General features: G+C 72.7%; 51 protein-coding genes, 5 tRNA genes and 2 pseudogenes (1 of these 58 running past the window's edge). 23 read left to right on the top strand and 35 right to left on the bottom strand.

Annotated elements, in window-relative coordinates; all coding sequences use genetic code 11:
- A protein-coding gene (locus ABZ920_RS16905) for a cytosine permease (protein WP_361504710.1) crosses the window boundary here: on the top strand, positions 1-45 show its 3' end. 1,431 nt of this gene lie to the left of the window's left edge; the window shows 45 of its 1,476 coding nt (coding positions 1,432-1,476); its start codon lies beyond the left edge, outside the window; its stop codon occupies positions 43-45.
- Between the two features lie 1,061 nt (positions 46-1,106).
- Here ABZ920_RS16905 and ABZ920_RS16900 read toward each other — a convergent pair.
- The 4 genes from ABZ920_RS16900 to ABZ920_RS16885 all read right to left on the bottom strand — a co-directional run bounded on the left by ABZ920_RS16900 (position 1,107) and on the right by ABZ920_RS16885 (position 7,573).
- Entirely contained in the window at positions 1,107-2,525 is a 1,419-nt protein-coding gene (locus ABZ920_RS16900; protein ID WP_361504707.1) for a sugar porter family MFS transporter, read from the bottom strand.
- A 427-nt stretch (positions 2,526-2,952) separates the two neighbouring features.
- Complete coding sequence (gene smc / locus ABZ920_RS16895) at positions 2,953-6,507, bottom strand: chromosome segregation protein SMC (RefSeq protein ID WP_361504704.1); 3,555 nt, start codon at positions 6,505-6,507, stop codon at positions 2,953-2,955.
- Positions 6,508-6,708: 201 nt separating this feature from the next.
- Complete coding sequence (locus tag ABZ920_RS16890; protein WP_361504701.1) at positions 6,709-6,912, bottom strand: hypothetical protein; 204 nt, start codon at positions 6,910-6,912, stop codon at positions 6,709-6,711.
- Positions 6,913-7,291: 379 nt separating this feature from the next.
- Positions 7,292-7,573, bottom strand: a complete 282-nt coding sequence (locus ABZ920_RS16885; protein WP_361504698.1) for an acylphosphatase — start codon at positions 7,571-7,573, stop codon at positions 7,292-7,294.
- A 170-nt stretch (positions 7,574-7,743) separates the two neighbouring features.
- On the opposite strand from ABZ920_RS16885, the gene ABZ920_RS16880 reads away from it, so the two are divergent.
- Positions 7,744-8,880, top strand: a complete 1,137-nt coding sequence (locus tag ABZ920_RS16880; protein WP_361504695.1) for a CAP domain-containing protein — start codon at positions 7,744-7,746, stop codon at positions 8,878-8,880.
- A gap of 20 nt (positions 8,881-8,900) precedes the next feature.
- Here ABZ920_RS16880 and ABZ920_RS16875 read toward each other — a convergent pair.
- A pseudogene (locus ABZ920_RS16875) lies at positions 8,901-9,136 on the bottom strand (site-specific integrase); the annotation flags it as partial.
- A gap of 98 nt (positions 9,137-9,234) precedes the next feature.
- On the opposite strand from ABZ920_RS16875, the gene ABZ920_RS16870 reads away from it, so the two are divergent.
- Positions 9,235-9,462, top strand: a complete 228-nt coding sequence (locus tag ABZ920_RS16870) for a hypothetical protein (protein WP_361504692.1) — start codon at positions 9,235-9,237, stop codon at positions 9,460-9,462.
- 235 nt (positions 9,463-9,697) lie between these two features.
- Here the strand turns inward: ABZ920_RS16870 and ABZ920_RS16865 are convergent, their stop codons facing one another.
- Positions 9,698-10,000, bottom strand: coding sequence for a hypothetical protein (locus tag ABZ920_RS16865; protein ID WP_361504690.1), 303 nt, complete (start codon positions 9,998-10,000; stop codon positions 9,698-9,700).
- A gap of 504 nt (positions 10,001-10,504) precedes the next feature.
- Between ABZ920_RS16865 and ABZ920_RS16860 the strand changes: the two are divergent.
- Both ABZ920_RS16860 and ABZ920_RS16855 read left to right on the top strand, forming a co-directional pair.
- Positions 10,505-10,716: pseudogene (locus ABZ920_RS16860) on the top strand (GNAT family N-acetyltransferase); the annotation flags it as partial.
- 53 nt (positions 10,717-10,769) lie between these two features.
- Entirely contained in the window at positions 10,770-11,165 is a 396-nt protein-coding gene (locus ABZ920_RS16855) for a helix-turn-helix domain-containing protein (RefSeq protein ID WP_361504687.1), read from the top strand.
- Between the two features lie 160 nt (positions 11,166-11,325).
- On the opposite strand, the gene mutM is transcribed toward ABZ920_RS16855, so the two are convergent.
- The 8 genes from mutM to recG all read right to left on the bottom strand — a co-directional run bounded on the left by mutM (position 11,326) and on the right by recG (position 19,098).
- Entirely contained in the window at positions 11,326-12,255 is a 930-nt protein-coding gene (gene mutM, locus ABZ920_RS16850) for a bifunctional DNA-formamidopyrimidine glycosylase/DNA-(apurinic or apyrimidinic site) lyase (RefSeq protein ID WP_361504685.1), read from the bottom strand.
- 101 nt (positions 12,256-12,356) lie between these two features.
- Positions 12,357-13,199: a ribonuclease III gene (gene rnc / locus ABZ920_RS16845; protein WP_361504682.1), complete on the bottom strand. Its 843-nt coding sequence runs from the start codon at positions 13,197-13,199 to the stop codon at positions 12,357-12,359.
- 7 nt (positions 13,200-13,206) lie between these two features.
- Positions 13,207-13,380 (bottom strand): 50S ribosomal protein L32, encoded by a 174-nt coding sequence (gene rpmF, locus ABZ920_RS16840; RefSeq protein ID WP_007493396.1) that lies wholly within the window; start codon positions 13,378-13,380, stop codon positions 13,207-13,209.
- Between the two features lie 2 nt (positions 13,381-13,382).
- On the bottom strand, positions 13,383-14,027 hold the full coding sequence (locus ABZ920_RS16835; RefSeq protein WP_361504680.1) for a YceD family protein: 645 nt from the start codon (positions 14,025-14,027) through the stop codon (positions 13,383-13,385).
- A 185-nt stretch (positions 14,028-14,212) separates the two neighbouring features.
- A complete protein-coding gene (locus ABZ920_RS16830) occupies positions 14,213-15,385 on the bottom strand; it encodes a cell division initiation protein (protein ID WP_361504677.1) in 1,173 nt (390 codons plus the stop codon).
- Positions 15,386-15,517: 132 nt separating this feature from the next.
- A complete protein-coding gene (coaD, locus tag ABZ920_RS16825; protein ID WP_361504878.1) occupies positions 15,518-15,997 on the bottom strand; it encodes a pantetheine-phosphate adenylyltransferase in 480 nt (159 codons plus the stop codon).
- A 26-nt stretch (positions 15,998-16,023) separates the two neighbouring features.
- On the bottom strand, positions 16,024-16,611 hold the full coding sequence (gene rsmD / locus ABZ920_RS16820; RefSeq protein WP_361504674.1) for a 16S rRNA (guanine(966)-N(2))-methyltransferase RsmD: 588 nt from the start codon (positions 16,609-16,611) through the stop codon (positions 16,024-16,026).
- Positions 16,612-16,878: 267 nt separating this feature from the next.
- Positions 16,879-19,098, bottom strand: a complete 2,220-nt coding sequence (recG, locus tag ABZ920_RS16815; protein ID WP_361504671.1) for an ATP-dependent DNA helicase RecG — start codon at positions 19,096-19,098, stop codon at positions 16,879-16,881.
- 166 nt (positions 19,099-19,264) lie between these two features.
- Between recG and ABZ920_RS16810 the strand changes: the two genes are divergently transcribed.
- Both ABZ920_RS16810 and ABZ920_RS16805 read left to right on the top strand, forming a co-directional pair.
- On the top strand, positions 19,265-21,124 hold the full coding sequence (locus ABZ920_RS16810) for an HSP90 family protein (protein WP_361504669.1): 1,860 nt from the start codon (positions 19,265-19,267) through the stop codon (positions 21,122-21,124).
- Complete coding sequence (locus ABZ920_RS16805; RefSeq protein ID WP_361504666.1) at positions 21,121-24,066, top strand: tetratricopeptide repeat protein; 2,946 nt, start codon at positions 21,121-21,123, stop codon at positions 24,064-24,066. Before ABZ920_RS16810 ends, ABZ920_RS16805 begins: the two co-directional genes overlap by 4 nt.
- Before the next feature lie 459 nt (positions 24,067-24,525).
- Here the strand turns inward: ABZ920_RS16805 and ABZ920_RS16800 are convergent, their stop codons facing one another.
- The gene (locus ABZ920_RS16800) at positions 24,526-26,595 is read right to left on the bottom strand and encodes a DAK2 domain-containing protein (RefSeq protein WP_361504663.1); all 2,070 of its coding nucleotides are present in this window, start codon (positions 26,593-26,595) and stop codon (positions 24,526-24,528) included.
- A 259-nt stretch (positions 26,596-26,854) separates the two neighbouring features.
- On the opposite strand from ABZ920_RS16800, the gene rpmB reads away from it, so the two are divergent.
- Together rpmB and ABZ920_RS16790 are read left to right on the top strand one after the other, a co-directional pair.
- Entirely contained in the window at positions 26,855-27,040 is a 186-nt protein-coding gene (rpmB, locus tag ABZ920_RS16795; RefSeq protein WP_361504660.1) for a 50S ribosomal protein L28, read from the top strand.
- Between the two features lie 236 nt (positions 27,041-27,276).
- Positions 27,277-27,513 carry a hypothetical protein gene (locus tag ABZ920_RS16790; protein ID WP_361504657.1) on the top strand — a complete coding sequence of 79 codons (237 nt, stop codon included), beginning with the start codon at positions 27,277-27,279 and terminating at the stop codon, positions 27,511-27,513.
- A gap of 43 nt (positions 27,514-27,556) precedes the next feature.
- Here ABZ920_RS16790 and thiD read toward each other — a convergent pair whose 3' ends face one another.
- Entirely contained in the window at positions 27,557-28,366 is an 810-nt protein-coding gene (thiD, locus tag ABZ920_RS16785; RefSeq protein WP_361504654.1) for a bifunctional hydroxymethylpyrimidine kinase/phosphomethylpyrimidine kinase, read from the bottom strand.
- Positions 28,363-29,328: a thiamine-phosphate kinase gene (locus ABZ920_RS16780; RefSeq protein WP_361504651.1), complete on the bottom strand. Its 966-nt coding sequence runs from the start codon at positions 29,326-29,328 to the stop codon at positions 28,363-28,365. The genes thiD and ABZ920_RS16780 overlap by 4 nt, the downstream gene beginning before the upstream one ends.
- A gap of 193 nt (positions 29,329-29,521) precedes the next feature.
- Here ABZ920_RS16780 and ABZ920_RS16775 point away from each other — a divergent pair, with 193 nt between their 5' ends.
- Positions 29,522-29,755 carry an Lrp/AsnC ligand binding domain-containing protein gene (locus tag ABZ920_RS16775; protein WP_361504649.1) on the top strand — a complete coding sequence of 78 codons (234 nt, stop codon included), beginning with the start codon at positions 29,522-29,524 and terminating at the stop codon, positions 29,753-29,755.
- A 20-nt stretch (positions 29,756-29,775) separates the two neighbouring features.
- A complete protein-coding gene (locus ABZ920_RS16770; RefSeq protein WP_361504646.1) occupies positions 29,776-30,258 on the top strand; it encodes a DUF3515 domain-containing protein in 483 nt (160 codons plus the stop codon).
- A gap of 130 nt (positions 30,259-30,388) precedes the next feature.
- Here the strand turns inward: ABZ920_RS16770 and ABZ920_RS16765 are convergent, their stop codons facing one another.
- From ABZ920_RS16765 to ABZ920_RS16755, 3 genes are all read right to left on the bottom strand, one after another.
- Complete coding sequence (locus tag ABZ920_RS16765; protein WP_361504644.1) at positions 30,389-31,546, bottom strand: D-alanine--D-alanine ligase family protein; 1,158 nt, start codon at positions 31,544-31,546, stop codon at positions 30,389-30,391.
- Between the two features lie 131 nt (positions 31,547-31,677).
- Positions 31,678-32,688, bottom strand: a complete 1,011-nt coding sequence (locus ABZ920_RS16760; protein WP_361504641.1) for an NAD(P)H-dependent glycerol-3-phosphate dehydrogenase — start codon at positions 32,686-32,688, stop codon at positions 31,678-31,680.
- Positions 32,685-33,470 (bottom strand): lysophospholipid acyltransferase family protein, encoded by a 786-nt coding sequence (locus ABZ920_RS16755; RefSeq protein ID WP_361504638.1) that lies wholly within the window; start codon positions 33,468-33,470, stop codon positions 32,685-32,687. Before ABZ920_RS16755 ends, ABZ920_RS16760 begins: the two co-directional genes overlap by 4 nt.
- 176 nt (positions 33,471-33,646) lie before the next feature.
- On the opposite strand from ABZ920_RS16755, the gene cofC reads away from it, so the two are divergent.
- On the top strand, positions 33,647-34,327 hold the full coding sequence (cofC, locus tag ABZ920_RS16750; protein WP_361504635.1) for a 2-phospho-L-lactate guanylyltransferase: 681 nt from the start codon (positions 33,647-33,649) through the stop codon (positions 34,325-34,327).
- A 9-nt stretch (positions 34,328-34,336) separates the two neighbouring features.
- The gene (locus ABZ920_RS16745) at positions 34,337-34,540 is read left to right on the top strand and encodes a hypothetical protein (RefSeq protein ID WP_361504632.1); all 204 of its coding nucleotides are present in this window, start codon (positions 34,337-34,339) and stop codon (positions 34,538-34,540) included.
- 81 nt (positions 34,541-34,621) lie between these two features.
- On the opposite strand, the gene ABZ920_RS16740 is transcribed toward ABZ920_RS16745, so the two are convergent.
- The 4 genes from ABZ920_RS16740 to leuC all read right to left on the bottom strand — a co-directional run bounded on the left by ABZ920_RS16740 (position 34,622) and on the right by leuC (position 37,960).
- Positions 34,622-35,254: an HU family DNA-binding protein gene (locus ABZ920_RS16740; RefSeq protein WP_361504629.1), complete on the bottom strand. Its 633-nt coding sequence runs from the start codon at positions 35,252-35,254 to the stop codon at positions 34,622-34,624.
- Between the two features lie 136 nt (positions 35,255-35,390).
- Complete coding sequence (locus ABZ920_RS16735; RefSeq protein WP_361504626.1) at positions 35,391-35,621, bottom strand: hypothetical protein; 231 nt, start codon at positions 35,619-35,621, stop codon at positions 35,391-35,393.
- Positions 35,622-35,927: 306 nt separating this feature from the next.
- Complete coding sequence (gene leuD, locus ABZ920_RS16730; protein WP_361504623.1) at positions 35,928-36,521, bottom strand: 3-isopropylmalate dehydratase small subunit; 594 nt, start codon at positions 36,519-36,521, stop codon at positions 35,928-35,930.
- A gap of 5 nt (positions 36,522-36,526) precedes the next feature.
- Complete coding sequence (gene leuC / locus ABZ920_RS16725) at positions 36,527-37,960, bottom strand: 3-isopropylmalate dehydratase large subunit (protein ID WP_361504620.1); 1,434 nt, start codon at positions 37,958-37,960, stop codon at positions 36,527-36,529.
- 186 nt (positions 37,961-38,146) lie between these two features.
- Here leuC and ndgR point away from each other — a divergent pair, with 186 nt between their 5' ends.
- A complete protein-coding gene (ndgR, locus tag ABZ920_RS16720; protein ID WP_112469680.1) occupies positions 38,147-38,863 on the top strand; it encodes an IclR family transcriptional regulator NdgR in 717 nt (238 codons plus the stop codon).
- 114 nt (positions 38,864-38,977) lie between these two features.
- Here ndgR and ABZ920_RS16715 read toward each other — a convergent pair whose 3' ends face one another.
- Positions 38,978-39,463 carry a DUF4188 domain-containing protein gene (locus ABZ920_RS16715; protein ID WP_361504617.1) on the bottom strand — a complete coding sequence of 162 codons (486 nt, stop codon included), beginning with the start codon at positions 39,461-39,463 and terminating at the stop codon, positions 38,978-38,980.
- 135 nt (positions 39,464-39,598) lie between these two features.
- On the opposite strand from ABZ920_RS16715, the gene ABZ920_RS16710 reads away from it, so the two are divergent.
- Positions 39,599-40,243 (top strand): MerR family transcriptional regulator, encoded by a 645-nt coding sequence (locus ABZ920_RS16710; RefSeq protein WP_361504614.1) that lies wholly within the window; start codon positions 39,599-39,601, stop codon positions 40,241-40,243.
- 122 nt (positions 40,244-40,365) lie between these two features.
- Here the strand turns inward: ABZ920_RS16710 and ABZ920_RS16705 are convergent.
- From ABZ920_RS16705 to ABZ920_RS16665, 9 genes are all read right to left on the bottom strand, one after another.
- Positions 40,366-40,438: transfer RNA gene (locus ABZ920_RS16705), tRNA-Glu, on the bottom strand.
- 28 nt (positions 40,439-40,466) lie between these two features.
- Positions 40,467-40,538, bottom strand: a tRNA-Gln gene (locus ABZ920_RS16700).
- 21 nt (positions 40,539-40,559) lie between these two features.
- Positions 40,560-40,632 (bottom strand) — tRNA-Glu (locus ABZ920_RS16695).
- Between the two features lie 61 nt (positions 40,633-40,693).
- Positions 40,694-40,766, bottom strand: a tRNA-Glu gene (locus ABZ920_RS16690).
- A 38-nt stretch (positions 40,767-40,804) separates the two neighbouring features.
- A tRNA-Gln gene (locus ABZ920_RS16685) sits at positions 40,805-40,876 on the bottom strand.
- Positions 40,877-40,969: 93 nt separating this feature from the next.
- Entirely contained in the window at positions 40,970-41,701 is a 732-nt protein-coding gene (locus ABZ920_RS16680) for an HAD family hydrolase (protein ID WP_361504611.1), read from the bottom strand.
- A gap of 102 nt (positions 41,702-41,803) precedes the next feature.
- On the bottom strand, positions 41,804-43,279 hold the full coding sequence (gene gltX / locus ABZ920_RS16675; protein WP_361504876.1) for a glutamate--tRNA ligase: 1,476 nt from the start codon (positions 43,277-43,279) through the stop codon (positions 41,804-41,806).
- 40 nt (positions 43,280-43,319) lie between these two features.
- Positions 43,320-44,105: a fumarylacetoacetate hydrolase family protein gene (locus tag ABZ920_RS16670; protein ID WP_361504608.1), complete on the bottom strand. Its 786-nt coding sequence runs from the start codon at positions 44,103-44,105 to the stop codon at positions 43,320-43,322.
- 173 nt (positions 44,106-44,278) lie between these two features.
- Positions 44,279-44,467, bottom strand: a complete 189-nt coding sequence (locus ABZ920_RS16665; protein ID WP_361504605.1) for a hypothetical protein — start codon at positions 44,465-44,467, stop codon at positions 44,279-44,281.
- Between the two features lie 601 nt (positions 44,468-45,068).
- Here ABZ920_RS16665 and ABZ920_RS16660 point away from each other — a divergent pair.
- From ABZ920_RS16660 to ABZ920_RS16625, 8 genes are all read left to right on the top strand, one after another.
- On the top strand, positions 45,069-48,914 hold the full coding sequence (locus ABZ920_RS16660) for a nitrate- and nitrite sensing domain-containing protein (protein ID WP_361504602.1): 3,846 nt from the start codon (positions 45,069-45,071) through the stop codon (positions 48,912-48,914).
- A 9-nt stretch (positions 48,915-48,923) separates the two neighbouring features.
- Positions 48,924-49,337, top strand: a complete 414-nt coding sequence (locus ABZ920_RS16655) for a roadblock/LC7 domain-containing protein (RefSeq protein ID WP_020128762.1) — start codon at positions 48,924-48,926, stop codon at positions 49,335-49,337.
- Between the two features lie 111 nt (positions 49,338-49,448).
- Positions 49,449-49,847, top strand: coding sequence for a DUF742 domain-containing protein (locus ABZ920_RS16650; RefSeq protein ID WP_019058642.1), 399 nt, complete (start codon positions 49,449-49,451; stop codon positions 49,845-49,847).
- Entirely contained in the window at positions 49,828-50,403 is a 576-nt protein-coding gene (locus ABZ920_RS16645) for an ATP/GTP-binding protein (RefSeq protein ID WP_055614002.1), read from the top strand. The genes ABZ920_RS16650 and ABZ920_RS16645 overlap by 20 nt, the downstream gene beginning before the upstream one ends.
- 404 nt (positions 50,404-50,807) lie before the next feature.
- Entirely contained in the window at positions 50,808-54,062 is a 3,255-nt protein-coding gene (locus tag ABZ920_RS16640) for a nitrate- and nitrite sensing domain-containing protein (RefSeq protein ID WP_361504598.1), read from the top strand.
- Positions 54,063-54,072: 10 nt separating this feature from the next.
- A complete protein-coding gene (locus ABZ920_RS16635) occupies positions 54,073-54,486 on the top strand; it encodes a roadblock/LC7 domain-containing protein (RefSeq protein ID WP_055421938.1) in 414 nt (137 codons plus the stop codon).
- A gap of 95 nt (positions 54,487-54,581) precedes the next feature.
- A complete protein-coding gene (locus tag ABZ920_RS16630; RefSeq protein ID WP_361504595.1) occupies positions 54,582-55,148 on the top strand; it encodes a DUF742 domain-containing protein in 567 nt (188 codons plus the stop codon).
- Positions 55,129-55,710 carry an ATP/GTP-binding protein gene (locus tag ABZ920_RS16625; protein ID WP_361504592.1) on the top strand — a complete coding sequence of 194 codons (582 nt, stop codon included), beginning with the start codon at positions 55,129-55,131 and terminating at the stop codon, positions 55,708-55,710. The genes ABZ920_RS16630 and ABZ920_RS16625 overlap by 20 nt, the downstream gene beginning before the upstream one ends.
- A gap of 194 nt (positions 55,711-55,904) precedes the next feature.
- Here ABZ920_RS16625 and ABZ920_RS16620 read toward each other — a convergent pair whose 3' ends face one another.
- Entirely contained in the window at positions 55,905-56,099 is a 195-nt protein-coding gene (locus tag ABZ920_RS16620) for an acyl-CoA carboxylase subunit epsilon (RefSeq protein ID WP_361504589.1), read from the bottom strand.
- Between the last annotated feature and the right edge of the window lie 183 nt (positions 56,100-56,282).

The raw sequence follows: 56,282 nt of genomic DNA, 5'->3' as shown, positions 1-56,282 counted from the left end.
GCCGGGGCCGCCTCTGTCGAGGAGTCCGTGACTGCGGGGGCGTGATCGGAGCTCCCGGGCCCGCGGTCTCTGCGGGGCCCGCGTGACCCCGAATCGCGGGCCTGCGGCCTTCGTCGCGCCCGCGTGGCCCGGGATCGCAGGCCCGCGCCCTTCGCCGGGCCCGCCTGACCCGGAACCGCAAGCCCACGCCCTTCGCCGCGCCCGCCTGACCCGGAACCGCAAGCCCACGCCCTTCGCCGCGCCCGCGTGACCCGGAATCGCAAGCCCACGCCCTTCGCCGCGCCCGCGTGACCCGGAACCGCAGGCCTGCGGCTTTGAGGTACGGGCAAAGCGCGAGGGCGGTCCGTCACCTGGAGTCCCGGGCTCGCGCCGCTGGCGGAGGGGCCCGGGCTGTTCCCGGCCCTGTCTCCACTTGCGGCTCACCAGGCCGGGGCCCGCATAAGCCCAAGGTCTGAGCCCAGATACGAGAGGCCGGGGCTCGTGTACAGGCCGGCGGCCCGGCTCGGCTTCCGTCCGCGGACTGCCGCGCGCGCGGTGCGCCCCGCCTGAAATGGGCGCGGAACTCCGACGGCTCCCCGGCCGTGCGGGCGCTCCGGTCACCGCACCCCCTTCGGCCGCCGTAGCGTCTCCGCATCCGCTCCCCCTCCAGCCGGCCCCGAGGTGTGCGGACGGCGCCTGCCCCAGCCGGGCCCTGTGAGGGCTTGAGCCCGAAGCCGGCTGGGCCGCGGCCGACTGGGTCGGACGACCTTCTCCGGCGGGCGGAGCGCGGGCGTGACCGCGGTGCCCGGGCCCTTCCGCACTCGTAGACCCACCTGCTTGAGGCGGCACCCCTTCGGCCCCGCCCCTGACGACCGGCCCGAGGTGCACGGGGACCTCGCAGCCCGCAGCCCGCAGCCCGCAGCCCGCAGCCCAGCGGTCGCCCTCAGGTGTCCCGGGCAAGAGCCCCAAGACCGCCGGAGGCCGGACTGTCCGCTGAGCCCGTGCGCACGGAAATGCGTACTGCCCCGGCTCGGGGGAGCGAGCCGGGGCAGTACGCGTGGGGTTCGAGGAGAGGGGCAGCGGGGACTTGGCCCTTCTCCTCGGGTTCGAGGGCCTCGGGACGAGGCTCAGCCCATCTCCTCCAGCCTCTTGCCCTTCGTCTCCTTGACGAACTTCAGGACGAACGGGATGGAGAGCGCGGCGAAGACCGTGTAGATCACGTAGGTCGCGGAGAGGTTCCAGTCGGCCAGCGACGGGAAGCTCGCGGTGATGGCCCAGTTGGCGATCCACTGCGCGGCGGCGGCCACACCCAGGGCGGCGGCGCGGATCCGGTTCGGGAACATCTCGCCGAGCATGACCCAGACGACCACACCCCAGGACAGGGCGAAGAAGAGGACGAACACGTGGGCGGCGACCAGGGCGACCCAGCCCTGCGTGGCCGGCAGCTTGCCGCCGACGAGGTCGAAGCTGAAGGCCCAGGCCTCCAGGGCCAGACCGACGACCATGCCGACCGATCCGATGATCGCGAGCGGCCTGCGGCCGACGCGGTCGACGAAGATCATCGCGATCACGGTGCCGACGATGTTGATGATCGACGTCGTGAACGAGTAGAAGAACGAGTCCGTCGGGTCGACACCCACCGACTGCCACAGCGTCGAGGAGTAGTAGAACGCGACGTTGATGCCGACGAACTGCTGGAAGACCGACAGGCCGATGCCGACCCAGACGATCGGCTTGAAGAAGAAGCTGCCGCCGAGCAGGTCCTTGAAGCTCGACTTCTCCTCGCGGCGCATGGCGTTCTCGATCTCGGCGACGCGGCCGTCGAGGTCGGCGTCACCGCCCTCGACCTCGGCGAGGATCTCGCGGGCGCGGTCGCGGCGGCCGACGGAGATCAGGAAGCGCGGGGACTCGGGGATCGCGAAGGAGAGCAGGCCGTAGAGGACGGCCGGGACGACCATGACGCCGAGCATGACCTGCCAGGCCTCGAGGCCCATGAGCGTGCCGCGCTGGTCGCCGCCGGCGGCGTTGAGCAGACCCCAGTTGACCAGCTGGGAGATGGCGATGCCGACGACGATCGCGGCCTGCTGGAAGGAGCCGAGGCGGCCGCGGTACGCGGGCGGGGCGACCTCGGCGATGTAGGCGGGGCCGATGACCGAGGCCATGCCGATGGCGAAGCCGCCGACGACGCGCCAGAAGGCGAGGTCCCACAGCGCGAAGGGCAGAGCCGAGCCGACGGCGCTGATGGTGAACAGGACGGCGGCTATCTGCATGCACCGGATGCGGCCGATGCGGTCGGCTATGCGGCCGGCGGTCGCGGCGCCGATGGCGCAGCCGATGAGGGCGATGGCAATGACCTGGGCCAGCGCTGCTGAGCCGATGTCGTAGCGGTCCCGGATGGCCTCGACGGCGCCGTTGATCACGGAGCTGTCGTAGCCGAAGAGGAAGCCGCCCATCGCGGCCGCCGCCGCGATGAAGATGACGTGCCCGAGGTGATCGGGCGGAGCCGTCGTGGCTCCGGACTGGGATGCCTGCGCTGTGCTGGTCACGTGTACTCCTCGGGCCACCGGCAACGCTGCCGGGGTGGGGGTCAGCCCTTCCAGGTGGCGACACCTGAAGGTAAAAGCAACGTTGCAGAGACTATGCCTTCAAGTTTCGAAGTCAATAGGCGAACGCTGTGAGTTTTCATCCGCCCGTTGGGTTGGTTGCCTTCAATAGTTGAAGCAACTACCGGGACGTAGGTCGTCTACCCCGCGGCATCGTGAGCACGCGCGGGCCGCGCGCGCCCGCGCGGAACCGACCGCTCGGGCGAAGTGGGCAGCTCGGGCGGGGTCGCGGCAGGACCACGGACGCGGAGGACGGCTGGGCACGGCGGCCGGGAGGGGCGGCGGAGGACAGCTGGGCACAGCGGCCGGGCGGGGCCGCGGAGGACGCCGGGCACGGCCGCACGCCGCCGCCGACAGGACCGCGGGCGGCTCAGCGCAACCGCTGGCTGATGACCTTCGACACGCCGTCGCCCTGCATGGAGACGCCGTAGAGCGCGTCGGCGACCTCCATCGTGCGCTTCTGGTGCGTGATGACGATGAGCTGGGAGCTCTCCTGCAGCTCCTGCATGATGCGGATCAGCCGCTGAAGGTTGGTGTCGTCGAGCGCCGCCTCGACCTCGTCCATGACGTAGAACGGACTCGGCCGGGCCTTGAAGATCGACACCAGCAGGGCGACGGCCGTCAGCGACCGCTCGCCGCCGGAGAGCAGGCTCAGCCGCTTGACCTTCTTGCCCGGGGGACGGGCCTCGACGTCCACGCCCGTGGTCAGCATGTTCTCCGGGTCGGTCAGCACCAGGCGCCCCTCACCGCCCGGGAACAGCCGGCCGAAGACACCCTCGAACTCGCGCGCGGTGTCCCGGTAGGCCTCGGTGAAGACCTGTTCGACGCGCTCGTCGACCTCCTTGACGACCTGGAGCAGGTCGGCCCGGGTCTTCTTCAGGTCCTCCAGCTGCTCGCTGAGGAACTGGTGGCGTTCCTCCAGCGCCGCGAACTCCTCCAGGGCCAGCGGGTTGACCTTGCCCAGCTGCTGGTAGGCGCGCTCGGCGGCCCTGAGCCGCTTCTCCTGCTCCGCACGGACGTACGGCGTGGGCCGGTTGCGCGGGTGCTCCGGGTCCTCCGGCAGCTGCTCGCCCTCGGCGGGCGGCGACGGCGGCACCGGCTGGTGCGGGCCGTACTCGGCGACGAGTCCGGCCGGCTCCACACCGAGCTCCTCCAGCGCCCTGGTCTCCAGTTGCTCGATCCGCAGCCGCTTCTCGGCGCCGAGCACCTCACCCCGGTGGACGGAGTCCGTCAGCTTGTCGAGCTCGGCCTTCAGGTCGCGTCCCGCCGCACGGGCCTGGGTCAGCTCCTGCTCACGACGGGCCTTGGCGGCCTCGGCGGCCGCCCGCTCCTCCTCGGCGCGGGCCAGCGACACCTCGACGTGCGCCAGCAGCTGCCGGGCCCCCGAGGCCACGGCCGCGGCGACGGCCGCCTCGTGGCGCATCCGGGCCCGCCGCTGCTCGGCACGCGCGCGTGCCTCGCGTTCCGCGCGGGCAGCCCGGTCGAGGGAGTCGGCCCGCCCCGCCAGCCCCCGGACCCGCTCCTCGTGCGTACGGACCTGGAGCCGGGCCTCCATCTCGGTCTGCCGGGCGTTGGCGCCGTCGGCGGCGAGCCGGTCGCGCACGGAGGTGTCGGGCTCCTCCTCGACCGGCATCTCCTCGGCGGCGGCGAGCCGCTCGGCCAGCTCCTCGACCTCCCGCACTGCCGTGTCCAGCGCCTCCTGCGCCCGCGCGGCGGCGGCCTCGGCGCGCTCGGCCTCCCCGGCCGCCCCCCGGGCCTGCCCGGCGAGCCGCCCGAGCTGCTGCGCCACGGCCGACTTCTCCCGGTCGGCAGCCCTGCGCCGCTCCCCCAGCTCCTCCACGAGCGCGGCGCACCGCGTGCGGCGCTCGGCGGCATCGGCCTGGGTCCGGGCGAGCTCCTCGCACCGCACGTCCAGTTCGCGCAGTTCCGCGGCGGCCTCGTCGACGGAGGCCTGCACCTCCAGCAGACTGGGCGCACCGGCGGAGCCGCCCTGGGCGAAGTGCGCCCCGAGCAGGTCGCCCTCGGCCGTGACGGCGGTGAGGCCGGGCTGGGCTCGCACCAGCTCCTCGGCGTCCTCCAGCGTGCCGACGACGACGATCCCGCGGAGCAGGTGCCGTACGGCGGGCATGAGGGCGTCGGGGCCGCGGACGAGGTCGGCCGCCCGGGGCGGCCCGTCCGGTCCGGGCGGCCGCGGCGCCTCGTCGGGGCCGCCGCCGATCAGCAGCGCCGCGCGTCCGGCGTCCTGCTTGCGCAGCAGCCGCAGGGCCTCGGCGGCCGAGCCCGGGGTGGACACGGCGAGGGCGTCGGCGGCGGCGCCGAAGGCGGCGGCCAGGGCGGTCTCGTACCCCGGGGTGACGGTGAGCAGTCCGGCCGCCGGTCCCAGCAGCCCGGCCAGGCCGTCCGCGGACTCCAGCAGCGCGCCGGTGCCGTCCTTGCGGCGCAGGCCCAGGGCGAGGGCGTCGTGCCGGGCCCGGGTCGCGGCGCGCTCACGCTCGGCGGCGGTGACGGCCTCGCGGGCGGCCGTGAGGGCGGCGTCCGCGTCGGCCAGCGCGGCCTTCTCGGTCTCGTGCCGTTCGGCGAGCTCCAGGTCGGTGGCGTCGAGGCCGTCGACCTCGGCCCGCAGGGTCTCGTACTCCTCCCGCGCCCGCACGGCGCGTTCCCGCGCGTCGTCCCGTGCGGCGGCCAGGCGGTCGATCTCGGCCTGGGCGGAGGCGGCGCGCGAACGGGCCGCGCCGACCTGGCCGCTGAGCCGGGCCAGGCCCTCGCGGCGGTCCGCGAGGGCGCGGGCCGCGTCCCTGAGGCGCCGTTCCTCGACGGAGAGTTCGCTCTCCAGCTCGGCGCGGTGCGCGACCGTGTCGTCCAGGGCGCGCTGGGCCGCCTCCAGGGCCGCCGTCAGCTCGGCCTCCTGCTCCCGGACGCGGGCGGCCTCGCGTTCCAGGTCCTCGGGGTCACGGCCGCGCCGCTCCTCGACGGGTGCGGAGGTGGCGCTCTTCACGCGGGCGTCGGCGAGCGAGACGGTGCCGCGGACACGCTCGGCGAGCTGGGAGAGTTCGTACCAGGTCTGCTGGGCCCGCTGGAGCCGCGGGGTGAGCCCGCGTACCTCGTCCTCCAGCAGCGCCTCGCGCTGGAGCGCCTTGCGCAGCTCGCTCTCCACGGCCTCCTTGCGTTCCTTCAGCGCCGCCTCGTCGGCGATCTCGGCGCGCAGCGCCTCCCGCAGCCGGACGAGGTCGTCGGCGAGCAGCCGGAGCCGGGCGTCGCGCAGGTCGGCCTGGATGACGGCCGCCCGGCGGGCCACCGCCGCCTGCCGGCCGAGCGGCTTGAGCTGGCGGCGCAGCTCGTCGGTGAGGTCCTGGATGCGGGCGAGGTTGGCCTGCATCGCGTCCAGCTTCCGCAGCGCCTTCTCCTTGCGCCTGCGGTGCTTGAGGACGCCCGCGGCCTCCTCGATGAAGGCGCGGCGGCCCATGGGGTCGGCGTGCAGGACGGAGTCGAGCTGGCCCTGGCCGACGATGACGTGCATCTCGCGGCCGATGCCGGAGTCGGACAGCAGCTCCTGGATGTCGAGCAGCCGGCAGGTGTCGCCGTTGATCTGGTACTCGCTGCCGCCGTTGCGGAACATGATCCGCGTGATGGTGACCTCGGAGTACTCGATGGGCAGGGCACCGTCGGAGTTGTCGATGGTCAGGGACACCTCGGCGCGGCCGAGCGGCGGGCGCCCGGTGGTGCCGGCGAAGATGACGTCCTCCATCTTGCCGCCGCGCAGGGACTTGGCGCCCTGCTCGCCCATGACCCAGCTGAGCGCGTCCACGACGTTGGACTTGCCCGAGCCGTTCGGGCCGACGACGCACGTGATCCCCGGTTCGAACCGGAGCGTGGTCGCCGAGGCGAACGACTTGAACCCACGCAGGGTCAGGGCCTTGAGGTGCACACAGCCGGACTTTACCCCCGGGGGCGTACCGCACTGCGGGAACCCGCGGTTTCACCCGTCAGCGGGAAGGGCAGACCAGAGGTTAAGGGTCTGAAAGGATGCACGGGGGAAGGAAAAAGGGACGCCGAAGCGTCCCTTGCAACTGTGACTGAGCGGTTGATACGGGCAGCCCAACCACTGTGTCGTTGTGCGAATCAGTGATCAGGTGAGCGCAGGCTCCGCCTGGTGTGCGTCGGAACGCTCCATGATCCTGTCGTGAGAAGCGGCAGCCGTCAGCGCCTCGTTCTCGGCCTGGATCCGTACGAGCTCGGATTCGAGGTCCTGGACGCGCTGCTGGAGCCGTCGCATCTCGGCGAGGAGTCGAGGGTCGGAGCCACCGACGTAACCGAGAAGCGCCTTTGCCATGATGGATGGTCCTCCACACTGAGTGACCGACCGAAGCGGTGGTGGGTCGTGAGGGATTTCGCACCTGCAGCGCTTGGCAGGCCTGGAGTTGTGCTGCCGTTCAGCCATGCCAAACAGCTAAGGTGCGCGGGCTTTCAGCGTCTCACCAAAAAGTTTGACGGTCAACACGATCACGCCCGTATCGGCGGGTCACCCGGGGGCGCGCGGCCCGGTACGGCGGCGCTGCGACTCCTGCGGGCCCCTCGGGGCGTGGCGATCATCCTGCCGTGCGGCAGCTCCCGCGGCAAGGGCTTCTCGCCAATCACCTGCTCGTTCTCGCTCACGGGGAGTGCCGGAGGGGTCCCGGTCCGCGTCCGGAGGGGCCCCAGCGGGAGTGCGCTCAGCGGATGGCGAAGCCGTCGTAGCCGCCGCGCGGTGTGTCCCAGATCTCGGTGACGCCGTCAACGCGTCCGGGCGTGTCGTCACCCTGGAGCCAGTCCAGGAGCCTGCGGCACGCGCCGTCCGGGCCCTCGGCGACCACCTGGACGCGTCCGTCGGCCAGATTGAGAGCAAAACCACTCAGGCCGCCGATCTCCAGCGCCCTGGCCCGCGTGAACCAGCGGAAACCCACTCCCTGGACCTGTCCGCGCACCCACGCGACCAGCCGTACATCCTCACTCATGAGTGCAACCTAACGGGCCAATGTCTCTCCCGGCACTTCCTCCCCTGCCGCCATGCGGTACCGTCCCAACCCAATGAATCTCATCTGAAACTCACTCGATTGAGTGAGTTGGGTTGACCGCGACGGCTCAACGGCCCGCGTCGACCGCACAGGACGAGGAAGGCCAGGACATGGGACGCCACCGACGCTCCGACGCCGGCCGCGCCGCCGCCACGGGCCGCGCCACGGGGGTCACGGAAGCACACGGCTTCCCCGCACAGGACCGCGACCCCTGGGACTCGTACCCGGCCGACCGCCCCGTCAGGGGCATCGCGCCCTACCTGAACCCGGAGGCGTACGCCGACTCCTACGCGAGGAGCCAGGAGTACCTCTACGCCCCGTACGACGACCAGGCCCAGGCCGCCGAGACGGTGGTCTTCCCGGAGACGGGCTTCTCCCCGTCCGAGGGCGCCCGGGCCCCGGGCCACCGCCGCAAGCGGAAGGCCGCTACGCCGGTCCGCAGCGGCCTGCTCGGCGTCTCGGCCGCGGTCGCCCTCGGCACGGTCGCGGTCGCCACGGGCACGGTGCCGGGCCTGGAGAACTACAAGCTCGGCGGCGGCACCAGCAGCGGCGGCGACTCCGTGCAGGCCGGGGGCTCGCCGACCAACACGGACTCCCCGCAGGGCGGCACGTCCGGCAGCGTGGACGGCCGCGCCGGCGGCTCGTCGACGAGCCGCGACGCGGACCGGTCGGCGTCGGCGACGCCGTCCGCCCCCGCCTCGGCGTCCCCGTCCGCCTCCGCCTCCGCCGCACCCTCGGCCACGCCCACCAAGCCGCCGGCGGAGCAGCCGACGGACGCACCGGAGAAGCCCGGGAAGCCGCAGGAGCGGCCCACCGGCCAGGCCCCGAAGGCCCCCGGGCGCTCCGGCGCTCCGGCAGGGTCCGCCGCGCAGGCCGCCGCCGAGGCCGAGGTGCTCCGGCTGGTGAACGAGGAGCGGGCCAAGGCCGGGCTGGCACCGGTGTCCGCGAGCAGCGCGCTGACGGACCTGGCGGAGGACTTCAGCCAGGCCATGGCCACGCAGGACTTCTTCGACCACACCGACCCGAGCGGCGCCTCGCCGTGGGACCGGGCGGCGAAGGCCGGCGTCACCGGCCTCGGCGGGGAGAACATAGCGCGGGGCCAGGCCGACGCGGCGGCGGTGATGGAGGCCTGGATGAACAGCCCGGGCCACCGCGCCAACATACTGAACCCCGACTTCAAGACCCTGGGCGTCGGCGTCCACCTCGGCCCCGGCGGCCCCTGGTGGACCCAGGACTTCGGCTATTGAGATAACCGCAGGTCAGACGGCTAAGCCCCCTCCTGGGCCGTGTCCGGGCCGTCAGCCGTGGATTGCTCCTCCGGGAAGACGCGATCCACGGCGGCCCGGGTCCGGGTCCCGCTCGACGGTATCGGTGCGTGTACGTCCGCGGCGTGAAGCCGGGGTCGTGGTGGCCCAGGTACTCACTGAGAGCCTTGATGCTCTCCCCCGCGTCCAGGAGCACCGCGGCGTAGACGTGCCGCAGCGCGTACGTGCCGTTGTCCCGCCCGGTCTCGACGCTCGCATTGGAGCCGCTGCGCCGCCATCACACCGTCCGCTCATCAGCCATGGAGAATGGTCCCGCGTGTACGGGAGGGGAGCTCAGTGAGCGGCTGGGGCAGGGCCGTGTACGACCTCGATTTCGGGGTCGTGATGATGCTGGTTGCGTGCAATGCCCGCAACATCGCATGGCGGATCTGCGGGTTCATGACGAAACGTGTCGGGGTCAGTGCCGTCTTCACCCCTACGGTGGTGAGGGCGACGGGGGCCGTACTCGGCGTGATGGGCATAGCGATCGGAACGATCCGTCTGGTCGGCGCCTTCAGGGGGTAGGGCTCCGGTGACCCACCAAGGCGCGAGAGGCCCACATGTACCCCCAGCGTGCCGGGGCGAAGGGCGCCCGCGGGGAAGCAACGGGGAACCATGGCGAGCGACCCAAGAACGTGCAGGTCACCGTCTCACCAGGTCAGCAGTCGTCCGCATGCGCGATCTTCCAAACTGGTGCTTCGAGATCCGGGTGCGGCGGCGTTTGGTTGTCGGGTCATTGAGACCCACGGTCAAAGGCCGCTCAGCCGGACTGTTCGTTCCCCCACCGCAACCACAGCGTCTCGTGCCAATAGGCGGCGTCGGTAGGGGGACGAGCCACTGAGGGCACCGGTCCAGGACCGGTCTCGATCAGGTGGACCAGCGTCCAGGCGACGCCGTAACAGTCGTCGGGCCCGAAACACGTGGCCAGCGCCTGCGCCTCCTCCGCCGTAACCGGTCGGGAGATTGCCCGAAGTTGCTCGTAGCGCCTGTCGATCTCTTCTTCGCTCCCCTCCCAGTCGGGCAGTGGACCATCGGCGACGAACGCCTGCACTTCGGGTCTCATGCTCGAATGATCGGCAACTGTGGCCGTCGCGGCAAGGCACCTTGTCCCGGTCGGTTGGGGCCGTCTCTGGGCCGTGCGAGGGCGCCCGACGACGAACAACGCTGACAACCATCGTCAGCCGAGTCGCAGGTCGCAGCGTTGATCGATGACACGGCGCAGGTCAGTGACCCGGTCCTTCACTTGTTCGGCTACTGACCACAGGCGGCTGCGAGCACTCTGCGTGGCCCTGTCCGGGCCGCCGGGCCGGGGTTTCTCGTCCGAGGGGACGCGATCCCCGGCGGCCGTGGCGGGGTCCGGCTCGACGGCCTCGGTACGTGTACGTACGCGGTGTGAGTGGGGTCTCCGTGGCCCGCGTGCGCGCCGGGGGCGCCGGTGTTCTGCCCGCACGGCCGATCGGAGGCGGCCAGGGTCACGGCCGCGCAGGCTCCCTCCCTGCCGAACGCCGAACTTCCGCGGATCAACGCCTTCCTGTCCGCGGTCGCCCGCCGCCAGGCCGCGGCCCCGGCAACCGGTGTGGCCCAGATCGAGGATCTGATCACCTCGGAGTCCACCTCGGGCGCGGGTAGGGCGACGCCGTCCTGACCACCGCCCTGCGCCTGGCTGTCGACGAGGGCTGCGGCACCCGGTTTCTCACCGCCGATGCGGCGGACTGGCCTCGCCACTGGTACGAGCGCCGTGGTTTTTCCGTCATAGGCGCTCGTCCGCCAGCACGCTAACCAGGAGTCAGCGCAATGCGCTGGGAAGCGCTGCGATCGCGTACGCTCAGGGTATGACCATGTCGCAGGAGTGCGCTGAGGAGCGGAAGTTTCCGTACAGCGTGTTCGCCCGGGCCTGTCCCTCGCGCGGCACGCTGGAGCACGTGACGGGGCGCTGGGGCACGCTCACCCTGGGCGCGCTGTACGAGGGGTCGTTCCGCTTCAACGAGCTGCGCCGCCGCGTCGACGGCGTGAGCGAGAAGATGCTGTCCCAGACCCTGCACGCGCTGGAGCGCGACGGCCTGGTGCACCGCGAGGCCCAGCCGACGAACCCGCCCCGCGTGGACTACGAACTCACCCCGCTCGGCCGCGAGGTCGCCGCGCGCCTGCTGGCTCTCATCCAGTGCGTGGAGGGCAGCATGGACGACGTCCTGGCGGCCCGTCAGGAGTACGACGCCCGCCGGGGCTGAGCGCAGCCGCTACCGGTGCGGGCGCCGGCCGCCGGATCCGGGCGCGGCTCCGTCCGTTGTCGCCGGCGGACCCTGCGTTTCCCGCGCTTGCCGGCCGAAGGCGTGTCCCGCGCCAACGGCCGAAGCCCCGCGGGAGCGCGGCCGTGGCCCCGTCGGGGCGTCACCTGGGGAGGATCACCCCCGGGGCGGTGCGTATGCGCGGGACGGGCTGGCACTTCGGGCAGAAGTAGCTGGAGCGGTTCATCCAGGGGCGGCGGCGCATCGGGGTGGCGCAGCGGCGGCAGGGCAGGCCCTCGCGGCCGTACGCGTCCAGCGAGCGGTCGAAGTAGCCGGACTCGCCGTTGACGTTGACGTACAGGCTGTCGAAGCTGGTGCCGCCGACGGCCAGGGCCGCGGTCATGACGTCCCTGATGTGGCCGAGCAGCTCGGCGGTACGGGGACGGGTGAGGGTGGCGGTGGGGCGCTCGTAGTGGATGCGGGCCCGCCACAGTGCCTCGTCCGCGTAGATGTTGCCCACCCCGCTGATCAGCGTCTGGTCGAGCAGCGCCCGCTTGACGGTGGTGCGCTTGCGGCGCAGCGCCTGATGGAAGGCCTCGTCGTCGAAGAGCGGGTCGAGGGGGTCGCGGGCGATGTGCGCGATGACGTCGGGCACCCCGTCCGCCGTGGTGCCGTGCAGCGACAGGCCGCCGAAGGTGCGCTGGTCGACGAAGCGCAGCTCGGTTCCCCACGCCGTGGGGCCGGTGCTCTCGAAGGAGCCGGACGCCGGTGCCGGGGCGCCGGTGAACCGGACGCGGATCCTGAGGTGCTTCTCGTCGGGGGCGTCCTGCGGCTGGACCAGCAGCTGGCCGCTCATGCCGAGGTGGGCCACGATCGCCTGGTCCGTGTCCTCCAGCGGCAGCCACAGGTACTTGCCGCGCCGGCTGGGAACGCCGATGCGGTGGCCCGCCAGGCGGTGCGCGAAGTCGGCGGCGCCGGCCAGGTGGCGGCGCACCGCGCGCGGATGCAGCACGTCGACGTCGGCGACGGTCCGGTGGGCGACCCACCGGTCCAGGCCGCGCCGGACGACCTCGACCTCGGGCAGTTCGGGCATGGTCTCCCCCGGGGGAACGGCACGCGACGGCGATGACGGCCGTCGTCATGGGCCGAGCGCCCGTCCCGGGGCGGGACGGGCGCTCGGGTCGCTGGTGCTGGTCAGACGGAGGCAGACTCCGCGTCGGCGCTGCCGTCGACGGGCACGGCGGCAGCCGCCGCCTGGGCCGCGGCTCGCTCGTCCGCCGCGGCGCGGATGGCCCGCCACGCGGACTCCGCGGCCTGCTGCTCCGCCTCCTTCTTGCTGCGGCCGGTGCCGGTGCCGTACGAGACGCCTCCGACGCGGGCGGCAGCAGTGAAGGTCTTCTCGTGGTCGGGTCCGGTCTCCGTGACCAGGTACTCGGGGACACCGAGCCCCTCGGTCGCGGTGAGCTCCTGGAGTGACGTCTTCCAGTCCAGGCCGGCCCCGAGGTTCGAGGACTTCTCGATCAGCGGGTCGAACAGGCGGTGCACCAGTTCGGACGCCGCGTCGAGGCCCTGGTCGAGATAGACCGCGCCGATCACCGCTTCGAGGGTGTCGGCGAGGATGGACGCCTTGTCCCGGCCGCCCGTGCCCTCTTCACCGCGGCCGAGCCGGATGAAGGAGCCGAGGTCGAGGCCGCGGCCCACCTCGGCCAGCGCGCGCGAGTTGACCACCGCGGCCCGGAGCTTGGCCAGCTGGCCCTCGGGCAGGTCGGGGTGGGCGCGGTACAGCGTGTCCGTGACCACCAGGCCGAGCACGGAGTCCCCGAGGAACTCCAGCCGCTCGTTGGTGGGCAGACCGCCGTTCTCGTACGCGTAGGAACGGTGGGTCAGCGCACGCACCAGAAGGGCGGACTCGAGCCGGTAGCCGAGCCGCCCTTCCAGAAGCGTGTGGGACGAGGCCGTGTTGTCCGACTTTTTCCGGGCGGTTGGATCCGCCTTGGCGTCATCCGCCTTCTTGGCAGTGGACACGGTGCCTCTCACCAGCCGCTCAGACCTCGAGGACCTGGCGCTTGTTGTAGGTGCCGCACGACGGGCACGCGATGTGCTGCAGCTTGGGCTCGTGGCAGCGCTCACACGCAACCAGGGTGGGGACCGCAGCCTTCCACTGCGACCGGCGGTGGCGCGTGTTGCTGCGCGACATCTTCCGCTTCGGAACAGCCACGGCTACTTCTCCTGCTTCTCGTCGACGCCCGGTTCGGCGCCGCTCATCTCGTCCTTCTCGCCGGGTTCGAGTGAACCGGCGAGTCCCTGCAGTGCCGCCCAACGGATGTCGACGGCGTCGTGGTGGTGGTCCGGGTCGTCCGCGAGCCGCGCTCCGCACTCGGAGCACAGGCCCGGGCAGTCTTCCTGGCACACCGGCTGCATCGGCAGTGCGAGCACCACCGCATCGCGCAGCAGAGGTTCGAGGTCGAAGAGTCCGTCCTCGAGCAGGAGCCTGTCCTCGTCGTCCTCGGCGTCGTCGCCCGGTTCCGCGATCACGCGGCCCCGGTCGTCGGCGTCAGGGTACGAGAACATCTCCTGGAAGTCCGCTTCGAGCTCCAGCTCGACCGGCTCCAGACACCTTACGCACTCCCCCTCGGCCCGTGCACGGGCGGTGCCTGTGACGAGCACCCCTTCCATGACCGACTCGAGCCGGAGTTCGAGCTCCACCGGGGCGCCTTCCGGCACTCCGACGACTCCCTGGATACCGAGGTCCCTGGGAGCCGGGACCGTGCGGGTCAGGCGCTGCAGCGCACCAGGACGCCGCCCCAGCTCATGCGTGTCGAACACGAGGGGGTTGCGGTGGTCGAGGCGTGCGTTGGCGGCCATTCCTGCTTTCGATCTTGACTCGGGGGGCGCCGCCCTCCGGTGTACCGGGCAGCGTGGATCGCGAGAGTACGCGCGACCGAACAGCCAGGATACTGGACCTTTCGCTGTCGGCCCAATCCGGTGGCCCGGCCCCGCGGGCCGCGGCGCCGAACCGGAGGCCGCGCCGGTGTGCGGGCAGCGCCGCGCTACAGGCCGCGCCGCTGCTCGTACGCCCGCAGCTGCTCGGCGCTGATCATGCTGGTGTCGAAGAGGCTGGTCTCGTCGAGCGCCTGCGGCCGGCCCTGTTGCGCCGCGCCGTAGTCCTGGTCGCCCTGCTGGTCCCGGTGCGCGGCGTTCGGGTCGTAGCCCGCCTGCGGGCCGTCGTAGTCGTAGCCCTGCGCGTAGCCGGGTGCGGGGGCGTACGGGTCGGCCTGCTGGTAGCCGTACGGGTCCTGCTGTCCGTCGTACGCGGGCCGCTGCCCGTCGTAGCCGCCCTGCTGCCCGTCGTAGGGGTCCTGCCGGCCGTCGTAGGGGGCCTGCCGGCCGTAGTCCTGCTGCGGGTAGCCGCCGCCGTACGGGTCGGTCTGCGCGGCCGCCTGCTGGTAGCCGTACGCGGGCTGCTGCTCGTAGGCCGGCCGGGCCGGCGGCTCGGCCGGGGTCTCCGCGAGGGCCGCGAGGTCGGCCAGGTAGTCGGCGTCGCTGGAGTGCTGGACGGTCGTGGTGTCGTCGGCGAGGGCGCCGAGGTCGTCGGTGGCGATGCGGCCGTGCAGCTTCTGCCGGCCCTTGCCGACCGCCTCCAGGGTCTTGGCGAGGACCGCCTCGAAGGCGCCGAGCTTGGCGTCGACGTAGGCGTCGGCGTCGCGCCGCAGCGTCTCCGGGTCGTGGCTGCGCTCCGGGGCGTCGGCGTCCTCGTAGCCGTCCTCGTCGAGGCCGGGTCCGGTGCCGAGCAGCTTCTCGCGGCCGCGGCCGACGGAGCCGAGCGTCTTGGTCAGCACGACCTCGAAGTTGGCGAGCTTGGAGTCGACGTAGTCGTCGGCCTCGGCGCGGATCTCCTCGGCCTCCTGGCGGGCCTCGGCGAGGATGCGGTCGGCCTCGGCCTGGGAACGGCGGGCGATCTCCGTGCCGGAGATCAGCGAACCGCGTTCGGCGTGCGCTCCCTCGATGATCCGCTCGGCCTCGCGCCGGGCCTCCTCGACCATCTGCTCGCGGTCGCCGATCAGCTCCTGCGCCTGGGCGAGCGAGCCGGGCAGGGCCTGACGCACCTCGTCGAGCATCGCGAGCAGTTCGGCCCGGTTGATCACGCACGAGGCCGACATGGGCATGGACCGGGCGCCGGAGACCGCGGAGACGATCTCGTCGAGCTTCTTCTGCACGTCCACCGTGTGCTCGCCACTTCCTGCCGATGTGTTGGAGACGGACGGGACGACTGTACGGCTCCGGGCCGTCCGCGGGACACCGGGTGACGGTCCGTCAGCCCCCGCCGCCGGGCGGGAGGCGGCCCGCGAGCGCGGTCAGTCCCTGTTCAGGCGGCGTCCGAGCGCTTCCAGGACCTGGGGCGGCACCAGGTGGGAGACGTCGCCGCCCCAGGCCGCGACCTCCTTGACCAGCGAGGAGGACAGGAAGCTGTAGGTGGGGTTGGTCGGGACGAACAAGGTCTCCACCCCGGACAGGCCGTTGTTCATCTGGGCCATCTGCAGCTCGTAGTCGAAGTCGCTGACGGCCCGCAGACCCTTGACGATGGCCGGGATGTCGCGCTGCTTGCAGAAGTCGACGAGGAGGCCGTGGAAGGCCTCGACCCGTACGTTCCCGTAGCCGGCGGTGACCTCGCGGATCAGCTCGATCCGCTCGTCGACCTCGAACAGGCCCTTCTTGGCCTTGTTGATCATCACCGCCACGTAGACCTCGTCGTACAGACGGGAGGCGCGGGCGATGATGTCGAGATGTCCGTTGGTGATCGGGTCGAACGACCCGGGACAGACGGCGCGGCGCAACTGAGATCCCTCGCTCTCCGGTCCGGTCATCGTGCGTCTTCGCACGTAGAGGCGGCGCGACCGTACCAAAACGTTCCCTCGCCGTAGCGACGGGCCCTGATCGCGTCGAACCCGGGCGGCCACCGGAAATCGCCGCCCCTGGTGCTGCGCTCCACGGTGACGAGGGTGTCCTCCGCGAGCCAGCCCTCCGTGCGGAGTGTGATCAGGATCTCGCGCAGATCGTCGTCGGAGACGGCGTACGGGGGGTCGAGGAAGACCAGGTCGTACGGCTTCTCCGGCGCCGTGGTGCGGATGATCTGTTCGGCCCTGCCCGCCCGGACCTCGGCGCCCGGCAGGCCGAGGCTGCGGACGTTGTCCCGGACGGTGCGGGCCGCGCGGGCGTCGGCCTCGACGAGCAGGGTGTGACCGGCGCCGCGGGACAGCGCCTCCAGGCCGACGGCGCCGGAGCCGGCGTACAGGTCGAGGACCCGTTCGCCGTCCAGGGGGCCGCCGAGGAGGGCTTGCCAGGTGGAGAACAGGCCCTCGCGCGCCCGGTCGGAGGTGGGGCGGGTGCCGGTCCCCGGCGGGACGGCTAGGCGGCGTCCGCCGGCCGCGCCGGCGATCACGCGGGTCATCTGGGGTCCTTGTCCGTGAGGGTGGTGACGGGTCCAGTCTGGCAGGCCGGGACGCGGCGCCCCCGGACATGGGCGGCCGCGGGTTCCGCCGCGGCCGCCCTCGCCGGGCGCCCGCCCGCGGCAGCGCCGCCCACCGGTTCCGGAAGCCGGCGTTCCCGGCCGCTTTCGCTCCCGGCCGCTTTCGCTCCCGGTCCTTCCCGCTCCCGGTCCCTGCCGTTCTCAGGCGTTCGCCTTCTCAGCCGCTCTTCTTCTCGGCCCCTGTCCCACTCAGCCCTTCTCCAGGTACTGCTCCCGCTCCTCGTCCAGCAGGGCGTCCAGCGCCGTCCGCAGTCCCGGCAGCCGGGCGAGGTCGGGATCGTCGGCCACCACCGCGGCGGCCTCCTCGCGGGCCTCGGCGATGATCTCCTCGTCGTCGATGACGGCGAGCATGCGCAGGCTGGAGCGGACGCCGGACTGCGCCTGGCCGAGGACGTCGCCCTCGCGGCGCTGTTCGAGGTCGAGCCGGGAGAGTTCGAAGCCGTCGAGGGTGGAGGCCACGGCGTTCAGCCGCTGCCGGGCCGGGCCGGCCTCCGGCGTCTCCGTGACCAGCAGGCACAGCCCGGGCGCCGAGCCGCGTCCGACGCGGCCGCGCAGCTGGTGGAGCTGGGAGACGCCGAAGCGGTCGGCGTCCATGATCACCATGACGGTGGCGTTCGGCACGTTGACGCCGACCTCGATGACGGTGGTGGCGACCAGGACGTGGGTCTCGCCGGCGGCGAAGCGCCGCATGACCGCGTCCTTGTCGTCGGGCGGCATCCTGCCGTGCAGGACCTCGACCCTGAGGCCGCTCAGCGGGCCCGCGGCCAGCTGCTCGGCGACGTCGAGGACGGCGAGCGGCGGGCGCCTGTCCCCCTCGTCCTCGGCCGGCTTGCGCTTCCCCGCCTTCTTCGGGTCGTCCTCCTCGTCCCCGATGCGGGGGCAGACGACGTACGCCTGGTGGCCGTTCGCCACCTCCTCGCGCACCCGCTCCCAGGCCCGCGCCAGGAAGTGGGGCTTGTCGGCGGCCGGCACGACGTGGCTGGCGATGGGCGAGCGTCCCGCCGGGAGCTGGTCGAGGACGGAGGTCTCCAGGTCGCCGAAGACGGTCATGGCGACCGTGCGCGGAATAGGCGTGGCGGTCATGACCAACAGGTGCGGCGGCTGCTTGCCCTTGCCGCGCAGGGCGTCGCGCTGCTCGACCCCGAAACGGTGCTGCTCGTCGACGACGACGAGCCCGAGGTCGTGGAACTGCACCTTGTCCTCGATCAGCGCGTGCGTGCCGATGACGATGCCGGCCTCGCCGGTGGCCAGGTCGAGCAGGGCGTGCCGGCGGGCCGCCGTGCCCATCGATCCGGTCAGCAGCACCACCTTGGTGGCGTGCTCGGCGCCGCCCAGCATGCCGCCCTCCGCCAGCTCCCCCATCATCTCGGTGACGGACCGGTGGTGCTGCTGGGCCAGCACCTCGGTGGGCGCGAGCATCGCGGCCTGACCGCCCGCGTCGACGACGGCGAGCATGGCGCGCAGGGCCACCATCGTCTTGCCCGAGCCCACCTCGCCCTGCAGGAGCCGGTGCATCGGGTGCTCGGCGGCGAGGTCGGCGAAGATCTCCCGGGAGACCTTCTGCTGGCCCTCGGTGAGGGTGAAGGGGAGGCGGTCGTCGAAGGCCGCGAGCAGGCCGTCGGGCCGGGGGCGGCGGGCGACGGCGGGCAGCAGGGTGTCGGCGTGCCGGCGGCGGGCGAGGGCGACCTGGAGCACGAAGGCCTCGTCCCACTTCAGACGGGCGCGGGCGTCGGCGATGTCCGCCCTGGTCTGCGGGCGGTGGATCTTCAGCAGGGCCTCGGGCAGGGAGACCAGGCCGCGGCCCTCGCGCAGCGTGCCGGGCAGCGGGTCGACGGCCTCCTGCGCGCTGGGCAGGACCGTCTGGACCGCCTTGCCGATCTTCCACGACTCCAGCTTGGCGGTGGCGGGGTAGAGCGGGATCAGGGCACCGGCCCAGCTCTCGACCGTCTCCTCGGTGTCGGCGTGCAGCAGTTCGTACGCCGGGTGGGCGAGCTGGAGCCTGCGGTTGAAGACGGAGACCTTGCCCGCGAACATCGCGCGGGTGCCCGGCAGGAGCTCCTTGTGGGGCTTGTGCACGCCGCTGCCGAAGAAGACCAGTTGCAGCCGGCCGCTGCCGTCCGTGATCGTGACCTCCAGACGCTGGCCCCTGCCGCGCGGGGCCCGGGCGGAGGCGAACGTGTGCAGGCGGGCGTCGGCGACCTGGGCGACCACCGTCACGTGCTCGTCCATGGGCAGGTCGGCCAGGTGGGTGAGCTGGCCGCGCTCCTCGTACCTGCGCGGGTAGTGGTGGAGGAGGTCGCCGACGGTGTGCAGGCCGAGGTGCTCGGCCATGACCTTCGCGGTGGCGGGGCCGAGCACCTTCTTCAGCGGTTGTTCCAGTGGTTCTTGCAGTGCGGGCACGAGCTCCATTGCACACCACGGCACCGACAATCCCGTAGACGTGCCGGATAACCCATGGTCGGACGGGTCGGCGGGGCTCTAGGATGGCGCGCTCCGGCCCTCCCCCGCGGTCACCGCCCCCACGCGGACCGCCCGACCCCGCGCCGTCGCCCGTCCCCCCACCGGCGCTGCGACGATGGACTCCCAGACCTCACAGTCATCCTCGGCATCCCAGCCCGCCCCCGAGTCGGCCCACACCTTCCAGGTCGACCTGCGCGGGCTGGTGGACCTGCTCTCCCACCACCTCTACTCCAGTCCCAAGGTCTACCTGCGCGAGCTGCTGCAGAACGCCGTGGACGCCATCACCGCCCGCCGGGCCGAACAGCCCGACGCGCCGGCCCGGGTCCGGCTGCACGTGGACTCCGGGGAGACGGCCACCCTGCGGGTGGAGGACACCGGCGTCGGGCTCACCGAGTCCGACGTCCACGAGCTGCTGGCCACGATCGGCCGCAGCTCCAAGCGCGCCGAGGGGCTGCAGGAGGCCCGCTCGGACTTCCTCGGGCAGTTCGGCATCGGCCTGCTGGCCTGCTTCGTGGTCGCCGAGCGCATCCGCGTCGTCAGCCGCAGCGCCCGGACGCCCGGGGCGCCGCCCGTGGAGTGGACGGCGCGCGACGACGGCTCCTACACCGTGCGGACGCTGCCCGACGACGCCCGGCCCGAGCCGGGCACCACCGTGCATCTGCGGGCGCGGGCCGGGGCCGCCGAATGGCTCACGGAGCAGCGCGTCCTGGCCCTGGCGCGGGACTTCGGGTCGCTGCTGCCGTACGACGTCCGGGTGGGCGACACCGCGGTGACCGGGCTGCCGGCCCCCTGGGACCGGGCGTACCCCTCCCCCGCCGCCCGCCGGGTCGCCCTGGCCCGGCACTGCCACGAGCTGTTCGGCTTCACCCCGCTGGACTCGATCGACCTCGACGTGCCGCTGGCCGGGATCCGCGGGGTGGCGTACGTGCTGCCGTCGGCGGTCAGCCCGGCGCAGCGTGCGGGCCACCGCGTGCACCTGAAGGGCATGCTGCTCACCGAGCGGGCCGAACAGCTGCTGCCCGAGTGGGCGTTCTTCGTGCGCTGCGTGCTCGACACCGACAGCCTGCGCCCCACGGCCTCGCGCGAGTCGCTGTACGAGGACGAGACGCTGGCGGCCGTGCGGGAGGCGCTCGGCGAGCGAATCCGCTCCTGGCTCACGGGCCTGGCGGCCGGCGACCCGGAGCGGCTGGCGGCGTTCCTGTCCGTGCACTTCCTGGGCGTGAAGTCCCTGGCCCGGCACGACGCGGAGATGCTGCGCACGATGCTGCCGTGGCTGCCGTTCGAGACGACCGACGGCCGGCTGTCCCTGGAGGAGTTCGCCCAGCGCCACCCCGTCGTGCACTTCACACGGACGGTGGAGGAGTACCGGCAGGTGGCGCCGATCGCCTCCGCGCAGGGCATCGGCGTCGTCAACGGCGGCTACACCTACGACAGCGAGCTGGTGGAGGCGCTGCCGTCGGTGCGGCCCGGGACGGTGGTCGCCGAGCTCGACGCGGAGACCGTGACCGCCCATCTGGACGCGGTCGACCCGGCGGAGGAGCTGGCGCTGTCCGGTTTCCTGGCGGCCGCGCGGGCGAAGCTCGACCCGCTGGGCTGCGACGTCGTCCTGCGCGCCTTCCACCCACTGTCGGTGCCCGCGCTGCACCTGGACGACCGGGCGGCGCGGCACGAGCAGGCCCGCGCCGAGGCGGAGGCCGGGGCCGACGACCTGTGGGCGGGCATCCTCGGCTCGCTGCGCGGCAGCGCCCCGCGGGCCCGGCTGGTGCTCAACCACCTCAATCCGCTGGTCCGGCGCATCGGTTCCCTGGGCGACCCGGAGCTGATCGGCACGGCGACGGAGTCCCTGTACGGCCAGGCGCTGCTGATGGCGCAGCGCCCGCTGCGACCCGCCGACTCCGCGTTGCTGAACCGGGCGTTCATCGGCCTGCTGGAATGGGCCACCCACAGCGACCCGACCGAGGAGGGCCGGCGATGACCGGGATCACCGACTTCGACTCCCTGCGCAGGGCGATGGCGGAGAACGGGGAGCAGCCCGAGGGCCCCGCCCGCAACGCGCGCGCGGAGCAGCTGCTGGCCGAGGCCGAGAAGCTGGACATCCCGCTCGCCGTGATCGAGGCCCTCGGGCACCAGCTGAAGGTCTACAACTACAGCTCCGAGAAGGACAAGATGTTCGTCCCCTTCGCGCGGCTGCTGCGCATGTGGGACGAGCACCCCGAGCACTTCGACGCCTACGAGACCCACTCGCTGCACTGGGTCTTCAAGTGGATGACGGCCGGCATGCTGGGCCAGCCGCACATCCCGCTGGCCTCCGTCGAGAAGTGGCTCGGCGAGATGGAGCACCGCTACCGGCTCGCCGGCCACTCCGAACGGGCCGTGCGCAGCGCCGAGTTCAGCGTGGCCGCGCACATCGGCGACGTGGAGCGGGCCGAGCGGGCGTACGCCGCGTGGCTGGCCGCCGACCGGGACAGCATGGCCGACTGCCACGCCTGCGAGCTGCACACGCAGGGCTGGTGGCAGGCCGAACGCGGGCGGGACGAGGAGGCGCTGCGGCTGTGGCGGCCGGTGCTGGAGGGCGAGTACACCTGCGCGCACGAACCGCACACCGTCCTCGCGTCGTCCCTCACGCCGCTGCTGCGGCTGGGCCGCCTCGACGAGGCGCGCGCCCACCACCTGCGCGGCTTCCGGCTGGTGCGGACGATGGAGAGCATGCGCGGCGCGTACGCCGACCACGTGGAGTTCTGCGCGCTGAGCGGGAACGAGGCCCGCGCCCTGGAACTGCTGGCCGAGCGGCCGGCGTACTTCACGGACACCGGGCATCCGCGCAGCGAGCTGGACTTCCTCGCGGCGGTGACGCTGCTCATGGACCGGCTGGTGGAGCTCGGGCTGGGCGGGCAGCCGGTGCCGGGGCCGGCGGGGCAGAGCTGGACGGCCGGTGAACTCGCCGTCCACGCCCGGGCCCGGACCGAAGCGCTGGCCGCCCGCTTCGACGCCCGCAACGGCACCTCCCACGTGAGCGAGCGGACCCGCGCGCGCATGGCGCGGCGCCCGCTGGTGGACCGGCTCCCGCTGGGCGTGCGGACGGCACGCCCGGCCGCCGCCGCGCCCGCCCCCGCCGCGCCGCCCGCGGCCGCGCCGGCGCCCTCGCGGGAGGCCGGCCTGCCCGAGCTGCTCGAGACGGCGCGGCGGCTGTCGGACACGCTGCAGCCGCACGCCATGGAGGCGTGGGCGGCCGTCGCGCGGGCCGCGGAGGGCACCGAGCTGGACGCCCGCGACCGGGCCGAGATCGCCGACCACGAGGCGATGGCGCGGGGACCCGAGGGCGTCGGGCTCTTCGAGCGGGCCGCCGGCTTGTACGAGGAGGCGGGCGACCCCGGCGAGGCGCTGGCGGCGCGGTCGCGGGCGGCGTACGCGCGGGCCCTGGCGGGCGACGTGGACGGGGCGCTGGCCGCGGTCGCCGAGCCGTACGACCGGGTGCGCGCGCTGTACGCCGGGGACGGGACCGGCCCGCGGCAGACGGCGTCGGTGCTGATCAGCCGGGCCCGCATCCTGATGCGCCGGGTGCACGAGGCCGACGGGCCCGTGGCGGAGGCCGACCTGTCGGCCGCCGAGGGGGCCGCCCGGGAGGTGCTGGCCGTCGCGGAGGACCGGGCCGGCGAGGACGTGCGGCTGGCGTCCCGGGCGGCCGAGGCGCGGGCGATGCTCGCGGAGGTCTCCGTGCACACCGGGGACCTGGAGCGGGCCGCCGAGCTGTTCACGCGGGCCGCGTCGGAGTACGTGGCCGCCGGACTGCCGTGGTTCGCGGTGGAGTACGAGGCCCGGCTCGCCGGGATCGCGCACCACCTCGGCGACGTGGCCGGCGCCGAACGGGCTCTGCGCGCCGCGCTGGAGCACGGCGGGCCGCACCTGGAGGCGCCGGGCCGGGCCCAGCTGCACCTGCAGCTCGCCGAGGTGCTCGGCGGCCGGGAACGGACCGAGGAGGCCGCGGACCACGCCCTCCAGGCGGCGCACTGGGCCGACGAGGCCGGTGAGAGCGCGACGCTGGGCGCCTGGGCGCGGCAGCAGCTCGGCGGTCTGCTGCTGCGGCTGGGACGGTTCGCCGAGGGCGCCGAGGTGCTGGAGTCGGCGCTCGGCGACCTGTCCGCCGAGACGCACGGCGACGGCGCGGTCGTGCAGACGCAGTGGTGGCTCGGTGACTGCCTGAGCGAGCTCGGGGAGCACCGTGCGGCGGCCGAACGGCGGCTGGAGGCGGCCGAGATCGCCCGGCACTGGCCGGAGCAGCAGGACCACGCCACGCTCGCCCACCTCGCCGCCGAGTCGCTCGGCCGGGCGGGGCTGCCCGGGGAGGCGGACCGCGCCTACGCGCGCGCCGGCGAGTTGTGGCGCTCGCTCGGCAACGTCCACGGACTGGTCCGCGCGCTGCGCGCCCGCGCCTGGCTGGCGCTGCGCACCGACGCGGGCCCGGACGCGGCGCGCGAGCTGATGGCGGCCGCCGTGCGGGAGTGCGAGTCGGCGCTGGGCGCGGCCGGGGACGAGGAGACCCGCCTGCGGCTCGTGTCCGAGGCCGGCCACACGCACCGCCAGTCCGGCGACCTGGTCGCGCGTTCCGTCGCCGAGGACGCCGAGGAGGACACGCTGCACGCGGCGTACGAGGAGGCGCTGGCCGGCATGACGCGGGCGTCCGCCGCCTTCGCCTCCCTCGGGGAGCACGGCGTGCACGACCGCACCGGCGCCGAGCTGGCCGCGGGCTGGCTGGAGGCCGACCTGGGCCGCCCGGCCGCGGCCGCGGCACGGGCGCGTGCGGTGCTGTCCGCGTACGCCGGCGCGGCGGACGCGGAGGCGGACGAGACGGTGCGCGCGCGACGCGACGAGGCGGAGCAGATGCTGCGCCTCACGGAGGAACAGCGGGCCGCGAACTGACCCGGTGCCGTCCCGCGCGGGGCACGGTTCCGCGCGGGACGGCACCGGGCGGGGCACGGTTCCGCGCGGGACGGCACCGGGCGGGGCACGCGTCCGCGAGGGACGGCATCGGGCGGGCCGCACGGCTCGGCGTGCGGCGGGCCGATCAGACGCGAACCGAACAGGCCGCCGGACGGCCACCCGCCGGGACGCCGCCCGGCGTCTGTGGCACCGCGCTCAGCGAATACGTCCAGCGACCCTGGCGGCGATCACCCGTGACCGTCCGTCCGGCGACCCACCCGAACGACGCCCCGCCCACGACGTCCCGGGCGGCGGGCGAGAGCGGCAGCCGCTCGCCCGGACGGGGCCGTTCAGGCCCCCGGGCGCGCCCCGCAGAGGCCCGGCCGCCCGCGGGGCGGCCGGAGGCGGGGCGGTCGGGCGGCCGGAGGCGGGTGTTGCGGTGTGGTCCCCGTGCGGCTGCTACTCCACGCCGATCAGCAGCAGCGTCCCCTGCCGGCCGCCCCGGTAGACCACCGTGTCGACGGCGAGGTAGGTCGTGCGGACGCGGGACTCCAGGTGGTCGGCGACGGTGTGCGGGGTGTCGTCGCCGAGGACGAGGGTGACCAGTTCGCCGCCGGCCGCGAGCATGCGGTCCAGGACGGTCTCGGCGACGGCCGTGACGTCCGAGCCGATCACGGCGACGTCGCCGTCGACGAGACCGAGGACGTCCCCGGCCTGGCAGATGCCAGCCGTGGTCCACGACTGCCGTTCGGCGACCGTGACCTCGGCGTAGCGGGTGGCGCCCGCCGCCGACGTCATGGCGACGACGTCCTCGTCGAAGCGGCGGCCGGGCTCGTGCACGGCGAGGGCGGCGATGCCCTGGACCGCCGAGCGGGTCGGGATGAGGGCCACGCGGACACCCTCCCCGCGGACCTGCTCGGCGGCGGCGGCAGCGGTGTCGCGCAGGTCGACGTCGTTGGGCATCAGCACCACCTCGCGCGCGTGGGCGCGCCGCACGGCCTCGACGAGTTCGCCGCTGGCGGGCGGTTCGCCCGGGCGGGCCAGCACGGAAGTGGCCCCGGCCTCGGCGTACAGGCCGGCCAGGCCCTCGCCGGGCACGACGGCGACGACGGCGCGCTGGACGCGTGCACGGGGCGGCCGTCCGGCGCCGGTGGTGTGGACGTCGCCCGCTCCGAAGTGCGTGATCCGGATCCGGTACGGCCGCCCGGCCTCCAGACCCGCCTCCACGGCGGCGCCCGCGTCGTCGACGTGCACGTGGACGTTCCACAGTCCGTCGCCGCCGACCACGACGAGGGAGTCCCCGAGGGCGTCGAGCCGCTGCCGCAGGCGGGTCACGGCCGCGTCGTCGGCCTCCAGGAGGTAGATCACCTCGAAGGAGGGACCGCCCTCGCCCGGACCGGTCTCGTCCAGGGCGCACTCGTCCGGACCGCCCTCGTCCCGGGCACCCTCGTCTGGACCGCCCTTGCCCGGAACGCCCTCGTCCCGGGCGCCTTCGTCCGGACCGCTTCCGCACGGAGCGCCCTCGCTGAGAGCCCCCTCGCTGAGAGCGCCCTCCTCCCCAAAGGCCTCGTCCCGGACGCCCTTGTTCCGGGCGCGCTCGTCCGGAGCGGCCTCATCCAGCGCGCATTCCCGCGGAGCGGCCTCGCCGGGCTCCTCCTCCCCGGTGTCCGGCACGCGTGCGTGTGCCGCCGCCTTGCGGCGGACCCGGGTCCCGGGCGCGGCCGTGCCGGGTGGTCTCGCGCCCGGCACCCGGGCCGGCCGCGTCCTCGCCGGCGGCGGTGATGCCGGGTGCGGGGTCCCCGGGGACGCCGCCTCCGTCCCCGGTGCCCGTCCCGTGAGCGTCTCCACCAGCGCGGCGAGCACGGTGACCAGGCCCCGGCCGCCGGCGTCGACCACTCCGGCGCGTTCCAGGGCGGCCAGCTGCCCGGGGGTCGCGGCGAGCGCCGCGCACGCTCCCTCGTAGGCCGCCCGCGCGACGGTCCCGCAATCCCCCTCGCCCGCGCCGCCGGCCGCGTCGGCCGCGGCCGAGGCCACCGAGAGCACGGTGCCCTCCACCGGGCGCGCCACGGCCTGCCGGGCGGAGTCGGCCGCGCGCCGCAGGGCCAGCCGCAGGCCCCGTCCGTCGGTGTGGGGCCGCTCACCGTCCGCGGCGAGCACCTGGGCCATGCCGCGCAGCAGCTGCGCGAGGATCGTGCCGGAGTTGCCGCGCGCCCCGATCAGCGCGCCGTGGGCCATCGCGTGTACCGCGTCGCCCAGTGACGGGCCCGCGGGCCCCTGCTCGTCCCCTGTCCTGCGCGTGCCGTTCCCGCCGCCCGCGCCGCCGTCCCCCGCGTCGACCTCGTGGGCCGTGAACACCGCCTCCACGGCTGCGGCGGCGGACTCGACGGTGAGGTAGAGGTTGGTGCCGGTGTCCCCGTCGGCGACGGGGTAGACGTTGATGGCGTCGATCTCCTCGCGCGCCCGCCCCAGTGCCCGCAGCGCCAGACCGCACCAGGTGCGCACCGCGAGAGCATCGAACGTCTGCGGCACCTGCGCCTCCCTGAGCTGCTGGACTGGACGCAGACTAGACCCCGCGGGGGCGCCGGACCGGAGGAGGGGCGGAGGGGCCCGGCGGCCGCCGTGGTAGTTTCGTTCCACGGGCGCAGCCGTTGTATGCTGCTCCGGTTGCCCGATCCTGGTCGGGCCATTCCCCCTGGCAACGCCACTCAGATCGCGAGCGCTCCTGGAGCCTGTGATCTCGGTATGCCGGGATCAACCGTAAGTGCATCTGAAGTCTTTGGAGTGACCCGTGGCTGCCAACTGCGACGTCTGCGGCAAGGGGCCGGGCTTCGGCAACAACATCTCGCACTCGCACCGCCGTACGCCCCGCCGCTGGAACCCCAACATCCAGCGTGTGCGTACCGTGGTGGGCGGGACGCCGAAGCGCGTGAACGCTTGCACCTCGTGCATCAAGGCCGGCAAGGTCGGGCGCTGACGCAACAGCTGAGCGCGCGGCCACTGCCTGGTTCGCTGCACTGAGCCGGTCCACCCCGAGTGGTGGACCGGCTTTTTGCCGTGCCCTCGAACGGGGGCGCACCCACCCGGCCCCCGGGCCCGCGCGCGTACGCGGCCTCAGGCCGCCCGCGCCGCCCGCGTGACCGGTTCCCCGGGTGTGCGCAGCGCCAGCACCCTCGCCGCCATCCGCCGAGCGAGCGGCTGCACGGTCAGCTGATGCGGGCCCTGCACGCCGCCGGCCGGCCCGCCGAGACCCTCACCGGGTACGAGGAGGTGTGGCGCGTCCTCGCCGCGTACGAGAGCCGGATCACCCCCTTCGCCAGGGGCTGCCAGAAGATCGCGGGCACCGCGGGCCCGTTCTTCGCACCGCCGACCGAGCGGCGGATCCGGGCCGGGACCGCATGTACCGGCTGCTCGCCTCCCGGGCCATGCCGGGGTTCTTCAGGCGGCTGACCGAGAAGGCCGCCACGAACATCGAGCTGCCCGCCTACCCCGCCTACCCCGCCTGAGACCGCAGGGCCCACCCGTGGTCCACGGGCCCGATCCCGCCGCCGAGCGCGAACCCGGCCGCGATCGCCCCGGTGACGTACTCCTTGGCCGCCGCGACGGCCGCCGGCACGGACTGTCCCTTGGCGAGCTGCGCGGCGATCGCCGACGCGAGGGTGCAGCCCGTGCCGTGGGTGTGCCGGTTGTCGTGCCGGTCGGCGCGCAGCCAGTGCTCCTCGGAGCCGTCGGTGAGCAGGTCGACGGCGGCGCCGGTGAGGTGGCCGCCCTTGATCAGGACCCAGCGCGGCCCGAACGCCAGCACCGCCTCGGCCGCCTCCCGCAGTTGCGCCTCCGACTCGACCCGCACGCCGGTCAGTTGGGTCACCTCGTCGAGGTTGGGCGTGGCGACGGTGGCCAGCGGCAGCAGGCGGGTCCGTACGCTCCGCAGCGCGGACGCGGCCAGCAGCGGGTCCCCGTGCTTGGAGACGCCCACCGGGTCGACGACCGCCGGGGCGTCCGTGCCGGCGATCAACTCGGCCACCGCCTCGACGAGTTCCGCCGAGGCCAGCATGCCGGTCTTCACGGCCTGGACGCCGATGTCGTCGACGACGCTGCGGTACTGGGCCCGCACCGCCTGAACGGGCAGCTCCCAGACGCCCTGGACACCGAGGGAGTTCTGCGCGGTCACCGCGGTGACCACGCTCATGCCGTGCACGCCGAGTGCGAGCATGGTCTTCAGGTCGGCCTGGATCCCGGCGCCGCCGCCGGAGTCGGAGCCGGCCACCGTCAGCACCCTCGGCGGTGCCCCCCGCCCGCTCACGACTCGATGTCCCCGAAGTGGTCCCAGCCGCCCTGCCGGCTCCAGGGCGCCCCGTCGACCGTGACCTGCGGCAGCGCGGAGGGGTTCAGCACCTCGCCGATCACCTTCCAGCGGGCGGGCAGCTTCACGTCCGGCGGGAACGTCGCCACGATCGCGTGGTCCTCTCCCCCGGTCAGCACCCACTGCAGCGGATCGACGCCGACGGCCTGCCCGATGTCGTGCATCTGGGAGGGGATGTCGACGGCGCCCGAGCGGATGTCGATGCGGACCTTGCTCGCCTCCGCGATGTGCCCGAGGTCGGCGATCAGCCCGTCGCTGACGTCGCACATCGCGGTCGCGCCGAGCCCGGCGGCCGCGGGGCCCGCGTGGTACGGCGGTTCGGGGCGGCGGTGGGCCTCGACGAAGGCGCGCGGGGAGCGGAAGCCGCGGGAGAGCACCGCGTACCCGGCCGCCGACCAGCCCAGCCAGCCGGTCACCGCGACGAGGTCGCCGGGCTGTGCGCCGGCGCGGGTCACCGGCTCGTGGTTGCGCAGATCGCCGAGGGCGGTGATCGACACCGTGATGGTGTCGCCCCGCACGACGTCGCCGCCGACTACGGCGGCGCCCGCGACCTGGCACTCGTCGCGCAGGCCGTCCATCAGCTCGGTGGGCCAGGTCACCGGCAGGTCGGCGGGGACGACCAGGCCGAGCAGCAGCGCGGTCGGCACGGCGCCCATGGCGGCGATGTCCGCGAGGTTCTGCGCGGCCGCCTTGCGCCCCACGTCGTACGCCGTGGACCAGTCGCGGCGGAAGTGCCGCCCCTCCAGCAGGATGTCGGTGCTCGCCACGACCCTGCGGTCGGGGGCGGCGACCACCGCGGCGTCGTCGCCGGGGCCGACCCGGACCGCCGGGGTGGTGGTGAGACGGGAGGTGAGCTCCCTGATGAGCCCGAACTCCCCGAGCTCACCAACAGTGCCCTTCATTGCCCTTTCACCCCTTCTGTACCTGTCCGTTCCCGGTCGCGCGTCGACGCGGTCCTCGGTACCGTCACCTCTGTCGTACCTTCATCCCGGCGCGCGATGCGCGGTCCGCCCGGGTCTCCCCGCGGCGAGCGGCGACGCGGTACCGTGGCGTTCCTTTTCCCCACATGATCCTCGTGGCCGCCCTGGAGGTTCCGTGGTACAGGCGTACATCCTGATCCAGACCGAGGTCGGCAAGGCGTCGACCGTCGCGCAGACGATCGGCTCGATCCCGGGGGTGATCCAGGCCGAGGACGTGACGGGGCCGTATGACGTGATCGTGCGCGCGCAGGCCGACACGGTCGACGACCTGGGACGCATGGTGGTCGCGAAGGTGCAGCAGGTGGACGGCATCACCCGAACCCTGACCTGCCCGGTCGTGCATCTGTAGCCCCCGTCTACCCTTGGCCGGTGAACTCTTCGCGTCACCGGCTCATCGGTCTGCCCGTCCTCGCCGTGCTGATCGCCGCGGCGGGCTGCTCCTCGGCGGACCACGGCGCCACCGCGGCGGTCCCCCGCCCGGGCGCGGCGGCGGCGAAGCTGTGCCGCGCCCTGGACGGGGCACTGCCGCGGACGGTGGACGGGGCGAGCCGCCAGGACCCCGAGCCCGCCTCCGCGCTGACCGCGGGCTGGGGAAGCCCGGCGATCATACTGCGCTGCGGGGTGCCCCGGCCCGCCGAGCTGAACGACCCGGAGGCCGAGGCGGCCGAGGTGAACGGCGTGGACTGGCTGCTGCAGGAGCAGGGCGACGGATCGTTTCGCTTCACGACCACCCTGCGCCTGGCGTACGTGGAGGTGACGATCCCCGCGGGGCGGAGGGACCACGGCGTCGCGCCGCTGGTGAGCCTGGCGCCCGCCGTGCGCAGGACGATCCCCATCGGGGTCGCCGACTAGCCGGGAGGCAACGTCCGCATCGGCCCGGGTCCGCGCCGCTCCCCCGGCCCGGCGGCCGGCCGGTGCTCCTGGGCGCGGCCTCTCGCCGCGGTGGAGCACGGCCCGGTCACGCGCGTCCTTCGGGGCGTCGTCAGCGCAGGCCCGTCGGGCGGCGCAGGGCGGCCTGGATGAGCCGGTCCACCAGTTCGCCGTAGGCGATCCCGGTCGCCTGCCACATCTGCGGGTACATCGAGATGGGCGTGAACCCGGGCATGGTGTTGATCTCGTTGATCACGAACTCGCCGTCCTCGGTGAGGAAGAAGTCGGCGCGCACCAGGCCCTCGCAGGAGGCCGCCTCGAACGCCTCGACCGCGAGCCTGCGCACCTCGGCGGTCTCCTCCTCGGTCAGCGGCGCGGGTACGACGCCGGGCGTGGAGTCGATGTACTTCGCCTCGAAGTCGTAGTAGGCGTGCGTCTCGGGCGGCGGGATCTCGGCCGGCACGGACGCGCGCGGGCCGTCCTCGAACTCCAGCACGCCGCACTCGATCTCACGGCCCCGCAGCGCCGCCTCCACGAGGATCTTCGGGTCGTGCCGCTGGGCCTCCTCGATCGCCTCGTCGAGGCCGGAGAGGTCCTCGACCTTGGTGATGCCGATCGACGAACCCGCCCGGGCGGGCTTCACGAACAGCGGCCAGCCGTGCTCGGCGGCCAGGTCGACGACCTTCTTGCGGGCGGCGGCCGGGTCCTGCTGCCACTCGCGCGGCCGGATCACCACGTACGGGCCGACCTTGAGCCCGAAGGAGGTGAAGACCCGCTTCATGTACTCCTTGTCCTGGCCGACGGCCGAGGCGAGCACGCCCGAGCCCACGTAGGGCACCCCGGACAGCTCCAGCATGCCCTGGAGCGTGCCGTCCTCGCCGTAGGGGCCGTGCAGCACCGGGAAGACCACGTCCACCTCGCCGAGCGCCTTGGGCACCGAGCCGGGTTCGCTGTAGACGACCTCCCGGCTGGCGGGATCGACGGGGAGCACCACGCCGCCGTCACCCGGCTCGGCGAGCTCCTCGACGCTGGGCGTGCGGCGGTCGGTGATCGCCATGCGCTCCGGTTCGTCGGCGGTGAGGGCCCAACGGCCGTCCCGCGTGATGCCGATCGGCAGGACCTCGTACTTGGTCCGGTCGATGGCACGCAGCACCGCGCCGGCGGTGACGGTGGAGATCCCGTGTTCGGAGCTGCGCCCGCCGAACACGACGGCCACACGCGGCTTGCGGGTCGGCTGCTCAGGGCTCTGGGGGAGGTTCTCGGTGCTCATATCGCGATGAGAGTACCCGCTGGTATGCGCCAAGTCAGCGCCCGCTCACCGTGGTCGCTCAGCGTCGCACGGACGGTCGCTCAGCGTGGTGCGGATGGCCGAAGGACGGCGCCGGGCGCCCCCGGCACCGCTCAGCCGCGCTCCGGCTTCGCGCTGCGCGACATCAGCTCCTTGAGGGCGACGACCGGCGATTTGCCCTCGTGCACGATGCCGACGACGGTCTCGGTGATGGGCATGTCGACGCCGTGCCGGCGAGCCAGATCCAGCACCGACTCACAGGACTTGACGCCCTCGGCGGTCTGCCGGGTGACCGCGATGGTCTCCTGCAGGGTCATGCCCTTGCCGAGGTTGGTGCCGAAGGTGTGGTTGCGCGACAGCGGCGAGGAGCAGGTCGCCACCAGGTCGCCGAGGCCGGCGAGCCCGGAGAAGGTCAGCGGGTCCGCGCCCAGGGCGACGCCCAGCCGGGTGGTCTCGGCCAGTCCGCGCGTGATGAGCGAGCCCTTGGCGTTGTCGCCGAGCCCCATGCCGTCCGCGATGCCGACGGCCAGGCCGATGACGTTCTTGACGGCGCCGCCGAGTTCGCAGCCGACGACGTCGGTGTTGGTGTACGGGCGGAAGTACGGCGTGTGGCAGACCGCCTGCAGCCGCCGGGCCACGTCCTCGTCGGTGCAGGCCACCACGGCGGCGGCCGGCATGCGGGCGGCGATCTCGCGGGCCAGGTTCGGACCGGTGACCACGGCGATGCGGTCGGCGCCGACCTTGGCGACGTCCTCGACGACCTCACTCATCCGCATGGCGGAGCCCAGTTCGACGCCCTTCATCAGGGACACCAGGACCGTTTCCGGGGCGAGCAGCGGCGTCCACTCGGCGAGGTTGCCGCGCAGCGTCTGCGAGGGGACCGCGAGGACGGTGAAGTCGGCGTCGCGGGCGGCCTCGGCGGCGTCCGTCGTGGCCCGCAGGTTCTCCGGCAGTTCCACGCCGGGCAGGTAGTCGGGGTTGGTCCGGGTGGAGTTGACCGCGTCGGCGAGTTCGGCACGGCGGGCCCACAGGGTCACCTCGCAGCCGGCGTCGGCGAGGACCATGCCGAAGGCGGTCCCCCACGATCCGGTGCCGAAGACGGCCGCCTTGACCGGCTTGCTCACGTGCTGAGCTCCTCTCCCTGTCCGGCCGGTGCGGCCTTGCCGTGCGTCTGCGCCTGGGTCCGCCGGCGCTGCTCCCGGCGCTCGCGGCGCGGGTCGTACGGGGTGTCGGGCGCCTTCTCGCCGCGGATCTCCTCCAGCTGGCGGGTGACGGCCGCCATGATGGCCCCGGTGGCCTCCTTCAGCAGCTCCGGAGTCATCTCACGGTCGTAGAAGCGCGACAGGTCCACCGGCGGACCCGCCAGCACGCGGTGGGTCTTGCGGGGGAAGACCCGTAGCTTCTTGCTGTAGGGCGGCAGGAGCTCGTTGGCGCCCCACTGGGCGACGGGAATCACCGGGCACTTGGTGCGCAGGGCGACGCGGGCGGCGCCGGTCTTGCCGGTCATCGGCCAGCCGTCCGGGTCGCGGGTGAGAGTGCCCTCGGGGTAGAAGGCGACGCACTCGCCGCGCTCGACGGCGTCGATCGCGGACCGGAAGGCGCTCAGCGCGTCCGTGGATTCGCGGTAGACGGGGATCTGCCCGGTGCCGCGCATCGCGGCGCCCACGAATCCCTTCTTGAAAAGGCCGCTTTTCGCCAGGAATCGCGGGACGCGTCCGGTGTTGTACTGGAAATGTCCGTAAAGGAAGGGATCGGCGTGTGAATTGTGGTTCACCGCGGTGATAAAGCCGCCACCGGCCGGAATGTTCTCCATTCCGCGCCAATCCCGCTTGACCAGAACCACCAGCGGCGGTTTGCAGATCACCGCTGCGAAGCGGTACCAGAAGCCGATTCTGCGGCGGGGCACGCGGTCACCTTCCTCTAGGACCTGGGGGGCCGCACAAGTGTCGCCCCAGGCCGCCGGTCTGTCGAGAACACCGTACGCCCGCCCGAGTCTCGTCATGTCGTTCGGCAGGGGCTTCGCGCACCGGCACCACGGGCGGCCGGGGGACAATGGGGGCGACAAGGGAGGGACGAACGCGCGTGCAGTGGACCTTGGTCATCCCGCTCAAGCCCCTGACGCGGGCGAAGAGCAGACTCGCCGACACCGCCGGGGACGGGGTCCGTCCGGAGCTGGCCCTCGCCTTCGCCCTGGACACCGTGGCGGCCGCGCTCGGCTGCCCGGCGGTGCGCGATGTGGCGGTCGTCACGGACGACGCGCTGGCCGGGCGGGAGCTGGCGGCGCTGGGTGCCCGGATCGTCCCCGACGATCCGCGGGCCGGGCTGAACGCCGCCCTGGCGCACGGCGCGACGGTCGTGCGGGCCGCGCGTCCGCTGAGTGCCGTCGCGGCCCTGAACGCCGACCTTCCCGCCCTGCGCCCCGGGGAACTGACCCGGGTCCTGGACGCGGCCGCGGAATTCCCCCGCGCCTTCCTGCCGGACGCCGCGGCCGTCGGCACGACCCTGCTCGCGGCCGGCCCCGGCCGGGATCTGCGGCCGGCGTTCGGCTCCGGTTCCCGGGCGCTGCACCGGGCGTCGGGCGCGGTGGAACTGTCGCCGGAGGCGGTCGACTCCGTGCGCCAGGACGTGGACACCGGCGAGGATCTGCGCGCCGCGCTGGCCCTCGGGGTGGGGCCACGCACGGCCGCGGTGGCCGCGCGGCTGCCCGGGCCCGCCCGGCAGTCCGGGTCGGCGGGCCGCCACGGCGCCGTTCCGGGGCAGTAGGCTGCCGTCATGCAGGCGACCGCGTACAGGTACGACCCCGAAAGCCGCAGCGGGCAGGTGCTCCTGGACGACGGCACCCCGGTGCCCTTCGACGCGCCGGCGTTCGACGCGGGCGGCCTCCGGCTGCTGCGCCCGGGACAGCGGGTGCGGATCGAGACGGAGGGCGAGGGAGCGGCCCTGCGGATCACGCTGGTGACGCTGCAGACCTTCTGAACAGACCGACCGCGCCCCGAACGCGCCGCGGGCCGGGCTCCCTCGGGGAGTCCGGCCCGGCGTGTGAGTACCCTCGCGCCCCTACTTGCCGCGGGCGGCGGTCTTCTTGGCCGTGGTCTTGCGGGCGGGAGACTTCTTGGCGGGGGCCTTGGTGGCGGTCGCCTTCTTCGCCGGGGCCTTCTTGGCCGTCGTCTTCTTCGCCGCGGTCTTGGTGGCCGCGGTCTTCTTGGCGGCCGCGGTGGTCTTCTGCGCGGTCGTCTTCTTCGCCGTCGTCTTCTGGGCGCCGGCCGCCGTCTTCTTCGTGGCGGCCTTCTTCGCCGCGCCCGTCGTCTTCTTCGCCGCGGCCTTCTTGCCGACCGACTTGGCGATGGTGGGCGGCGGGCCGGACAGGCTGCCCTTGGGCGCCTTCTTGACCGCGATGTCGTTCTTCGGGAGCTTCTTCGAGCCGCTCACCAGATCCTTGAAGCCCTGGCCGGCCCGGAAGCGGGGAACGGAGGTCTTCTTGACCCGGACACGCTCACCCGTCTGCGGGTTGCGTGCGTAGCGGGCCGGGCGGTCCACCTTCTCGAAGGACCCGAAGCCGGTGACCGAGACCCGGTCACCCGCGACCACCGCGCGGACGATGGCGTCCAGTACCGCGTCGACAGCATCGGCGGCCTGCTGCCGGCCACCCATCTTGTCGGCAATCGCTTCCACGAGCTGCGCCTTGTTCACGTCTTCCCCTTCGGAGACCTGGCCGGAACGAAAGTGTTCAAGCGTTTTCGCACGTTAGGCAGATATATACCGCAAATCAAACACGAAACGGGCTAATCACCCTTGTGCCGCAGCAGACTCGACGGTCCCGGGCTGTTCAGCCTTCCTCTTCGGGGATTCGCCCCTCGTCGAGGTCGGCCGTGAACCTCTCCAGACGCCTTGCCGCACCGGCGGGATCGTGCTTGGCCGCGGCCGTGATGACCAGCAGCTTCCGGGTCAGCGCCATCCGTACGCCCTCCGGGACTTGCAGTGCGCGCACCCGGGAGTGCGCTTCCTTGAGCTGGGCCGCGACCGCCGTATAGATCTGGAGTTGGCCGTCGTTGTCCATGCACAGATTGTGCCATCTGGGGCGAGTTGTCGCCTGCGCAGGGGGTAACTGCCGCCTTCGACGGCGCGCCCCGCAGCCGCCGCGGCCAGGCCCTCGGGGGAACGCGTACCCCCGCAACAACCCCTCTAACGTGGGACGTTGAGTTCCGGCGCGACGACGCCCCGGGGTGCGGGTGCCCCAAAACGGCTGTACCCCCGATCGTGGTGATCGGGGGTACGGCGGGGGTGTCGCGGTGGCCGAAAGTCGACCGGCCGCCGGCCCGGCCGGTGATCTCCTCAGGGGTGGATCACCGCCGGCGGCGGCGGATCAGACCGGCAGCGTCCGCGGCTTGAACGACGGGCGCCCGGCCTCGTAGGCGGAGATGTCGGCCTCGTTCTGCAGGGTGATGGAGATGTCGTCCAGGCCGTTCAGCAGGCGCCAGCGGGAGTTCTCGTCCAGCTCGAAGGAGGCGGTGATCCCCTCGGCGCGCACCTCGCGGGCCACCAGGTCGACGGTCACCTCGGCCTGCGGGTCCCGCTCGACGAGCTCCCACAGCGCGTCGACGACGCTCTGCTCCAGCACGACCGTCAGCAGGCCGTTCTTCAGCGAGTTGCCGCGGAAGATGTCGGCGAACCGGGAGGAGATCACGGCCTTGAAGCCGTAGTTCTGCAGCGCCCAGACGGCGTGCTCGCGCGAGGAGCCGGTGCCGAAGTCGGGGCCGGCGACCAGGACCGTGGCGCCCTGCCGCTCCGGCCGGTTGAGCACGAACTCGGGGTCCTTGCGCCAGGCCTCGAACAGGCCGTCCTCGAACCCGTCGCGCGTGACCTTCTTGAGCCAGTGGGCGGGGATGATCTGGTCGGTGTCGACGTTGCTGCGGCGCAGCGGAACGGCCCGGCCGGTGTGGGTGGTGAAGGCTTCCATGATGCTCAGACTCCAGCGGGCGTGCGGGCGGCGTTGGCTTCGGTCAGGTCCGCCGGGGAGGCCAGGTGGCCCGTCACGGCGGTGGCGGCGGCGACCTGCGGCGACACCAGGTGCGTCCGGCCGCCCTTGCCCTGCCTGCCCTCGAAGTTGCGGTTGGAGGTGGACGCCGAGCGCTCGCCCGGGGCCAGCTGGTCGGGGTTCATGCCGAGGCACATCGAGCAGCCCGCGTGCCGCCACTCGGCGCCGGCCTCCTTGAAGACCACGTCCAGGCCCTCGGAGACGGCCTGCAGACCCACGCGCGCCGAGCCCGGGACGACCAGCATCCGTACGCCGTCGGCGACTTTGCGGCCGCGCAGGATGTCGGCGGCGGCCCGCAGGTCCTCGATGCGCCCGTTGGTGCAGGAGCCTACGAAGACGGTGTCCACCCTGATGGAGCGCAGCGCCTGGCCGGCCTCCAACCCCATGTACTCCAGGGCCTTTTCGGCGGCCAGGCGCTCCGAAGCGTCTTCGTACGAAGCCGGGTCGGGGACGGCCGCCGAAAGCGGCGCGCCCTGGCCGGGGTTGGTGCCCCAGGTGACGAACGGCGACAGCTCGTCGGCGCGGATGACGACCTCGGCGTCGAAGACGGCGTCGTCGTCGGTGCGCAGCGTCCTCCAGTAGGCGACCGCGGCGTCCCAGTCCTCGCCCCGCGGGGCGTGCGGGCGGCCCCTGAGGTACTCGAAGGTGGTCTCGTCGGGGGCGATCATGCCCGCGCGGGCGCCGGCCTCGATGGACATGTTGCAGATGGTCATCCGGGCCTCCATCGAGAGCTTCTCGATGGCGGGGCCGCGGTACTCCAGGACGTAGCCCTGGCCGCCGCCCGTGCCGATCCGGGCGATGATCGCCAGGATCAGGTCCTTGGCGGTCACACCCTCGGGCAGTTCGCCGTCGACCGTGATGGCCATGGTCTTCGGACGGGCCATCGGCAGCGTCTGGGTGGCCAGCACGTGCTCGACCTGCGAGGTGCCGATACCGAAGGCCAGCGCGCCGAAGGCGCCGTGCGTCGAGGTGTGCGAGTCGCCGCAGACGACGGTCGTGCCCGGCTGGGTCAGGCCCAGCTGCGGGCCGACGACGTGCACGACGCCCTGCTCGACGTCGCCCAGCGGGTGCAGCCGGACGCCGAACTCCGCGCAGTTCTTGCGCAGCGTCTCCAGCTGGATCCGGGAGACCGGGTCGGCGATCGGCTTGTCGATGTCGAGGGTCGGGGTGTTGTGATCCTCGGTCGCGATGGTGAGGTCGAGCCGGCGCACCGTCCGGCCGCTCTTGCGCAGGCCGTCGAAGGCCTGGGGGCTGGTCACCTCGTGCAGCAGGTGCAGATCGATGAAGAGGAGGTCGGGCTCGCCCTCGGCGCGCCGGACGACGTGGTCGTCCCAGACCTTCTCCGCGAGTGTCCTACCCATCGCTTTCCCTCCGGCCGGACGCGGACGCCCGACCCAACTAGAGATCTTGAGGAGACGGCGCCCGCGCCCCCCACCGGGCGTACGCCACCGGGCCCGTCGTTGCACGGGCCGCTGTGACTACCAGGGTGGCGCGTCCCACGGGAATTTGAACTTGCGTTTCACAGAGTGAGACGGGAGTATCGTTGCATGGACAACAGTAGCGGCGTCGGCGTTCTGGACAAGGCAGCCCTCGTCCTGAGCGCTCTGGAGTCCGGTCCGGCCACCCTCGCGGGCCTGGTCGCGGCGACCGGACTGGCACGACCCACGGCCCACCGGCTGGCCGTGGCCCTGGAACACCACCGCCTGGTGGCGCGCGACATGCAGGGCCGGTTCATTCTCGGCCCCCGCCTGGCAGAACTGGCCGCGGCCGCCGGGGAGGACCGCCTCCTCGCCACCGCGGGCCCGGTGCTCACCCACCTCCGCGACGTCACGGGCGAGAGCGCGCAGCTCTACCGGCGCCAGGGCGACATGCGCATCTGCGTCGCCGCGGCCGAGCGCCTGTCCGGACTGCGGGACACCGTCCCGGTCGGCTCGACGCTCACGATGAAGGCGGGCTCGTCCGCACAGGTGCTGATGGCCTGGGAGGAGCCCGAGCGGCTGCACCGCGGCCTGCAGGGCGCCCGCTTCACGGCCACGGCCCTGTCGGGCGTGCGGCGCCGCGGCTGGGCCCAGTCGATCGGCGAGCGGGAGCCGGGCGTCGCGTCCGTCTCCGCGCCCGTGCGCGGCCCTTCCAACCGCGTGGTGGCCGCCGTCTCGGTCTCCGGTCCCATCGAGCGCCTGACCCGCCACCCCGGCCGCATGCACGCCCAGGCCGTCATCGACGCCGCCGCCCGCCTCTCCGAGGCCCTGCGCCGCTCCGGCTGAACCTCCGCCCGCCGTACCCGACCCCCGGAAGGGCCCGCCTCGACGCCGCGGCGGGCCCTTCCGTCAGGATCACGGCCGGCGCCCCGCGCCGGTCCCGCCTTCCGTCCGAAGCCCTCAGGAGATCCGGAGCCGCTCCGCGGCGCTCTCGCCGCGCCGGCCGACCGGCACGACACCCGTCGCCCTGCCCAGCCCGTGGGCGGGCATGTTCACGTAGACCGACTCGTGCGCCCCGGCCGGCACGACGTACGTCTCGTGCCAGAAGCCGACCCTGCCCCTGCCCTGGCGCAGCCGCCGGTTGAAGGCGGCCCAGGCCGGCCGATGCCGCCGGTCCGAGGCGGACGCGTAAGCGAGGAGCTTCTCCTTCGACTCCCAGTACTGCACCACGTACGCCTCGCGCGGGGGCCCCACGAGCAGCTTGCAGCCGAGCAGTCCGCTGCCCTGGTCGCGGGCGAGTTCGCGGAGCATGGCCGGCATCTCCCTGGCCACCGGCCACCAACTGCGCACCGCGGTGAAGCGGTTGACGCGCATCCCGATGAGGAAGACGACCACGCCGTCCTCGGTCGCGGCGGTCGTGCGCCCTTCGATCGGCTTCTCCCCCATGACTCCCCCAGTCCTCGCGTCTCCCGGCCGCACCGAGCGGCACCTCGGACGACACATTGGATAGCGGCGCTATCCATACTTGGACAGTGACACTCTCCAGTGGGGAGCGCAAGAGGGGCGAAGGGAACGGGCGGAATGCGACTTGCGGAGCTCAGCGCACGCAGCGGGGTGTCCACGGCAACGATCAAGTACTACCTGCGGGAGGGGCTGCTGCACCCCGGCCGCCGGGTCACGGCCACCCTGGCCGAGTACGACGAGGACCACCTGCGACGGCTGAGGCTCGTGCGCGCTCTGATCCAGGTGGGGCGCGTTTCCGTGCAGTCCGCCCGCGAGGTCCTCGCCGCCCTCGGGGACGAGGACCTGGACCGGAACTCCCGTCTCGGCACCGCCGTGTGGGCCCTGCCGCACGGCCCGGCGCCGGACGAGGAGGACCCCGCCACCGAGTCGGCCCGGCGCAGCGCCGACGAACTGATGGACCGGCTCGGCTGGAGCTACGGGCGGTCCGGGGAGGCGACCGCCCCCGCGTACGGGATGCTGGTGTCCGCGATCGCCGCGCTGGCACGGCTCGGCTACCCCTGCGGCGCCGGCGATCTGGAGCCGTACGCCCGTGCCGCGGAGCGCGTCGCGGTCACCGACCTGGACCTGGTGGAGCGGTACGGCACACCGGAGGAGCAGGTGGAGGCGGCGGTGGCGCTGACCGTCCTGTACGAGCCGGTGCTGCTCAGCCTGCGGCGGCTGGCGGAGGCGGAGGAGTCGCGCCGCCGGTTCGCCGGACCCTGACCGCCCGGGGCGCGCACGGGCGCCCCGCCGCCGCACCAGGAGGGTCGGAGCACCGGGGCGCCGGCGAGGCGCCCCGGACAACGCCGAAGGGCCCTCCCGGGGGAGGGCCCTTCTTCTGCGTGTACCCCCGACCGGATTCGAACCGGCGCTACCGCCTTGAGAGGGCGGCGTGCTAGGCCGCTACACAACGGGGGCCTGGACTCTGCGTTTCCGCAGGTCCGAGCTGGTCTACCTGGACTCGAACCAAGACTAACTGAACCAGAATCAGTCGTGCTGCCAATTACACCATAGACCAATGATGGTTTAGACCAGTCAGTACCCCCGACCGGATTCGAACCGGCGCTACCGCCTTGAGAGGGCGGCGTGCTAGGCCGCTACACAACGGGGGCCCTGGCGATCCTGCATCAAGGATGACGGGAGCGACCCGATCGTCCTCGCGGGAAGGATCTGTACCCCCGACCGGATTCGAACCGGCGCTACTGCCTTGAGAGGGCAGCGTGCTAGGCCGCTACACAACGGGGGCTTGCGGATGTGATCCGCGGTGCAGATGAGCTCTGCGAGCTGGCCTACCTGGACTCGAACCAAGACTAACTGAACCAGAATCAGTCGTGCTGCCAATTACACCATAGGCCACTGGAACGCAAGCCCCCGAGGGGGATCTCGTTCTAGTTCTGCGCTTCCGGTCGCCGGCCTTTCGGCCCGCTCCCCGGCGGCGCAGGAAGAACATTACCTGAAGGTGGACGGGGCTCCAAAACGACTATCCGTACCGAGCACCGCGGGCAGTTCGGCGAGGGACGCGATGCGCCTCGGACCCACGGGCGGTTCGACCGTCGCCCAGGCCCCCACCCGGTCGATCCACACCGACAGCAGCCCCGCCTCCATCGCGCCCCGGGCGTCGATCTCCGGGTGGTCCCCGACGTAGGCGACCCGGTGGGGCGGCAGCCCGAGGGCCTCGCACGCCGCCAGGAACGCGGCGGGCTCGGGCTTGGAGACACCGAGCTCGGCGGCGCACAGGATGGCCTCGAAGCGGTCGTGGACGCCGAGGGTGCGCAGCTTGCGGTCCTGGACGGGAAGGCTGGAGTTGGAGAGCACCGCGTGGCGGTGACTGGCCGCGAGCGCGTCCAGGACGGGCAGGACGTCCGGGAAGAGGGCCCAGGCGGTCTCGTAGTGCGTGACGTACCGCAGGAACCACTCGTCGGCCTCGGCGTCGGTCATCTCCCGTCCGAGGAAGACCCGGGCGCGGTCCCGCCGCTGCGTGACGTAGTCCACCTCCCCCGCCGCGAACCGGGCCCACTGGATCTCGGTGACCTCCCGCCAGCGGGTGAGGGCGTCCTCCACGGACCCGTACCCGTCCAGCAGCCCCTCGGCCGCGAGGTGGGCCCGCAGGCCCTCGCGGTCCGCGGTGGTGTAGTCGAACAGGGTGTCGTCGACGTCCCAGACGACGGCTTCGATCGCCATGACTCCGACGGTACCGGGAACCGGGCCGGCCGGGGCCGGGTACGGCGAAGGGGCGGCACCCGGTCCGGGTGCCGCCCCTCTCGGGCGTTGCGGAAGGACGGGTCAGGCGGCCAGCCGCGCCAGCGCCGCGTCGATGCGGGCCAGCGTCTTCTCCTTGCCCAGGACCTGCAGGGACTCGAAGAGCGGCAGGCCGACGGTGCGGCCGGTGACGGCGACGCGGACCGGGGCCTGCGCCTTGCCGAGCTTGAGCCCATGGGTCTCGCCAGCGGCCAGGACGGCCTCCTTCAGCGACTCCGCGGACGTCCAGTCGGCCGCTTCGAGCTTCTCGCGGGCGGTGCGCAGCAGGGCGTCCGAGCCCTCCTTCATCGCCTTGGCCCAGGACGCCTCGTCGAAGACCGGCTCCGGCAGGAACAGGAAGTCGACGTTGTCCGTGATCTCGGAGAGGACCTTCAGGCGGGTCTGCGCGTGCGGCGCGATCGCCTGCCACTTGGCCTCGTCGAAGTCCTCCGGCGCCCACGGGGCGTACGGGGGCTGCAGCCACGGGCGGCAGCGCTCCGTGAACTCCTTCACGTCGAGCATGCGGATGTGGTCCGCGTTGATCGCCTCGCACTTCTTCAGGTCGAAGCGCGCCGGATTGGGGTTCACGTCCGCGATGTCGAAGGCCGCGACCATCTCGTCGATCGAGAAGACGTCCCGGTCGGCCGAGAGCGACCAGCCCAGCAGCGACAGGTAGTTGAGCAGCCCCTCGGGGAGGAAGCCGCGCTCGCGGTAGAGGTTGAGCGAGGCCTGCGGGTCGCGCTTGGAGAGCTTCTTGTTGCCCTCGCCCATGACGTAGGGCAGGTGACCGAAGCGCGGGACGCCCTTGGCGATGCCCAGCTCGATCAGGGCCCGGTACAGCGCGATCTGGCGCGGGGTCGAGGAGAGCAGGTCCTCACCGCGCAGGACGTGGGTGATCTCCATCAGGGCGTCGTCGACCGGGTTCACCAGCGTGTACAGGGGCGCGCCGTTGGCACGGACGATGCCGTAGTCCGGCACGTTCTCCGCGGTGAAGGTCAGCTCGCCGCGGACCAGGTCGTCGAAGGTGATCGTCTCGTCCGGCATGCGGAAGCGGACGATCGGGGCGCGGCCCTGCGCCCGGTACTCCTCGACCTGCTCGGCGCTCAGGTTGCGGCAGTGCCCGTCGTAGCCCGAGGGCCTGCCGGCGGCGCGGGCGGCCTCGCGGCGGCTGTCCAGCTCCTCCTGCGAGCAGTAGCAGTGGTAGGCGTGGCCGGCGTCGAGCAGCTTCTGGGCGACGTCCCGGTAGACGTCCATCCGCTGCGACTGGCGGTACGGCGCGTGCGGGCCGCCGACCCCGGGACCCTCGTCCCAGTCGAAGCCCAGCCAGCGCATCGCGTCGAGCAGCTGGTTGTAGGACTCCTCGGAGTCGCGGGCCGCGTCGGTGTCCTCGATGCGGAAGACCAGGGTGCCCTCGTGGTGCCGGGCGAACGCCCAGTTGAACAGGGCGGTGCGGACCAGGCCCACGTGGGGGTTGCCGGTGGGCGAGGGACAGAAACGGACGCGTACGGGGGATTCGGGCATCCCCTGCTCGACCGAAGCGGAGAGCTTGGGGAGGGGTGCGCTAGCCACGCTTGACAACCTTGTTGGTGAGAGTGCCGATGCCTTCGATGGTGACGGCGACCTGGTCGCCGACGTTGAGGGGGCCGACCCCCGCCGGGGTGCCCGTGAGGATGACGTCGCCGGGCAGCAGCGTCATGGCCTCGGAGATGTTCGCGATCAGGTCCTCGATCGGGTGGATCATCTCGCTCGTCCGGCCCAGCTGCCGCTGTTCGCCGTTCACGGTGAGCTGGACGGTCAGGTCGCTCGCGGCGGCGAGGTCCAGGCCGGTCTCGATCCAGGGGCCCAGCGGGCAGGCGGTGTCGAAGCCCTTGGCCCTGGCCCACTGCTTCTCGCGGCGCTGCACGTCGCGGGCGGTGACGTCGTTGGCGCAGGTGTAGCCGAAGATGACGTCCTGGGCGCGTTCGCGCGGCACCTCCCGGCACATCCGGCCGATCACGACGGCCAGCTCGGCCTCGTGGTGCAGTTCCTCGGAGAAGGAGGGGTACTGGATCTCGTCGCCGGAGCCGACGACCGAGGTGGAGGGCTTGAAGAAGGCGAACGGGGCGTCCGGCACCTCGTTGCCGAGTTCACGCGCGTGCTCGGCGTAGTTGCGGCCGAAGGCGACGACCTTGTTGGGGAGGACCGGCGGCAGCAGCCGTACCTTGCTCAGCGGCACCTTCGTGCCGGAGAGCTCGTATTCCGCGAACGGGATGCCCTTGATGATGTCGAGGACGAGCTCGTCCGGCTTGTCGCCCTCGACCGCGCCGAAGGCGACGTTCCCGTCGATGGAGAACCTGGCGATGCGCATGGGATCCTTGCGCCCCTTACCTGAACTGGCTGGAGTCTGACGCTCCAGGCTAACGCGGCAGGGGGCCGGCGCCTCCCGCATCGGGCGCCGCACACGACAAGGGGCGCCCCGATGGACGAGGCGCCCCTGATCTTCGCGGGGGCCGGCTGAGCATCCGGCCCGCGGCGCGCGTACTACTCCGCGACGGCGGTGGTGACCGGTGCCTCCATCAGGATGGTGCGCCGGGGGTTGGCGGTCTGGGCGGGAAGGGAGACGGAGTGCTCCGGCAGCTCCGGCGTCTGCAGGTCGTCGGCGTCCGCGAGGTGGGCCAGCGTCGTGCGTCGCGGGTTGGCGATCTTGCGGAACATCATCGTCGTCTTCACGGTTGTACGAGACCCTGTCGTGTCCGGGCGTCCGGAGGGGTCGAGGACCACCCCGCGGGCGCGGGTTGTCGGATTTGCCATCTCTGTAAAGCGTCAGGCTAAACATCGAATTCCCGGCAGAAGTCGTGAAGACCCGATGATCCCGGTGTGAGTTTGCTCACGCCCTACTCGACAAACCGGTTGATATGCGACCCCGACCGCAGGCTGGCGAAACGGACATTGGGCACCTGAAGCCACCATTCCGCTCCTGATCATGGCGACTGGGACACCTGGGCCGCCTCGGCGGATCGCACGGTAATGCCCGTTATGCGGGAGATCGCTTTCAACGGCCGGTGACACGCCACTCACGTACCGTCACGAAGGTCACAGGCTGACCACGGGCCTTGTTGGAGATCCGGCACTGTGCTGGAATTCCACGGACCGCCGCAGGATCGAGCCGGCGCGCAGGGGGCGCAACGCAGCGCCGAGTGGCGGTGAGAAGGGGGAGCCAGCGCCGGTCACTCACGACCATCAGTGGGGCGTTCTCAGGGCGCCCCCCACGACGCCGACACCGTCCTCCCGCTCACGCGGAGGGACGCCTGGTCCAGAGGTTGCGACGCTAGTGCAGGGACGTTTCAAGAGGGATGGCAGCGCTTCGGCGGAGCCGGAGCCGCACGGCGGGACTGGCCCGATGGCCGTCAGCTCCTCGCCCCAGCACGCCCAGAACCCGGGCCCGGGTCCGTCCGGCGACGGCGGTGAGCGCCCCGGGCGCTCCGGCGCCTCCACGCCCGCCGGCCCCGCCCCGGCCGCGAAGCCGGCCAGGAACCAGGCGGCGGTCGGCCCCGGCTCCCGCATGGCGCTGCGCAACTGGCGCATCTCCACGCGTCTGGTGTCACTGCTCGCGCTCCCCGTGGTCGCGGCGACCTCGCTGGGCGCGCTGCGCATCAACCAGTCCATGGACGACATCCAGCAGCTCGACAACATGAAGCTGCTGACGGAGATGACCAAGCAGGCCACCGAGCTGGCCGCCGCGCTCCAGGAGGAGCGCGACCAGTCCGCCGGCCCGCTGGCGCACCCGTCCACCGCGAGCGCCATCACCGTCAAGGGCTACCGGGAGAAGACCGACCGCGCCCGCGACAACTTCCTCGCCAGCTCCGAGGAGATCGACAGCGCGAGCAAGGACGGCAACCTCCAGGGCGTGCGCGACACCCTGGTGGGCCTGGCCACCGAGCTCAACGGCCTGAGCAAGATCCGCAAGAACGCCTACACCGCCGAGGACAACTCCACCCAGACGGTGGAGGCCTACCACCGGCTCATCACCCAGCTGCTCGGCCTCTCCCAGGACATGGCCGAGGCGACCAGCAACCCGGAGATGATCCAGCGCACGCGCGCCCTGGCCGCCTTCTCCTCCGCCAAGGAGTACGCGTCGGTCCAGCGGGCCGTCATCGCCGCCGCGCTGCCCGCCAACAACACGACCTTCGGCGACCTCTCCGAGAACGACCGGCTGTACGCCGAGTCGGCGCTGGAGAGCCAGACCTCCGAGCTCAGCAGCTTCCGCAACATCTACGGCGACGGCGCCGAGGAGCTCATCAAGCCCATCGACGAGGGCAACCCGACGATCGAGTCCGCCGACGTCTACGCCAAGCGCGTCCTGGACCAGCCGAACAGCCTGCGCGGGCTGGACAAGCGCTCCTACCGCGACTGGGTGGACGACAGCTCGACCAAGATCGAGCAGATGAAGAAGATCGAGCACACGCTGCTCGAGGACATGGAGCAGAAGGCGCGCCAGCTGCGCAGCGCCACCGAGCGCGACGCCATCATCTCCGGTGCGCTGATCCTGCTCGTCCTCGGCGTGTCGCTGGTCGGCGCCTTCGTCGTGGCCCGGTCCATGATCCGCTCGCTGCGCCGGCTGCAGGAGACCGCGACGAAGGTCGCCCAGGACCGCCTGCCCGAGCTGGTCAAGCAGCTGTCGGAGGCCGACCCGCAGGACGTCGACACGTCCGTGGAGTCGGTCGGTGTGCACTCCCGGGACGAGATCGGCCAGGTGGCCGCGGCCTTCGACGACGTGCACCGCGAGGCGGTCCGCCTCGCCGCCGAGCAGGCCCTGCTGCGGGGCAACGTCAACGCGATGTTTACGAACCTCTCGCGCCGCTCCCAGGGCCTGATCCAGCGCCAGCTGTCGCTGATCTCCGAACTGGAGTCCCGCGAGGCCGACCCGGACCAGCTGTCCTCGCTGTTCAAGCTCGACCACCTCGCGACGCGCATGCGCCGTAACGGTGAGAACCTCCTCGTCCTCGCGGGCGAGGAGCCGGGCCGCCGCTGGACCCGCCCGGTCCCGCTGGTCGACGTGCTGCGCGCCGCCGCCTCCGAGGTGGAACAGTACGAGCGCATCGAGCTGGCCGCGGTCCCGACCACCGAGGTCGCCGGCCGCGTCGTCAACGACCTCGTGCACCTGCTCGCCGAGCTGCTGGAGAACGCGACCTCGTTCTCCTCCCCGCAGACCAAGGTCAAGGTCACCGGTCACGCGCTGCCCGACGGCCGGGTGCTGATCGAGATCCACGACACCGGCATCGGCCTCTCCCCCGAGGACCTCGCCGCGATCAACGAGCGGCTCGCCTCGCCGCCCACCGTGGACGTCTCCGTCTCCCGCCGCATGGGTCTGTTCGTGGTCGGCCGTCTGTCGCAGCGCCATGGCATCCGCATCCAGCTGCGCCCGTCCGACTCCGGCGGTACGACGGCCCTCGTCATGCTGCCCGTGGACGTCGCCCAGGGCGGCAAGAAGCCGGCTCCGGGCAAGCCCGGCGCGTCGGCCCCGGGTGCTCCGGCGGCCGCGCAGGCCGCCGCCGGCGCCGCCGCGGCGCGGCGCGGGAACGGCCAGGTGGGCCCCGGCGCGGGCGGCACCGGACGCCCCGGCGCCGGTCCCGGTCAGCGGGGCCAGGTCGGCGGCCCGGGCTCGCGGGCCGCGCTGCCCGGCGCGGGCAACCGTCCCGGCACCCCGGGCGGACCGCGGGGACCGCAGGGTCCGTCGGCGCCGCAGCAGGGCCGTCCGTCCCCCGCCGGCGGTGGCTTCGGCGCGGGCCAGGGGCCCGGCGCCGCGCAGGGTCAGCGGGCCGCCGGCGCGGGCGCGCCGCAGGGCTTCGGCGACGGCCGGCGCCAGGACGCCTTCGGCGGCGGTCCCCGCTCGGTTCCCCCGCGCAACGCCGGTGAGCAGGGCCGGCAGCCGCAGCTGCCGCCGCGCGGTGGACCGCGCGCGGAGCTGCCGGGCGGCACCGCCCCGGCCCGCGACCAGGACTGGAACAACGACCGTGCCGCGCTGGACGCCCCGCGCGGCCACGACGAGCAGGATGCCGCGCAGGCGTCCGCCCCGGCGCGCAGGGACGAACGGCACGGTCCGGGCTCCACCACGGAGATGCCGGCGATCCCGGCGGCCGGCGACCGGCAGGGTCCCGGCTCCACCTCCGAGTTCCCCCGTCCCGACTTCGACGCCCCGGGCGGCCAGGCCGGGGGCGCCGCCCAGGCGGACGGCCGGTTCGCGCAGCCGGGCGCCGGTTCGCCCGAGAGCACCGGGCAGTTCGTCCGCTCGGACGTGTTCGGCACCCCGGCCGGGCAGGACAACGCCGCCGGCACCGGCCAGTACCCCGCCCCCCAGGGCTACGACACCGGCACCACCGGCCAGTACCCCGCTCAGCAGGGCTACGGCAACGGCTCCACGGGCCAGTTCGAGGCCCCGCAGGGCTACGGCAACGCAAGCGCCGGCCAGTTCGACGCCCCGCAGGGTTACGACAACGGCGCCACCGGCCAGTACCCCGCTCAGCAGGGCTACGACAACGGCTCCACCACGGGCCGGCACGCCCTGCCGGCCCACCAGGACCCGTCGTCGACGGGCCAGTTCGAGCGGCCCGGGACCGGTGGCCAGGGCGGCGGCCCCGCTGCCCAGCGCCCGCCGGCCCCGCAGCGTCAGCAGCGTCCCGCCCGTCCGGCACCCGACAACCGGGGTGCCGCGCAGGGACCGGGCGACGGGTGGGCTCTTCCGCCCGCCCCGGGTCCCGGTGACGGACGGACTCCGCTGTACGACACCCTGGAGACCAACTGGTTCCGCGGTGAACGGAAGCAGGGCGGCAGCCCGGCTCCGGCTCCGCAGCAGCCGCAGGCCTCCTCGGCCCCCCAGCGTCCCGCGGCCACCGGCTGGCGCAGCTCGCCGAACGACGAACTCGTCCGGCAGGCCGAACGCGTCAAGCAGCCGGCCGCGGGCGGCATCACCACCTCCGGCCTGCCGCGCCGGGTGCCCCGGGCGAACCTCGTCCCGGGCACGGCTCAGCAGCAACAGCACCAGAGCGGTCCGCAGGTCTCGCGTGCGCCCGACGACGTACGCGGCCGGCTGACCAATCTCCGTCGGGGTATCGCACAGGGTCGTCAGGCCGGCAGCGGCCAGACGGGCAGCTTCCCCACTCACCAGCAGGAGCGTTAGTTGAGCCCGATGAGCCAGGCGGCACAGAACCTCAACTGGTTGATCACCAACTTCGTGGACAACACCCCCGGGGTGTCCCACACCGTCGTGGTGTCCGCGGACGGACTCCTTCTGGCGATGTCCGAAGGCTTCCCCCGCGACCGCGCCGACCAGCTCGCGGCCGTCGCCTCCGGTCTGACCTCACTGACCGCCGGTGCCTCGCGCATCTTCGAGGGCGGCAGCGTGGCGCAGACAGTGGTGGAGATGGAGCGCGGCTTTCTCTTCCTGATGTCCGTCTCGGACGGGTCGTCCCTGGCGGTCCTCGCCCACCCCGAGTGCGACATCGGTCTGGTGGGCTACGAGATGACACTGCTCGTAGACCGCGCGGGGGCGGTCCTCACGCCCGATCTGCGCGCCGAACTACAGGGCAGTCTGCTCCACTGACCGGCCCCGGTACCACCCGCCTCACCAAATCACCGTCCGGCCGCCACAATCCCCCCACCGGCCCCGTCCGACGGCTTGCCTGACCGACTTGCTGTCCCGCCCGGAGGATTCATGACCCCGCCCACCGCCTCTCATGATCCGTACGCCGAGCCGTACGGGGACGAGGGCGACCAGCCACTGGTACGGCCGTACGCGATGACCGGTGGCCGGACCCGGCCGCGCTATCAGCTCGCCATCGAGGCGCTGATCAGCACCACGGCCGACCCGGCAGCGCTCATGGGGCTGCTCCCGGAGCACCAGCGGATCTGCCATCTGTGCCGCGAGGTGAAGTCGGTCGCCGAGGTCTCGGCGCTGCTGGCCATGCCGCTGGGCGTGGCCAGGATCCTCGTCGCGGACCTGGCCGAGGCCGGCCTGGTGGCCATCCACCAGCCGGGCGGCGACGAGAACAACGGCGGCGCACCGGACGTGACGCTGCTCGAAAGGGTGCTCAGTGGACTTCGCAAGCTCTGACGGAGGCCGGGCGACCACCTCCGCGAAGATCGTGGTGGCGGGCGGCTTCGGCGTGGGCAAGACCACGTTCGTCGGCGCCGTCTCGGAGATCAACCCGCTGCGCACGGAGGCCGTCATGACGTCCGCCTCGGCGGGCATCGACGACCTCACTCACACCGGGGACAAGACCACCACCACGGTGGCCATGGACTTCGGCCGTATCACGCTCGACCAGGACCTGATCCTGTACCTGTTCGGCACTCCCGGCCAGGACCGCTTCTGGTTCATGTGGGACGACCTGGTGCGCGGCGCCATCGGCGCGGTGGTGCTCGTGGACACCCGCCGTCTGGCCGACTGCTTCCCGGCCGTCGACTACTTCGAGAACAGCGGTCTGCCGTTCGTCATCGCCCTCAACGGCTTCGACGGACACCAGCCCTACACGCCCGACGAGGTGCGCGAGGCCCTGCAGATCGGCCCCGACGCCCCGATCATCACCACCGACGCCCGCCACCGCGCGGACGCCAAGTCGGCGCTGATCACGCTCGTCGAGCACGCGCTGATGGCCCGCCTGAGGTAGAACTGCCCCAGGCCGTTGCGGGTGGCACCCAATTCTTGGGAGTCACACGGCAGTTGGCGATTCAGCACACCGGAGCCGGCTGTGTCCTTGGACACGGTCGGCCTCGGTGTTCATAACGTTTCGGCAGAGGAATCCGGCAGCACGGCCACGCGTCGCGCACATCCCGTACCGCTACGCGCACGAACACCCCGCCTTTTGCCGCGCCTCGCTCTTTATGACCGTTTTATCTGGGGCTTACATCGCTCGGAACCAGCGGTTTCCGGTGTTTGGAAGAGAGCAAGCCGACGTGCTGGAATGCCTGAACTGCCCAATAGTCAAAGTCGAACGCATCGGTCGACGGCGTCCTGGGCTCTGAGACACTGCGGCACACGGTAGGTGCCGACCGCCGAGAGGTTGTTGGTCGAGTGAGGCGAAGCAAGAACGGTCCCGAGCCGTCGGCCCGGGGCAACTTCACCCCGCCGCCGCGCGGAGCGGCGCCCCCACACGTGCCCGGTTCGGAGCCGGCGGCCGCTCCCGCTCCCGGCGGGGGCCGTTTCTCCCCGCGCAACTGGCGGGTACCCACCCGACTGAACGCGATTCTGCTCATCCCCGTGCTGGTCGGCCTCGTCATGGGCGGCTTCCAGGTCAAGAGCTCGATCGACACCTGGCAGGACGCCAAGGACGCCGAGAGCACCGCACGTCTGGTGCAGGCTTCCCTGAGCTACGCCAACGCCCTCTACATCGAGCGCGACGTCAGCGCCGCACCGCTGCTGCAGGGCAAGGGCGACAAGAACACGGCCGTCGCCCAGGCCCGCCAGGCCACCGACCAGGCCGCCGAAGCGTTCGACCGGGCCGCCTCGGGATCGGAGTGGTCCTCCGGCGTGCAGCGCCGGCTGAAGCAGTTCCACGAGGTGGAGCCCGGGCTGGCCACGCTGCGCAAGGCCGCCTTCACCGCCAAGCTCACCGGTGTGCAGACCGAGGAGGGCTACGTCCAGATCGCCCACCCGCTGATGGAGTTCGCCAACGAGCTCGGCCTGGGCACCGGAAACATCACCTCCTACGGCCGGACCGTCTACGCCATCTCGCTCACCAAGGCGGCCCTGTCGCTGGAGCGCTCGATCGGCATGCACCTCCTGGTCAAGCCGGGTCCGGACGCCCCCAACCTGGCGAGCCAGCGCATCGCCTTCTCCTCCTACGCCTACCTCGAGGGCATCGCCATGGAGGAGTACCTCGGCGGTGGCACCCAGGCGGACGTGGACAAGCTGGCCGCGGCCCAGAAGAAGGTCCAGGCCGACGGCGCGAGGATGGTCCGGGACGCCAAGGGCCAGGACCCGGACTACGTCGCCCCGCCGTCCGACCCGGCCAAGATGGTCGCCGCCATCGCGAGCCTGAAGACCACCGACTCCTCCGAGCGCGCCGCGCTCGCCGAGAAGGGCATCACCGCGCAGAACTGGTGGGCGGTCAACACGCTCAAGTTCGACGCGTACCGCAAGATCGAGTCGGACATGGCCGACAAGGCCGTGAGCGAGGCCTCCGCCATCGCCGACGACGCCCAGCAGTCGACCTTCGTCACCGGCGCGATCGTCGTCGTCGCCCTGCTCGCCGCGTTCATCCTGGCCGGCATGGTGGCCCGCCAGATGAGCCGCTCCATGCGCCAGCTGCGCAACGCCGCCTTCGGCATCGCCGAGCAGCGCCTGCCGATGCTGGTCGACCAGCTCTCCCGCACCGACCCCGGCCGTGTGGACACCCGGGTCGCGCCGATCCCGATCACGTCGACCGACGAGATCGGCGAGGTCGCCCGCGCCTTCGACCAGGTCCACCGCGAAGCGGTCCGCCTCGCCTCCGAGCAGGCCCTGCTGCGGGGCAACATCAACGCGATCTTCACCAACCTCTCGCGCCGCAACCAGTCGCTCATCGAGGGTCAGCTGACCCTGATCACCGACCTGGAGAACAACGAGGCCGACCCGGACCAGCTCGAGAACCTCTTCCGGCTGGACCACCTGGCGACCCGTATGCGCCGCAACGGCGAGAACCTCCTCGTCCTCGCCGGCGAGGAGCCCGGCCGCCGCTGGGACCAGCCGGTCCCGCTGGTCGACGTCCTGCGCGCCGCGTCCTCCGAGGTGGAGCAGTACGAGCGCATCGAGCTGTCCGGCGTCCCCGAGGCCGAGATCCACGGCCGTGCGGTGACCGACCTCGTGCACCTGCTGGCCGAGCTGCTGGAGAACGCCACCACGTTCTCCTCGCCGCAGACCAAGGTCCGCGTGACCGCGACGCGGCTGCCCGACGGCCGAGTCATGATCGAGATCCACGACAAGGGCATCGGCCTGACCGCCGAGGACTTCGCGGACATCAACCACAAGCTGGCCAACCCGCCGACCGTGGACGCGGCGATCTCGCAGCGCATGGGCCTGTTCGTGGTCGGCCGCCTCGCCGACCGGCACGGCATCCGGGTCCAGCTGCGCCCCTCCGGCGAACAGGCGGGCACGACCTCGCTGGTCATGCTGCCGGACGCGATCACGCACGGCGGTGGCGGCGAGCAGTCCCTGCAGCGCGACGAGTTCACCGTCTCGCAGATCATCCCCGAGCAGAACTTCCAGGGCGAGGACTTCAGCCAGCTGCAGCCGATGCGCACGGCCGCCGAGCTCGGCTTCGACGACAGCCGCTACACGGAGGTCCCGGACGACATCCGCGAGCTGGACCCCGTCGGCCGTTCCCTGATGCGGGAGGAGCGCCGGGCGGCGCTGGAGGCCCAGTCGCACGGCCAGCAGCCCGAGTCCGAGGCGTCCGAGGCGGCGTACCGCTCCGAGGCGCCCGCCGACGGCGGGAGCTTCGCCGACGGCCGCATGCCGTACCAGGACCAGCCCGCCGCGTACGACGGGCGGACGCCGTACGGAGAGCAGCAGCAGGGCGCCTACGACGGCGCGCAGGAGACGGCGTACGACCAGCCGGGACGCCCGTCGTACGACGAGCAGTACTACGCGCCGGACGGCGGCCTGCCGCAGGCGGACGGCTACCCGTCCAACGGCGGTTACCCGGGCGCCGCGTACGCGGAACCGGGGCAGGAGGAGCACGCGCCGTCCCAGGCCGCCGCGCCGGAGCCGTACTCCGCCTACCAGGAGCAGTCCTACCAGGACGACTGGAGCCGGCAGGACGGCTACCGCAACGGCTATCCGGACCAGTACGCTCCGGAAGCGGAATCCGCGCAGGCCGCTGACGTGAACGAGGCGGACCGCGTAGGCTTCGACCGTCCGGGACCGGCCCCCTCCGCCGTCCACGAGCTGACCGACGCCGGGCTGCCCCGCCGCGGAGGCTTCGCGAGCGGTTCGAACGGCGCGCGGCACGTGAACCAGGAAGCGCCGGCCCCCGTTGCGGACAACGGCGGTGACGGCGACTGGCGTTCGGCGAACGACGAGCGCTGGCAGCAGGCCGCGCAGCTCCGCAAGCCCAAGGCGGGCGGAGTGACCTCCTCCGGCCTGCCGAGGCGGGTGCCCAAGGCCAACCTGGTCGAGGGCGCCGCGGAATCGACCCCGCAGGGCGGCCCACAGGTCTCCCGCGCCCCCGAGGACGTCAGGGGCAGGTTGAGCAACCTGCGCCGGGGCGTCCAGCGGGGACGCAGCGCAGGAAGTGACAAGAACGGCCAGGGCTTCGGTCCTGACAGCACCTACAACCAGGAGCGTTAGTGTGAGCCCGATGAGCCAGGCGGCACAGAACCTGAACTGGTTGATCACCAACTTCGTGGAGAACACCCCCGGGGTGTCCCACACCGTGGTGGTCTCCGCCGACGGACTCCTTCTGGCGATGTCCGAAGGCTTTCCCCGCGACCGCGCCGACCAGCTCGCGGCCGTCGCCTCCGGTCTGACCTCACTGACCGCCGGTGCCTCGCGCATCTTCGAGGGCGGCAGCGTGAACCAGACGGTTGTGGAGATGGAGAGGGGATTCCTCTTCATCATGTCCATCTCCGACGGTTCGTCGCTCGCGGTTCTCGCCCACCCCGAGGCGGACATCGGCCTCATTGGTTACGAGATGGCCCTGCTGGTGGACCGCGCCGGCACGGTCCTGACCCCGGACCTGCGCGCGGAACTCCAGGGAAGCCTTCTCAACTAGCAGGCGAACGGTGCGTTGTTGCGTCCCGGCACCGTAAGGTTTTCGGGACGCGGCCTCACAGGGATGGGTGCCCGGCACAGTCGGAGGAGGAGAAAGTGGCAACACCCCCAGGCGGTTCGTCGTCGGACAACTGGGCCTACGGCCCTGCCCAGGGCCAGGGCGATCCGAACGGGTACGGCTTCCCCTCCGCCCCCGGCCACCGGCAGCCGTACGCGCCGCAGGGCCCCGGCCCCTCGCCGTACGACCAGCCGGCCGCGCCGCGCATCCAGCCGGTGCAGCCGCCGCGACGCGCCCCCGAGGCGTCGCCCGCGGGGGCGTCGCACAACCCCCTGGTGCGCCCGTACGCCATGACGGGCGGCCGCACCAGGCCGCGGTACCAGCTCGCCATCGAGGCACTGGTGCACACCACCGCACAGCCGCACCAGATGCAGGGCCAGCTGCCCGAACATCAGCGGATCTGCAATCTGTGCCGCGAGATCAAGTCGGTGGCCGAGGTCTCGGCCCTGCTGACGATCCCTCTCGGCGTGGCCAGGATCCTCGTCGCCGACTTGGCGGAGGCGGGCCTGGTCGCCATCCATCAGCCCGGCGGCGACGAGAACGCCGGTGGCCAGCCAGACGTGACACTGCTCGAAAGGGTGCTCAGTGGACTTCGCAAGCTCTAGCGGCGGTCCTTCCCGCTCCACCACCTCCGCGAAGATCGTGGTGGCGGGCGGCTTCGGCGTGGGCAAGACCACGTTCGTCGGCGCCGTCTCGGAGATCAACCCGCTGCGCACGGAGGCCGTCATGACGTCTGCTTCGGCGGGCATCGACGACCTCACCCACACCGGGGACAAGACCACCACCACGGTGGCCATGGACTTCGGCCGTATCACGCTCGACCAGGACCTGATCCTGTACCTGTTCGGCACCCCGGGCCAGGACCGCTTCTGGTTCATGTGGGACGACCTGGTGCGCGGCGCCATCGGCGCGATCGTGCTGGTCGACACCAGGCGGCTGGCCGACTGCTTCCCGGCCGTGGACTACTTCGAGAACAGCGGGCTGCCGTTCGTCATCGCCCTCAACGGCTTCGACGGCAACCAGCCCTACACGCCCGACGAGGTGCGCGAGGCCCTGCAGATCGGCCCCGACGCCCCGATCATCACCACCGACGCCCGCCACCGCGCGGACGCCAAGTCGGCGCTGATCACGCTCGTCGAGCACGCGCTGATGGCCCGCCTGCGCTAGGGCGGCCTCGGAACACCGACGAAGGCCCTTCCCGGCTCGCCCGGGGAGGGCCTTCGTCCGTCCTCCCGGCCGCGCGCACGCACCCTGGCCGCGCGCGCCATCCCCGGCTACGCGCACGATCCCCGGCCGCGGACACGAAGAAGGGCTCCTCCCGGTGGAGGAGCCCTTCTTCAGCGGGCACGAGCGGCGCGGCCTTAAGCGTGCCAGCTGTGCGGGGCGCGGAAGCCGTTCTCGCGTTCCAGGCGGCGCCAGCCGGCCTTGGTGCGGCGGCGGTGGGCGGGGGTGGTGGGGGTGTGGGCGGCGGCGCGGGCCAGGAGGATGGCCGTGAGGGCGGCGACTTCCTCGGGCTCGGCGTGGCCCTTCTCGACGCGGATGTCGGGCATGTCCATGAGTGTCAGTCTCCGGGAAAGAGAGGTCCGCGGCATGTCCGCGGTGGGTCCGCGGGGTTACCGCGGCGGGTCGCAGCGTGTTCTCGGTGGGCCCGTGGTGGGCCCGCCGGTTCTACTGCGGGGGGTTGCCGTGTTTGCGGGAGGGCAGGTCGGCGTGTTTGGTGTGCAGCATCGCCAGGGAGC

The sequence above is a fragment of the Streptomyces sp. NPDC046831 genome (genome assembly GCF_040645305.1).
Taxonomy (GTDB): Bacteria; Actinomycetota; Actinomycetes; order Streptomycetales; family Streptomycetaceae; genus Streptomyces.
This window is presented reverse-complemented; position numbering and strand designations above follow the sequence as displayed.

Coding starts and splice junctions, on each gene's coding strand:
- ABZ920_RS16680 (WP_361504611.1), bottom strand. CDS start 41,701: ATGGCGATCGAAGCCGTCGTCTGGGACGTCGACGACACCCTGTTCGAC.
- ABZ920_RS16790 (WP_361504657.1), top strand. CDS start 27,277: ATGCGGGCCCTGCACGCCGCCGGCCGGCCCGCCGAGACCCTCACCGGG.
- ABZ920_RS16880 (WP_361504695.1), top strand. CDS start 7,744: ATGGGACGCCACCGACGCTCCGACGCCGGCCGCGCCGCCGCCACGGGC.
- ABZ920_RS16735 (WP_361504626.1), bottom strand. CDS start 35,621: ATGGACAACGACGGCCAACTCCAGATCTATACGGCGGTCGCGGCCCAG.
- mutM (WP_361504685.1), bottom strand. CDS start 12,255: ATGCCCGAACTGCCCGAGGTCGAGGTCGTCCGGCGCGGCCTGGACCGG.
- ABZ920_RS16670 (WP_361504608.1), bottom strand. CDS start 44,105: ATGCGCATCGCCAGGTTCTCCATCGACGGGAACGTCGCCTTCGGCGCG.
- ABZ920_RS16855 (WP_361504687.1), top strand. CDS start 10,770: ATGACCATGTCGCAGGAGTGCGCTGAGGAGCGGAAGTTTCCGTACAGC.
- ABZ920_RS16780 (WP_361504651.1), bottom strand. CDS start 29,328: ATGAAGGGCACTGTTGGTGAGCTCGGGGAGTTCGGGCTCATCAGGGAG.
- ABZ920_RS16655 (WP_020128762.1), top strand. CDS start 48,924: ATGAGCCAGGCGGCACAGAACCTCAACTGGTTGATCACCAACTTCGTG.
- ndgR (WP_112469680.1), top strand. CDS start 38,147: ATGGACAACAGTAGCGGCGTCGGCGTTCTGGACAAGGCAGCCCTCGTC.
- ABZ920_RS16710 (WP_361504614.1), top strand. CDS start 39,599: ATGCGACTTGCGGAGCTCAGCGCACGCAGCGGGGTGTCCACGGCAACG.
- ABZ920_RS16765 (WP_361504644.1), bottom strand. CDS start 31,546: ATGAGCACCGAGAACCTCCCCCAGAGCCCTGAGCAGCCGACCCGCAAG.
- leuD (WP_361504623.1), bottom strand. CDS start 36,521: ATGGAAGCCTTCACCACCCACACCGGCCGGGCCGTTCCGCTGCGCCGC.
- ABZ920_RS16885 (WP_361504698.1), bottom strand. CDS start 7,573: ATGAGTGAGGATGTACGGCTGGTCGCGTGGGTGCGCGGACAGGTCCAG.
- ABZ920_RS16810 (WP_361504669.1), top strand. CDS start 19,265: ATGGACTCCCAGACCTCACAGTCATCCTCGGCATCCCAGCCCGCCCCC.
- leuC (WP_361504620.1), bottom strand. CDS start 37,960: ATGGGTAGGACACTCGCGGAGAAGGTCTGGGACGACCACGTCGTCCGG.
- ABZ920_RS16620 (WP_361504589.1), bottom strand. CDS start 56,099: ATGGACATGCCCGACATCCGCGTCGAGAAGGGCCACGCCGAGCCCGAG.
- ABZ920_RS16835 (WP_361504680.1), bottom strand. CDS start 14,027: ATGGCCGCCAACGCACGCCTCGACCACCGCAACCCCCTCGTGTTCGAC.
- gltX (WP_361504876.1), bottom strand. CDS start 43,279: ATGCCCGAATCCCCCGTACGCGTCCGTTTCTGTCCCTCGCCCACCGGC.
- ABZ920_RS16865 (WP_361504690.1), bottom strand. CDS start 10,000: ATGAGACCCGAAGTGCAGGCGTTCGTCGCCGATGGTCCACTGCCCGAC.
- ABZ920_RS16635 (WP_055421938.1), top strand. CDS start 54,073: ATGAGCCAGGCGGCACAGAACCTGAACTGGTTGATCACCAACTTCGTG.
- ABZ920_RS16890 (WP_361504701.1), bottom strand. CDS start 6,912: ATGGCAAAGGCGCTTCTCGGTTACGTCGGTGGCTCCGACCCTCGACTC.
- ABZ920_RS16805 (WP_361504666.1), top strand. CDS start 21,121: ATGACCGGGATCACCGACTTCGACTCCCTGCGCAGGGCGATGGCGGAG.
- recG (WP_361504671.1), bottom strand. CDS start 19,098: ATGGAGCTCGTGCCCGCACTGCAAGAACCACTGGAACAACCGCTGAAG.
- ABZ920_RS16650 (WP_019058642.1), top strand. CDS start 49,449: ATGACCCCGCCCACCGCCTCTCATGATCCGTACGCCGAGCCGTACGGG.
- ABZ920_RS16745 (WP_361504632.1), top strand. CDS start 34,337: ATGCAGGCGACCGCGTACAGGTACGACCCCGAAAGCCGCAGCGGGCAG.
- rsmD (WP_361504674.1), bottom strand. CDS start 16,611: ATGACCCGCGTGATCGCCGGCGCGGCCGGCGGACGCCGCCTAGCCGTC.
- ABZ920_RS16715 (WP_361504617.1), bottom strand. CDS start 39,463: ATGGGGGAGAAGCCGATCGAAGGGCGCACGACCGCCGCGACCGAGGAC.